Annotated in this window: 51 protein-coding genes and 1 pseudogene (1 of these 52 only partly in view); 19 read left to right on the top strand and 33 right to left on the bottom strand. The window is 72.7% G+C overall.

Annotated elements, in window-relative coordinates; all coding sequences use genetic code 11:
• Positions 1-87: 87 nt before the first annotated feature.
• The 6 genes and pseudogenes from ACQKQD_RS26215 to ACQKQD_RS26240 all read right to left on the bottom strand — a co-directional run.
• Positions 88-1,008, bottom strand: a pseudogene (locus tag ACQKQD_RS26215) (LysR family transcriptional regulator); the annotation flags it as partial.
• Positions 1,009-1,246: 238 nt separating this feature from the next.
• Positions 1,247-2,263 (bottom strand): hypothetical protein, encoded by a 1,017-nt coding sequence (locus ACQKQD_RS26220; protein ID WP_427509981.1) that lies wholly within the window; start codon positions 2,261-2,263, stop codon positions 1,247-1,249.
• Positions 2,264-2,288: 25 nt separating this feature from the next.
• On the bottom strand, positions 2,289-3,617 hold the full coding sequence (locus ACQKQD_RS26225; protein ID WP_427509982.1) for a c-type cytochrome: 1,329 nt from the start codon (positions 3,615-3,617) through the stop codon (positions 2,289-2,291).
• 8 nt (positions 3,618-3,625) lie between these two features.
• A complete protein-coding gene (locus ACQKQD_RS26230; RefSeq protein WP_427509983.1) occupies positions 3,626-4,171 on the bottom strand; it encodes a (2Fe-2S)-binding protein in 546 nt (181 codons plus the stop codon).
• On the bottom strand, positions 4,168-7,005 hold the full coding sequence (locus ACQKQD_RS26235; RefSeq protein ID WP_427509984.1) for a xanthine dehydrogenase family protein molybdopterin-binding subunit: 2,838 nt from the start codon (positions 7,003-7,005) through the stop codon (positions 4,168-4,170). The genes ACQKQD_RS26230 and ACQKQD_RS26235 overlap by 4 nt, the downstream gene beginning before the upstream one ends.
• An 11-nt stretch (positions 7,006-7,016) precedes the next feature.
• Positions 7,017-8,408, bottom strand: a complete 1,392-nt coding sequence (locus ACQKQD_RS26240) for a nucleobase:cation symporter-2 family protein (RefSeq protein ID WP_010686656.1) — start codon at positions 8,406-8,408, stop codon at positions 7,017-7,019.
• Between the two features lie 440 nt (positions 8,409-8,848).
• On the opposite strand from ACQKQD_RS26240, the gene ACQKQD_RS26245 reads away from it, so the two are divergent.
• Positions 8,849-10,207 (top strand): 8-oxoguanine deaminase, encoded by a 1,359-nt coding sequence (locus ACQKQD_RS26245; protein ID WP_427509985.1) that lies wholly within the window; start codon positions 8,849-8,851, stop codon positions 10,205-10,207.
• A 340-nt stretch (positions 10,208-10,547) separates the two neighbouring features.
• On the opposite strand, the gene bhcD is transcribed toward ACQKQD_RS26245, so the two are convergent.
• The 4 genes from bhcD to bhcA all read right to left on the bottom strand — a co-directional run bounded on the left by bhcD (position 10,548) and on the right by bhcA (position 14,997).
• Positions 10,548-11,513: an iminosuccinate reductase BhcD gene (bhcD, locus tag ACQKQD_RS26250; RefSeq protein ID WP_427509986.1), complete on the bottom strand. Its 966-nt coding sequence runs from the start codon at positions 11,511-11,513 to the stop codon at positions 10,548-10,550.
• Positions 11,514-11,658: 145 nt separating this feature from the next.
• The gene (bhcC, locus tag ACQKQD_RS26255; protein ID WP_427509987.1) at positions 11,659-12,816 is read right to left on the bottom strand and encodes a 3-hydroxy-D-aspartate aldolase BhcC; all 1,158 of its coding nucleotides are present in this window, start codon (positions 12,814-12,816) and stop codon (positions 11,659-11,661) included.
• A gap of 19 nt (positions 12,817-12,835) precedes the next feature.
• On the bottom strand, positions 12,836-13,795 hold the full coding sequence (gene bhcB / locus ACQKQD_RS26260; protein WP_427509988.1) for a beta-hydroxyaspartate dehydratase BhcB: 960 nt from the start codon (positions 13,793-13,795) through the stop codon (positions 12,836-12,838).
• A gap of 11 nt (positions 13,796-13,806) precedes the next feature.
• Positions 13,807-14,997 carry an L-aspartate--glyoxylate aminotransferase BhcA gene (gene bhcA / locus ACQKQD_RS26265; protein WP_020094516.1) on the bottom strand — a complete coding sequence of 397 codons (1,191 nt, stop codon included), beginning with the start codon at positions 14,995-14,997 and terminating at the stop codon, positions 13,807-13,809.
• A 188-nt stretch (positions 14,998-15,185) separates the two neighbouring features.
• Between bhcA and bhcR the strand changes: the two genes are divergently transcribed.
• Positions 15,186-16,046, top strand: coding sequence for an HTH-type transcriptional regulator BhcR (gene bhcR, locus ACQKQD_RS26270; protein ID WP_427509989.1), 861 nt, complete (start codon positions 15,186-15,188; stop codon positions 16,044-16,046).
• Positions 16,047-16,069: 23 nt separating this feature from the next.
• Here the strand turns inward: bhcR and ACQKQD_RS26275 are convergent, their stop codons facing one another.
• Positions 16,070-16,315: a hypothetical protein gene (locus ACQKQD_RS26275; protein WP_427509990.1), complete on the bottom strand. Its 246-nt coding sequence runs from the start codon at positions 16,313-16,315 to the stop codon at positions 16,070-16,072.
• Positions 16,316-16,573: 258 nt separating this feature from the next.
• Between ACQKQD_RS26275 and ACQKQD_RS26280 the strand changes: the two genes are divergently transcribed.
• The 5 genes from ACQKQD_RS26280 (at position 16,574) to ACQKQD_RS26300 (ending at position 23,548) form a co-directional block, all read left to right on the top strand.
• Positions 16,574-17,212: a phospholipase A2 family protein gene (locus tag ACQKQD_RS26280; protein ID WP_427509991.1), complete on the top strand. Its 639-nt coding sequence runs from the start codon at positions 16,574-16,576 to the stop codon at positions 17,210-17,212.
• Positions 17,213-17,317: 105 nt separating this feature from the next.
• Positions 17,318-19,630: a CHASE domain-containing protein gene (locus ACQKQD_RS26285; RefSeq protein WP_427509992.1), complete on the top strand. Its 2,313-nt coding sequence runs from the start codon at positions 17,318-17,320 to the stop codon at positions 19,628-19,630.
• A 143-nt stretch (positions 19,631-19,773) separates the two neighbouring features.
• Positions 19,774-21,807, top strand: coding sequence for a YgiQ family radical SAM protein (locus ACQKQD_RS26290; protein WP_427509993.1), 2,034 nt, complete (start codon positions 19,774-19,776; stop codon positions 21,805-21,807).
• A 104-nt stretch (positions 21,808-21,911) separates the two neighbouring features.
• Entirely contained in the window at positions 21,912-22,256 is a 345-nt protein-coding gene (locus tag ACQKQD_RS26295; protein ID WP_427509994.1) for a hypothetical protein, read from the top strand.
• 11 nt (positions 22,257-22,267) lie between these two features.
• Positions 22,268-23,548 carry a hydantoinase/carbamoylase family amidase gene (locus ACQKQD_RS26300; RefSeq protein ID WP_427509995.1) on the top strand — a complete coding sequence of 427 codons (1,281 nt, stop codon included), beginning with the start codon at positions 22,268-22,270 and terminating at the stop codon, positions 23,546-23,548.
• Here the strand turns inward: ACQKQD_RS26300 and ACQKQD_RS26305 are convergent.
• Positions 23,523-24,215: a winged helix-turn-helix transcriptional regulator gene (locus ACQKQD_RS26305; protein ID WP_427509996.1), complete on the bottom strand. Its 693-nt coding sequence runs from the start codon at positions 24,213-24,215 to the stop codon at positions 23,523-23,525. The genes ACQKQD_RS26300 and ACQKQD_RS26305 overlap by 26 nt on opposite strands.
• Before the next feature lie 99 nt (positions 24,216-24,314).
• On the opposite strand from ACQKQD_RS26305, the gene ACQKQD_RS26310 reads away from it, so the two are divergent.
• The 5 genes from ACQKQD_RS26310 (at position 24,315) to ACQKQD_RS26330 (ending at position 27,481) form a co-directional block, all read left to right on the top strand.
• Positions 24,315-25,106, top strand: coding sequence for a VOC family protein (locus ACQKQD_RS26310; RefSeq protein ID WP_427509997.1), 792 nt, complete (start codon positions 24,315-24,317; stop codon positions 25,104-25,106).
• Between the two features lie 13 nt (positions 25,107-25,119).
• Positions 25,120-25,620, top strand: a complete 501-nt coding sequence (locus ACQKQD_RS26315; RefSeq protein WP_100251715.1) for a VOC family protein — start codon at positions 25,120-25,122, stop codon at positions 25,618-25,620.
• A complete protein-coding gene (locus ACQKQD_RS26320; RefSeq protein ID WP_427509998.1) occupies positions 25,613-26,278 on the top strand; it encodes a dihydrofolate reductase family protein in 666 nt (221 codons plus the stop codon). The genes ACQKQD_RS26315 and ACQKQD_RS26320 overlap by 8 nt, the downstream gene beginning before the upstream one ends.
• A gap of 272 nt (positions 26,279-26,550) precedes the next feature.
• Positions 26,551-27,087, top strand: coding sequence for a glyoxalase superfamily protein (locus ACQKQD_RS26325; protein WP_427509999.1), 537 nt, complete (start codon positions 26,551-26,553; stop codon positions 27,085-27,087).
• A 52-nt stretch (positions 27,088-27,139) separates the two neighbouring features.
• Positions 27,140-27,481 carry an MmcQ/YjbR family DNA-binding protein gene (locus tag ACQKQD_RS26330; RefSeq protein WP_132368711.1) on the top strand — a complete coding sequence of 114 codons (342 nt, stop codon included), beginning with the start codon at positions 27,140-27,142 and terminating at the stop codon, positions 27,479-27,481.
• Between the two features lie 84 nt (positions 27,482-27,565).
• Here the strand turns inward: ACQKQD_RS26330 and ACQKQD_RS26335 are convergent, their stop codons facing one another.
• The 3 genes from ACQKQD_RS26335 to ACQKQD_RS26345 form a co-directional block, all read right to left on the bottom strand.
• The gene (locus ACQKQD_RS26335) at positions 27,566-28,057 is read right to left on the bottom strand and encodes a YidB family protein (protein WP_427510000.1); all 492 of its coding nucleotides are present in this window, start codon (positions 28,055-28,057) and stop codon (positions 27,566-27,568) included.
• Positions 28,058-28,183: 126 nt separating this feature from the next.
• Positions 28,184-28,573 (bottom strand): nuclear transport factor 2 family protein, encoded by a 390-nt coding sequence (locus ACQKQD_RS26340; protein WP_020094500.1) that lies wholly within the window; start codon positions 28,571-28,573, stop codon positions 28,184-28,186.
• A 173-nt stretch (positions 28,574-28,746) separates the two neighbouring features.
• Positions 28,747-29,763, bottom strand: a complete 1,017-nt coding sequence (locus tag ACQKQD_RS26345; RefSeq protein ID WP_427510001.1) for an LLM class flavin-dependent oxidoreductase — start codon at positions 29,761-29,763, stop codon at positions 28,747-28,749.
• A gap of 227 nt (positions 29,764-29,990) precedes the next feature.
• Between ACQKQD_RS26345 and ACQKQD_RS26350 the strand changes: the two genes are divergently transcribed.
• On the top strand, positions 29,991-31,277 hold the full coding sequence (locus ACQKQD_RS26350) for a hydantoinase/carbamoylase family amidase (RefSeq protein WP_427510002.1): 1,287 nt from the start codon (positions 29,991-29,993) through the stop codon (positions 31,275-31,277).
• 11 nt (positions 31,278-31,288) lie between these two features.
• On the opposite strand, the gene ACQKQD_RS26355 is transcribed toward ACQKQD_RS26350, so the two are convergent.
• Complete coding sequence (locus ACQKQD_RS26355) at positions 31,289-32,608, bottom strand: dihydroorotase (RefSeq protein WP_427510003.1); 1,320 nt, start codon at positions 32,606-32,608, stop codon at positions 31,289-31,291.
• A gap of 13 nt (positions 32,609-32,621) precedes the next feature.
• Positions 32,622-33,302, bottom strand: a complete 681-nt coding sequence (locus ACQKQD_RS26360; RefSeq protein WP_020094496.1) for an aspartate/glutamate racemase family protein — start codon at positions 33,300-33,302, stop codon at positions 32,622-32,624.
• Between the two features lie 169 nt (positions 33,303-33,471).
• Here ACQKQD_RS26360 and ACQKQD_RS26365 point away from each other — a divergent pair, with 169 nt between their 5' ends.
• A complete protein-coding gene (locus tag ACQKQD_RS26365; protein WP_427510004.1) occupies positions 33,472-34,938 on the top strand; it encodes an amidohydrolase family protein in 1,467 nt (488 codons plus the stop codon).
• A gap of 19 nt (positions 34,939-34,957) precedes the next feature.
• Here ACQKQD_RS26365 and ACQKQD_RS26370 read toward each other — a convergent pair whose 3' ends face one another.
• The 6 genes from ACQKQD_RS26370 to ACQKQD_RS26395 form a co-directional block, all read right to left on the bottom strand.
• Complete coding sequence (locus ACQKQD_RS26370; protein WP_427510005.1) at positions 34,958-36,550, bottom strand: ABC transporter substrate-binding protein; 1,593 nt, start codon at positions 36,548-36,550, stop codon at positions 34,958-34,960.
• A 180-nt stretch (positions 36,551-36,730) separates the two neighbouring features.
• Positions 36,731-37,897 carry a M24 family metallopeptidase gene (locus tag ACQKQD_RS26375; RefSeq protein ID WP_427510006.1) on the bottom strand — a complete coding sequence of 389 codons (1,167 nt, stop codon included), beginning with the start codon at positions 37,895-37,897 and terminating at the stop codon, positions 36,731-36,733.
• 26 nt (positions 37,898-37,923) lie between these two features.
• A complete protein-coding gene (locus ACQKQD_RS26380) occupies positions 37,924-38,604 on the bottom strand; it encodes a GntR family transcriptional regulator (protein ID WP_091978606.1) in 681 nt (226 codons plus the stop codon).
• A 67-nt stretch (positions 38,605-38,671) separates the two neighbouring features.
• Positions 38,672-39,481: a transporter substrate-binding domain-containing protein gene (locus tag ACQKQD_RS26385; RefSeq protein WP_427510007.1), complete on the bottom strand. Its 810-nt coding sequence runs from the start codon at positions 39,479-39,481 to the stop codon at positions 38,672-38,674.
• A 66-nt stretch (positions 39,482-39,547) separates the two neighbouring features.
• A complete protein-coding gene (locus ACQKQD_RS26390) occupies positions 39,548-40,231 on the bottom strand; it encodes an amino acid ABC transporter permease (protein WP_427510008.1) in 684 nt (227 codons plus the stop codon).
• A 34-nt stretch (positions 40,232-40,265) separates the two neighbouring features.
• Entirely contained in the window at positions 40,266-41,072 is an 807-nt protein-coding gene (locus tag ACQKQD_RS26395) for an amino acid ABC transporter ATP-binding protein (protein ID WP_056527014.1), read from the bottom strand.
• 323 nt (positions 41,073-41,395) lie between these two features.
• On the opposite strand from ACQKQD_RS26395, the gene ACQKQD_RS26400 reads away from it, so the two are divergent.
• The 5 genes from ACQKQD_RS26400 to ACQKQD_RS26420 are packed head-to-tail and all read left to right on the top strand — an operon-like array spanning position 41,396 to position 45,657.
• The gene (locus ACQKQD_RS26400; protein ID WP_103985112.1) at positions 41,396-42,652 is read left to right on the top strand and encodes a Zn-dependent hydrolase; all 1,257 of its coding nucleotides are present in this window, start codon (positions 41,396-41,398) and stop codon (positions 42,650-42,652) included.
• A 26-nt stretch (positions 42,653-42,678) separates the two neighbouring features.
• Entirely contained in the window at positions 42,679-43,452 is a 774-nt protein-coding gene (locus tag ACQKQD_RS26405) for a LamB/YcsF family protein (protein ID WP_427510009.1), read from the top strand.
• Positions 43,445-44,179 (top strand): 5-oxoprolinase subunit PxpB, encoded by a 735-nt coding sequence (gene pxpB, locus ACQKQD_RS26410; protein WP_132368724.1) that lies wholly within the window; start codon positions 43,445-43,447, stop codon positions 44,177-44,179. The genes ACQKQD_RS26405 and pxpB overlap by 8 nt, the downstream gene beginning before the upstream one ends.
• Positions 44,172-45,206, top strand: coding sequence for a biotin-dependent carboxyltransferase family protein (locus ACQKQD_RS26415; protein ID WP_427510010.1), 1,035 nt, complete (start codon positions 44,172-44,174; stop codon positions 45,204-45,206). Before pxpB ends, ACQKQD_RS26415 begins: the two co-directional genes overlap by 8 nt.
• A 37-nt stretch (positions 45,207-45,243) precedes the next feature.
• Positions 45,244-45,657, top strand: coding sequence for a VOC family protein (locus ACQKQD_RS26420; RefSeq protein WP_012329553.1), 414 nt, complete (start codon positions 45,244-45,246; stop codon positions 45,655-45,657).
• Between the two features lie 63 nt (positions 45,658-45,720).
• On the opposite strand, the gene ACQKQD_RS26425 is transcribed toward ACQKQD_RS26420, so the two are convergent.
• The 10 genes from ACQKQD_RS26425 to ACQKQD_RS26470 form a co-directional block, all read right to left on the bottom strand.
• A complete protein-coding gene (locus tag ACQKQD_RS26425; RefSeq protein ID WP_427510011.1) occupies positions 45,721-47,316 on the bottom strand; it encodes an ABC transporter substrate-binding protein in 1,596 nt (531 codons plus the stop codon).
• A gap of 132 nt (positions 47,317-47,448) precedes the next feature.
• Entirely contained in the window at positions 47,449-48,972 is a 1,524-nt protein-coding gene (locus ACQKQD_RS26430; protein ID WP_427510012.1) for a class I adenylate-forming enzyme family protein, read from the bottom strand.
• The gene (locus ACQKQD_RS26435) at positions 48,969-49,781 is read right to left on the bottom strand and encodes a VOC family protein (protein WP_427510013.1); all 813 of its coding nucleotides are present in this window, start codon (positions 49,779-49,781) and stop codon (positions 48,969-48,971) included. Before ACQKQD_RS26435 ends, ACQKQD_RS26430 begins: the two co-directional genes overlap by 4 nt.
• A complete protein-coding gene (locus tag ACQKQD_RS26440) occupies positions 49,778-50,197 on the bottom strand; it encodes a PaaI family thioesterase (protein ID WP_020094480.1) in 420 nt (139 codons plus the stop codon). Before ACQKQD_RS26440 ends, ACQKQD_RS26435 begins: the two co-directional genes overlap by 4 nt.
• Positions 50,198-50,262: 65 nt before the next feature.
• Positions 50,263-51,279: a quinone oxidoreductase family protein gene (locus tag ACQKQD_RS26445; protein ID WP_427510014.1), complete on the bottom strand. Its 1,017-nt coding sequence runs from the start codon at positions 51,277-51,279 to the stop codon at positions 50,263-50,265.
• Positions 51,280-51,310: 31 nt separating this feature from the next.
• Entirely contained in the window at positions 51,311-52,291 is a 981-nt protein-coding gene (locus ACQKQD_RS26450; RefSeq protein ID WP_427510015.1) for an ABC transporter substrate-binding protein, read from the bottom strand.
• Between the two features lie 64 nt (positions 52,292-52,355).
• Entirely contained in the window at positions 52,356-53,171 is an 816-nt protein-coding gene (locus ACQKQD_RS26455) for an ABC transporter permease (protein WP_020094477.1), read from the bottom strand.
• A complete protein-coding gene (locus ACQKQD_RS26460) occupies positions 53,162-53,932 on the bottom strand; it encodes an ABC transporter ATP-binding protein (protein ID WP_020094476.1) in 771 nt (256 codons plus the stop codon). The genes ACQKQD_RS26455 and ACQKQD_RS26460 overlap by 10 nt, the downstream gene beginning before the upstream one ends.
• The gene (locus tag ACQKQD_RS26465; RefSeq protein ID WP_427510016.1) at positions 53,929-54,693 is read right to left on the bottom strand and encodes a GntR family transcriptional regulator; all 765 of its coding nucleotides are present in this window, start codon (positions 54,691-54,693) and stop codon (positions 53,929-53,931) included. Before ACQKQD_RS26465 ends, ACQKQD_RS26460 begins: the two co-directional genes overlap by 4 nt.
• A 365-nt stretch (positions 54,694-55,058) precedes the next feature.
• Positions 55,059-55,265: the end of a MarR family winged helix-turn-helix transcriptional regulator gene (locus ACQKQD_RS26470; protein WP_244539941.1), read on the bottom strand. The gene runs 321 nt beyond the window's last position; the window shows 207 of its 528 coding nt (coding positions 322-528); its start codon lies beyond the right edge, outside the window; the stop codon is at positions 55,059-55,061.

Raw genomic sequence — 55,265 nt, forward strand, 5'->3', positions numbered from 1 at the left:
GTGTGGTGCGCCGGGGGGGGGTGTTCCTGTCCGCCCCCCGGCTCGCCGCCCCCCGGGGGGGGGGGGGCGCCCCCCCCCCCCCCCCCCCCGGCCGCCGACCAGGGCGAGCTGCTCGCTCACGTGCTGGCGCAGGGCCTCGTGCGTCATGTCGACGAAGGTCTTGGTCCGGGCCGACAGCATCTTGCGGGACGGGTAGAGCAGGCCGAGCGTCACGCTGGTCGGCGGAGTGTGCTCGAGGACCGGGACGAGCCGGCCCTCGGCGATGTGCGCCGCGACCTCGAACAGCGGCTTCAGGACGATGCCCTCGCCGGCCAGCGCCCAGGCGGTGAGCGTGTCGCCGTCGTCGGCGTCGATGTGCCCCGAGACCGGCAGGGTCACGGTCTCCTGGCCGTCGACCAGGGTCCAGCGGAACTGCTCGGCGCCGGGATAGCGCAGCAGCAGGCAAGCGTGCTGCAGCAGGTCCGCCGGCTCGGCGGGCGCGGGGTGCTCGGCCAGGTAGGCCGGCGCCGCGCACAGGACCCGCTCGATCTCCGCGACCTTGCGCAGGGTGAAGGTGGAATCGCGCATCTGCGACAGGCGGATCGCGACGTCGACCGCCTCCTGCACGAGGTCGAGGAGGTGCTCCGACAGGCGCAGCCGGACATCGGTCTCGCCGTGGCGGTCGCGGAAGCGCGGCACGAGCGGCGCGACGACCCGGCGGCCGAGACCGAGCGGCGCCGTCACCTTCAGCACCCCGCGGGGCACCGCGCCCGCGGTCTCGACGCTCTTCTCCGCCTGCTCGACCGCCGCGGTGATGTCGAGGCAGCGGTCGTAGAAGATCCGGCCGGCCTCCGTGAGGCTCATGCGCCGCGTCGTCCGGGTGAGCAGGAGGCAGCCGAGATGCTCCTCCAGGGTCTGGATCCGGTAGCTCACCACCGACGGTGACAGCCGCAGCGAGCGGCCGGCGGCCGAGAAGCTCCCCGTCTCCGCCGAGCGCAGGAAGATGCGGATGCTCTCCAGGGAAATCATGGGCGGGGATCGTCAGGAGCAGTTCGGACCTGTCAACGGACTGTCCCGACAATGTGAACTCGGCGTCCGACCCGATCATCCCCCGCGGCGTGACGCGTCGGTCGGTGCAGCCCGCTCCGTCATTGCGAGCGCAGCGAAGCAACCCAGGGCTGCGGGACATCGGGGAACGTGGTGCCGGCTGGATGGCTTCGCTCCGCTCGCAACGACGGCGGAACCGATCTGATCGACCGAAACGGCATCAGAAGACGTGGAACGCGACGCCGGCGAGGAAGCTCTTCTCCTCGGTGCCCTTGAAGGTCGCGGTCTCGACGTTCCCGAACTTGTTGTGCCAGTACTGGAACCCGACGAAGACATCGACCCGGTTGGGCTGATCGTAGACGAGCTTGCCGAGATCGAGCACGAGGTTGGTGCGCGACAGGAATTCGAGCCCGCGGGGCGGGTTGAAGGCGTAGGCGGCCGGGTTGCTCACGCCCCGCCCCTTCGGCAGCACGATGTTGTTGAAGCCGACGAGGCTGAGCGGCAGCCCCGTGAAGGTCAGGGGAAAGTTGTAGACCAGCTCGAATTCCGGGACCGTGTCGAAGCTCTGGTCGCGGTCCGGCTGGAGATTGAACCCGTTCCGGTTCCACTCCTTGTAGGCTTGCACGGAGAGGTTGAGAAAGCCCGCCGGCACGTCGAAGGCGAAGTTCAGGCCGCCGACGATGTCGCGCTTCTTCGAGCCGAAGGCGTCGTTCTGGGCGTTGGCGTCGAAGCCGAAGGCGAGCGACACCTCCTTGACGAGGCCGGGGACGGTGAAGGCCTTCGTGCCCGTGAGCGCGTTGAGGCTCAGCGTGCCGCGATACAGCCCGTAGGCTTCGGTGTTGCCGTAATCGGCGAAGAACGGGGCGGCGACGGAGCCCGGCGCGTTGGTGGTGCCGGCCGGGAACTGGGAGCCGGACTTGAGGATGTCGAGGGAGAAGAAGTTCGTCCCGTAGGCCCAGGCATCGGCGTGGGAGATGTTCAGGATGTGCTTGGGCGCCGCGCGGGAGACGAAGCTGCCGTCGGGGCGCTGGATCTGGATTCCGGGCGAGACGGTGGGGAACTGGTAGCGGTAGCTGATCTGGGTGTCGGCGAAGAGGAAGAACGGGCCGTCCTCCACCACCGTCGTGGCCTCGGGCGCCACCGGCGCCGAGGAGGCCGTCCCGAGGTCCTGCGCCCCCGCCGCGCACGTCATCCCGAGCGGCAGCAGCGCGGCCGCGATCCGACAAGCTATGGTCATGTCCGCCCCCTCCTCCCGGCCGCCTTCAGTGCGAAGCGTCGGCCCGCAAACCCGCGCGCTGGCGCGCGACCTCGTCCGGCGTGACCGCCTGACCCTGCCCGCCCCACTCGGCCCGCATCCAGGTCGCGAGGTCGGCGAGCGCCGCGTCGTCGATCAGGGCGGCGAAGGGCGGCATGGCCTCCATCCGCTCGTTGCCCGGGAAGCGCTGCGCCGGGAGCCCGACGAGGATCGCCCGCAGGAGACCGCCCGCGCCCGCGACTCGCATCGCGGCGTTCGTCCGCAGCGGCACGGAGACGTGGGGGATCCCCTCCCCCGCCCCGCCGTGGCAGCCGGCGCAGAGGCCGGCGTAGCTGGCCCGACCCCGGGCCGCGACCGCCGCGGGGATCGCCGCGGGGGTGGCGGCGACCGGCGTCTCGGGCTCGGCCGGCAGGGCGTCGCGGTCGAACAGGTAGGCGGAGAGCGCCGTGAGGTCGGCCGCGTCCATGTGCTGCGTCGAGAAATGCACGACGTCGAACATCTGGTGCGTCGCGCCGCCCTGGGCCGAGAGGCCCGTGCGCATGAACCCGACGAGCCCGTGCGGGGTGAAGCCCATCCGCGCGAGGCCCGCGGGCGTGATGTCGGGCGCCTCGACGCCCTCGATCGTGGCGCCGCGATAGACGGCGTCCGGGCGCATGGCCTGGATCACGGTGCGCGGCGTGTGGCACTCGCCGCAATGGCCGAGGGCGTCGGCGACGTAGCGGCCCCGGTTCCACAGGGGTGAGCGGCCCGGATCGGGCGCGGCGACGGTCGCCGGCAGGCTCAGGAGGTTCCAGGCCGCCAGGGTCCAGCGCTGGTCGAACGGGAAGGCGAGGGTATTGGCCCTGTTCTCCACCGCGACCGGCGCGCGGGTCATCAGGTAGGCGTAGAGGGCGTCGACATCCTCCGGCGTCAGGCCGCGATACGACGTGTAGGGCATCGCCGGGTAGAGGTGGCGGCCGCCCGGCGCGATCCCGTCGCGCAGGGCCCGGTGGAAGTCGGCGCGGCTCCAGCCGCCGATGCCCTGCGGGCTCGGCGAGATGTTGGTGGCGTGGATCGTGCCGAAGGGCGTCTCCAGGGGCAGTCCCCCCGCCCAGGGGGCGCCGCCCCGGGCGGTGTGGCAGGCGAAGCAGTCGGCCGCGGCGGCGACCTTGGCGCCGCGGGGGGCGAGAGCGCGCACGGCCTCCGCGCTCAGCGGGGCCTCGACGTCGCGCGCGACGACGCTGCGCTCCAGGGCGCCGGAGGCGACGAGGCCGGCCGCCGAGACGGCCACCGCGAGGGCGGCGGCGAGCCCGGCGCCGACGCGCCGCGCGGGGGTGGTGAGGGACGGGATCCGCACGGCGCGCCTCACGCGGTCACCAGACCGGGGGTCGCCAGCACGAGGTCGCGCACCGCCTGATGGTAGCGGACGTAGCCCGTGCAGCGGCAGATGTGGCGGTCGAGGGCCTCGGTGACGACCCGCTCGACCTCGTCGCGGCGGATCGGCTCGCGGCGCAGGCGCTCGATGAGCACGCTCGCCCCGGTGACGAAGCCCGGCGTGCAGTAGCCGCACTGGAAGGCGAAATTCTCGATGAAGGCCTGCTGGACCGGCGAGAGCACGACGGTGCCGTCCGGCGCGGTGCGGGCATGGCCCTCGACGGTGCGGATGCTCCGTCCCTCGAACCAGTGGGCGCCGGTGATGCAGGCGCGCATCTCCCGCGGGCCGGCCGCCTCCTCCAGCATCACCGTGCAGGCGTGGCAGATGCCCTGCCCGCAGCCCATGCGGCTGCCGGTGAGGCCCAGCCACTCGTGCAGGACGTCGAGCAGGCTCGTGCCGACGGGGACGGGGATCGGACCGACGGCCGCGCCGTTCACGCGGAGCGAGAGGTCCTTGATCTCGATGGGAGCGCTCATGCCAGTGCCTCGCGGATGCGCTCGGGCCGGATGGGGAGTTCGTGGAAGCGGTGGCCGATCGCGTGCGCGACGGCGTTGGCCAGCGCCGGGACGACGGCGATCATCACGACCTCGGCGATGCCCTTGGGCGGGTCGGTCTCGGAGAGCGGCGGCAGGATCTCCACCGTCTGGTTCCACGGGGCCACGTCGCGGGCGCGGGGGAGCTCGTAGCGGTTCCAGTTCCACGTGCCGTCGCCGGGGCCGTCCTCGTAGAGGGGCAGCACCTCCTTGAGGGCGTGGCCGATCCCCATGGCGAGGCCGCCCTGCACCTGGCCGGAGACCAGCTCGGGCACGATCTGGCGGCCGCACTCGAGGATCGAGTGGTGGGACAGGATCGTCACGTCGCCGCTGGCGGTGTCGACCGCGACCTCCGCCAGGGTGGCCATCGGCGCGTAGTAGGTCGTGCCGACATTGTTGCGCTGGGTCGGCGGGTAGAAGACCGCCGCGCGGGGCACGAAGTGCCAGCCCGCATCCGCCATCAGGGCGCGGCGCTCGGGCGGGGCCCCGGCGCCGTAGCGCACCGCCAGGGCGTCGATCGGCAGGCGCGTCCGGCCCGTTGCGGGCAGGTCGAACTCGGCCTCGGCCCATTGCCAGCGGTTGAAGGTGTGGAGGGTCACGCCCACCGGCAGCCCGAGCCGGTGCGCCTCGGCGGCCACCGCCTCCAGCGACAGCGGCGGCAGACCGCCGCCCAGCACCCGGCCGTCCACCAGCCGCAGGTCCTCGCGGGCGACCACGTGGTAGGAGGCCAGCGCCCCGCCGCCGCCGCCCCGCGCCCAGAGCGCGCGGGCGGCGGGCCAGACGGCGTGGTCGACGAGGAACCGCGCGGCCGTCCGGGTGGCGTGGCCGAGGTAGTAGGCGGAGTTGGTCGCGCTCATCGGCGAGGTGAAGCGCGGGGTCCAGCGGGGGTTCTGCGCCCGGCGGTCCTCCTCTTCCTGGGGCGTCGTGTAGGGCTGGTCGGAGGTCTCCAGCGGCATCTCGGGCCAGCGCACCACGCCGAACGCGGTCTCCGAAGGCACTCGGCCGAGGATCTCGGCCACCATGACCGCCTGCGAGGTGGTGACGCCCGGGCCCATCTCGTGGGCGACGTGGCGCAGGCTCAGGCGGCCCCGCGGGTCGAGCTCCAGCGACGCGACCGCCGCCTCGGCGCCCGTGCCGTAATCCTTGTGCACCTGCGCGAAGCCGACGCCGTAGCGGCGGCCGGGATGGGCGGCCTCGTAGGCGGCCTTGCGCGCCGCCCGGTCCCGCCAGAGCGGGTGCGCGGCGGCCTTCGTCAGGATCTCCGCGTTGCGCAGCGCCCCGGCCGGGACCGCGCCCTGGCTGTTGCGCTGACCCGAGCGGAGCACGTTGCGCAGGCGCAGGTCGATCGCGTCGATGTCCAGGAGCGCCGCCGCCTCGTCGACCATCATCTCGGTGGCCGACATCGTCTGGAGCGTGCCGAAGCCCCGGGTCGATCCGGCCTCCACGGCCCGCGAGGCCAGGGCGATCGCCTGGAAGTCGCTCTTCGGCAGGTAGTAGATCGACTGCGCCGCGGTGGCGCCGACGAAGGAGACCGCGACGGAGTAGTTGGGGCGCCCGCCGCCGTCGCAGGCGAAGCGCCCGGTCATGGCCCGGAACCGGCCGCTGGCCCGGTCCACCAGCAGGACGTTGTCCATGCGGAAGGCGTGGCGCTTCAGCCCGTTCTGGAACTGCTCGAACCGGTCGTTGGCGAGGCGCACCGGCCGGCCACCCGCGTAGAGCGCGGCCACGACGCAGAGGAACGGGAAGATGTGGTGGTCCTTCGTCCCGTACCCGACCGTGTAGCCGACCTTGAGATCGACCTCCCTGAGCGGGAACCGGGATTTCGAGACCAGCGCGGCGGCGGCCTCGGCCACGTCGTAGGGCGACTGCGTCGCCATCATCAGGCGCAGCGTGCCGGTGTCCGGATCGTACCAGACGTTGCCGTTGTCGGCCTCCATAGCCGAGGCGTCCGTCGACTGCGACCGGTAGGTCCGCCGCATCACCAGGGCGTCCGCGCCGGCGCCGTCGATCTCGGCGGCGATGGCGGCCGCCGCCGCCATGCCCCGCGCGAAGGGGCCGTCGTCGCCGGCCTTCGGCCAGGCGGGCTCGTCGCCGGACAAGCCGGCGAAGATCGGGGACTGCGCGAACGGCGAGAACCGGTCGGGCGCGTCCGGCGCGTCGCCCTCGATCCGCACCCAGCGCGAGGCGCCGTAATGGGCCGGCGGCCTGGGACCGGTCTCGGCGCCGTACTGCACGACGTCGTCGGCGAAGCGCAGGGCGCGCTTGGCCGCGGCGAAGCGCGGGAAGTCGGCGTAGATCAGGATCGCCACCGGCTGCCCGAGCAGGCGCGGCGTCTCGCCCTGCGGCACGAGGAACCAGTCGCCGAAGAAGTCGGCGTGCGGGACCGAGACCCCGTCCGCCACCAGGTCCTCGTGCCGGACGATCCGGTCCGGCCGCAGGGCGGCCGGAAGCCGCGACAGGTCGAGGCCGGTGAAGCGGCGGTCGGCGCGGGTCGCCGCGACGAGGAAGGCGTGGGCTTGGCCGTCGGGCCAGCCGGCGAGGTCGCGGGCCCGGTAGTCGCGGGAGAAGGTCTTGGCGCCCGTGACCTTGGCGACGGCGTCGAGGCGGTAGCGGGGCCGGCCCGGCGCGACCCACGGGGAGCCGGCGGACAGGCCGGTCTCGGCGAGCTGCGCCCGGGCCGGGGGCGCCAGGAAGGAGACCTTCACGGCGACGCCCGCCGCCGCGCCGGCCTTCAGGAAGTGGCGCCGCGAGAGCGCCTTGATGGTCTCGGCCGACATGGCTTCTCCCCTCAGGCCCGGTCCAGGACGGCCGCGTGCGGGAAGGCGGGCTCCGCGTCGGCGACGCGGTGCTCGGCCCCGGCACCGAGACGGTCCGAGTTCAGCAGCAGGTTGAGGACGATCGCCCCGATGGCGCCGAGGGTGATCCCGCTGTGCAGGATCGGCCCGGCCCAGTCCGGCGCCGTGGCGGCGAAGAGCTTCGGCGCCGCCATCGGGATCAGGCTCAGGCCGATGCTGACCGCGACGACGATCTGGTTCCGGCGATCCCCGAGATCGGCGCCGCCCACGATCTTGAGCCCCGCCGCCGCGACCATGCCGAAGATCACGATGCCGGCGCCGCCGAGCACGGCCGGCGGGATCGACGCCACCGCGAAGGCGACCTTGGGCAGGAGGCTGACGCCCAGGATGATGAAGCCCGCCGCGACCGTGACGTAGCGGCTGCGCACCCGCGTCATGTTCACGAGGCCGACGTTCTGGGAGAACGAGGTGTGCGGGAAGGTGTTGAGGCAGCCCGCGATCAGCGTCGAGAGCGAGTCCGCCATCAGGCCGCGGGTCAGGGTCCGCTTGTCCACCGGGCGCCCGACGATGTCGCCCACCGCCAGGAACATGCCGGTCGACTCGACCAGCGTGACCATCATGACGATGCACATCGCCGCCACGGCCGTCAGGTGGAAGGTCGGCCAGCCGAAGTGGAACGGCGTGACGAGGGCGATGAGCGGGCGCTCGGCCAGCCCGTCGAGGCGGAACAGGCCGAGCGGCCAGGCGAGGCACAGGCCCGCGACGAGGCCGATCAGCACGGCGACGTTGGCGACGAAGCCGGTGGCGAAGCGGCTGACCACCAGGATCACCGCCAGCACGAAGGCCGCGACGCCGAGATGGACCGGGGCGCCGAAATCGGCAGCCCCGAAGCCGCCGCCCGCCCAGTTGATCCCGACCGGCAGCAGCGTGACGCCGATGATCAGGATGACCGTGCCGGTGACCAGCGGCGGGAAGAAGCTCGCGAGCCTGGAGAAGAACGGCCGGAGCAGCAGGCCGAACACACCCGCCCCGATGGTCGCGCCGAAGATGCCCGGCAGGCCGATCGTCGGATCCTGCGCCATCGCCACCATCGGGCCGACCGCCGCGAAGCTGACGCCCATGATGACCGGCAGGCGGATGCCGAAGACCCCCAGGCCGAGGGACTGGATCAGGATCGCGATGCCCGTCACCAGCAGGTCGCAGTTGATCAGGTAGGCGACCGTCTCGGTCGGTAGATTCATCGCCGCGCCGAGGATGAGCGGCGGCGCGACAGCCCCCGCGCTCATCACGAGCACGTGCTGCATGCCGTAGGCGAGGAGCTTGGGAAGGGGCGGGATCGCGTCGACCGCGTCCACCTCGCGCGTTGTCCTGTCGTGAGACGTCATGGGCGTGTCCTCCGCCAGCCGGGACCTGTCGAGGCGTCGTCCCGTGATGGTGTCGTCGGGGACCCGGCAGCGGTGGCCGGACCTCTTCCGGGTCCGGGCCGCCAGGAGCGGGTGTGGGGCCAGTCGCAGGGCGGGCCGTGGCGGCACGCCCGGGGGCGGGGGAGCGGGCTCTCGGCGGCCGCTCCGGGGTCATGCGCTGCCGACTTGGCTGGCTCTCAAACCTTGCATGGCTGGCCGCGAATGCCATGCCGGGATTTCGGAAGCACTTTGCGAAAAATCGCCAAGGTGGCCGGTGGCGGCTGCCGTATGCTGCGGCCCGCTGACGGCCCCGAGACGGTGCGCCCGGCACGGCGTTCCTGCTGCCAGAGGGCGGCATCTGGCCGTGGGGAGGCGTCGCGGCCCGTCCGGCGCGGCCTCCAGGGCGCACCCAGAGAGACGCGATGACCTCCCTGCTGCTGACGAACGCCGACATCCTGGTGACGATGGACGCGCAGCGCCGGGAGATTCCCGGCGGCGCGGTCTACGTGGAGGACAACCGCATCGTCGCCGTCGGCCCCGCCGCCGAGGTGCCGCAGCGGGCCGACACCGTCCTCGACCTGCGCGGCCACGCGGTGATGCCGGGCCTCGTGAACACCCACCACCACATGTACCAGACGCTCACCCGCGCGGTGCCGGGCGCGCAGGACGCCGAGCTGTTCGGCTGGCTGAAGGCGCTCTACCCGATCTGGGCCCGGCTCACGCCCGAGATGGTCCGCGTCTCGACGCAGACCGCGATGGCGGAGCTGATCCTCTCGGGCTGCACCACGTCGAGCGACCACCTCTACATCTACCCGAACGGCTGCCGGCTCGACGATTCCATCGAGGGCGCCGAGGAGATCGGCATGCGCTTTCACGCCGCCCGCGGCGCGATGAGCGTCGGGGAGAGCGCGGGCGGACTCCCGCCGGACTCGGTCGTCGAGGACGAGACGGCGATCCTCGAAGACACGCGCCGTCTGATCGAGCGCTGGCACGATCCGGAGCGCTTCGCCATGCGCCGGATCGTGGTGGCGCCCTGCTCACCATTCTCGGTCAGTCGCGGCCTGATGCGCGATGCCGCCGAGCTGGCCCGGCACTACGGCGTCTCGCTCCACACCCACCTCGCGGAGAACGACGACGACGTCCGCTACAGCCTGGAAAAATTCGGGATGACGCCGGCGGAGTACGCCGCCGACCTGGGCTGGACGGGCCCCGACGTGTGGCACGCCCACTGCGTCAAGCTCGACCGCGCCGGAATCGCGCTGTTCGGCCGGACCGGGACCGGGGTGGCGCACTGCCCCTGCTCCAACATGCGCCTCGCCTCGGGCATCGCGCCCGTCCGGCAGATGCGGTGCGCGGGCGTGCCGGTCGGGCTCGGCGTCGACGGCTCGGCCTCCAACGACGGGTCGCACATGCTGGGCGAGGCGCGGCAGGCCATGCTGCTCGCCCGCGTCGGTTTCGGACCGGCGGCCATGAATGCGCGGAAGGCGCTGGAGATCGCGACGCTCGGCGGCGCGAAGGTGCTGAACCGGGACGATATCGGCGCGCTGGCCCCCGGCATGGCGGCCGACATCGTCGCCTTCGACCTGCGCGGCCTCGGCATGGCGGGGGCGCTGCACGACCCCGTCGCCGCCCTCACCTTCTGCGCGCCGCAGACGGTGGCCTGGAGCGTCATTAATGGGAAGATCGTGGTGCGCGAGGGCCACCTGACGACCCTCGACACCGGGGCGCTGGCCCGCCGCCACAACGCCCTCGCGGCGGCCCTGGTGCGGGGCGAGGCGTAGGCCACACTACTCATCCTCCGCAGAGGGGCTCGCGGATCCAGACATCGAGTTCGGCGGCGCGGCTCCAGGATCGGGCGCGCGTCGATGTCCGCTGGAGATTTGAGAAGATCCTGGCACCCAGAGATGGAGGCTTGAGTAATGCCCTCTTATAATCCCTTCGATTGATAATTCATGCGCGGCTGTCTTTGCGAGCGAAGCGAAGCAAGCCAGCCGCGCAACGTCTGTAAAGGTCGCGCGACCCTGGGTCACTTCGCTTTGCTCGTGATGACGGCGAGGAATGCGTCGACCGCAGCATTCGGACGGAAACTGTATTGCCCTCGGGCCGCGCCCGTCGAGCCCGTCAGACTTCCACCTCCGTCGCCAGCCCCTTGGCCACCGCGCGGTCGACCGCCACCGCGGCGACCGCGAGGTCCTGCAGCCCGACCCCGGTGCCGTCGAACAGGGTGATTTCGGACTCCGAGACGCGGCCGGGGTGATCGCCGTTGATCACCGCCCCGATCTCCACGATGGAATCCGCGGCGAGGAGCCCCCGCGCGACAGCGTGCTGCGCCTCGCCGATGCTGACCGACTGCGCGACCTCGTCGGTGAACACCGTGGCGGCGGCGAGCAGTTCGGCCTCCACCTCCTGCTTGCCGCGCGTGTCCGTCCCCATGCAGGCGAGGTGCGTGCCCGGCCGGACCTGCACGGCCTTCAGGATCGGCGCGAACGAGGACGTGATCGTCACGACGACGTCGGCCTCGGACCCGAGCCGGTCGAGGTCGACCGCCTCGAACGGCACGCCGTGCTCCCGCGCCACCGCCTCCATCCGGCCGAACATGCCGGGATGCAGGTTCCACGCGAGGACCCGCTCGAACGGCCGCTGCGCCAGCGCGGCGCGCAGCTGGAACGCCGACTGGTGGCCCGCGCCGATCATGCCCAGCACCCGCGCATCTTTGCGGGCGAGGTGCCGGACGGAGATGGCGCAGGCCGCGGCCGTGCGCAGCGCGGTGAGGAGGTTCCCTCCGACGACGGCCCGGCAGCGGCCGGTATCGGCGTCGAACAGGAACACCGTCGACTGGTGGTTGGTCAGGCCCTTCGCGGCGTTGCCGGGCCAGAAGCCGCCGGCCTTGAGGCCGAGCGCGAGGCTGTCCCGGTCGAAGCCCGACTTGAAGCCGTAGAGCGCGTCGGCGTGGCCGATGGCTTCCCGGACGACCGGGAAGTTGCCGGCTCGCCGCCGCGCCATGGAGGCGAAGACCTGTTCGACGGCGGTAAAGCACTCCGCCTCGGTCAACAGCCCGTCGATCGCGTGCTCGGGAACGATGATCATCGCGGATGTGTCCTCAATTCGTGAGCCGGCATGTCGCCCCCGTCATCGCGGGCGTCGCGAAGCGACCCAGGGCAGCGGGCCCCGTCGAGGCGCGTCCCCGGATCGCTGCGCCGCGCTCGCGATGACGGACGGTGTGCAGGGTGCGTCAGTAGGCCTTGCCGCGGGCCGAGACCGGCCAGAGCGTCTCGACCCGGCCGTTGCGGACGCCGACATACCAGTCGTGGACGTTGCAGGTCGGATCGCAGTGGCCGGGGACGAGGCGCAGACGGTCGTTGACCTTCAGCCGGCCCTCGGGATCCTCGATCACCCCGTGCTCGTCCGAGCACTTGATGTATTTCACGTCGTCGCGGCCGAAGACGAAGGGCAGGCCGGAATCGACCGACTGCACCTTCAGGCCCGCGTCGCAGATCGCCTTGTCGGCCTTGGCGTGGCTCATCACGCTGGTGAGGATGAACAGGGCGTTCTTCCACTCGCCCGCATCGATGCGGTTGCCGTCCCGGTCGCGGATACGCCCGTAATCGGCGTCCATGAACGCGTAGCTGCCGCATTGCAGCTCGTTGTAGACGCCGGATCCCGCCTCGAAATAGTAGCTGCCGGTGCCGCCGCCGCTGACGAGCTCCGGCTCGAGGCCCTCCCGGTTCAGCGCCGCGACGGCGTCGCGCACCTGGGCGATGGCCGCGTCGAGCTTGGCCCGCCGCTCCTCGTAGCCGTCGATGTGCTGCATGGCGCCCTGGTAGGCCTGGAGGCCCGCGAAGCGCAGGTTCGGCGCGGCCGCGACGGCCCGGGCGATCGCCACCACCTCGGGGCTCGTCCGCACGCCGCAGCGGCCGGCGCCGCAATCGATCTCGACGAAGCAGTCGAGCTGCGTGCCGTGCCGCTGCGCCGCCGCCGAGAGGTCGGCGACGTTCGCCACGTCGTCGAGGCAGACGATGATGCGGGCGCCGTGCAGCGGCAGCCGCGCCAGCCGGTCGATCTTGCCCGGGTCGCGCACCTGGTTCGAGACCAGGATATCCTTGATGCCCGCTCGGGCGAAGACTTCCGCCTCCGAGACCTTCTGGCAGCAGACGCCGCAGGCGCCGCCGAGGCTCTGCTGAAGCTTCAGGATATCGACGGACTTGTGCATCTTGCCGTGGGCGCGGTGGCGCATCCCGTGCGCCTTGGCGTAGTCGCCCATCTTGCGGATGTTGCCTTCCAGCGCGTCGAGATCGACGATCAGGCAGGGCGTCTGGATCTCGTCCTCGCGCATACCGGGCAGCGCGGGGACGTCGAAGCCGACTTCGAGATCGGCGGATCGGGCGTTCATGTGCATCGTGGGCCTCCCGTTATTGCCAGGGCAGCGCGTCGAGATCGACGTTCCCGCCCGTGATGATCACGCCCACCCGGTTGTTCGCGAAGACGGGGCGATTCTTCAGCACCGCCGCCAGGGCGACGGCGCTGGACGGCTCCATGACGATCTTCAGCCGCTTCCAGATCAGCTGCATCGCCGCGACGATCTCGGCCTCGGAGACCGTCAGGATATCCGCGACGTGGTGGCGGACGAAGTGCCAAGTGAGGTCCTTCAGCGGCACCTTCAGGCCGTCCGCGACCGTCACCGGCGCGTCGTCGGCGATGATCCGTCCGGCCTTCAGGCTGCGATGGGCGTCGTCGGCCTGCTCGGGCTCCGCCGCGTAGACGGCGATGTGCGGGGCGAGCCCGGCCAGCGTCAGGCAGGTGCCCGACACCATGCCGCCGCCGCCGATCGGGGCGATCACCGCGTCGAGATCCGGGACCTGCGCGATCAGCTCGCGGGCGCAGGTCGCCTGCCCGGCGATGACGCGGGGATCGTTGTAGGGATGCACGAACTCCGCGCCGGTCTCGGCGACGACCTCGGCGAACACGGCCTCGCGCGATGAGGTGGACGGCTCGCACTCCACCACCCGGCCGCCGTAGCCGCGCACGGCGTCCTTCTTCGCCTGGGGCGCGGTGCGCGGCATCACCACCGTGCAGGGGATGCCGCGCCGGCCCGCCGCGTAGGACAGGCAGGTGCCGTGGTTGCCCGACGAGTGGGTCGCCACGCCCCGGGCGGCCTGCGCCTCGGTGAGGCTGAAGACGGCGTTCGAGGCGCCCCGCGCCTTGAAGGCGCCGGCCTTCTGCAGGTTCTCGCACTTGAAGAACAGCTGCGCGCCGGCGGCTTCATCGATGATCCGCGAGGTCAGGACCGGCGTCTCGTGGATGTAGGGCCGGATGCGCTCGTGGGCGGCCAGGACGTCGTCGAGGGTGGGCGTGATCAGGGCGCTTTCCATGGCGCGCCCCCTCAGGCGGCGGCGCGCAGGGCGGCGGCCGGGGCGCGGCGGTACACCGCCTGCGCGGCCGCGACCCCCGATCCCAGCGCGATGCGCAGGCCGAGATCGACCATCGCCATCTCGGCGGCTGCGATCCCCGACAGCGCCATCACATCCGTGAGGCTGCCGAGGTGGCCGATGCGGAAGACCTTCCCGGCGACCTCGCCGAGGCCCACCCCGAAGGCGACGTCGTAGTGGCGCGCCGCGTGGGTGACGATCCGCGTGGCGTCGAAGCCCTCCGGGGTGCGGATCGCGCTCACCGTGTCCGAGTAGAGGTCCGGGCGCGCGGCGCAGAGTTCCAGGCCCCAGGCGGCGACGGCGGCGCGGATCCCGTCCGCGATGCGGCGGTGCCGGGCGAAGACGGTCTCGAGCCCCTCGGCCAGGAGCAGTTCCGTCGACAGCTTCAGGCCGTTCAGGAGGCCGACCGCCGGCGTGTAGGGATAGGCGCCGTTCGGGTAACCCTTCGCCATGTCGCGGATGTCGAAATAGGTCCGCGGCAGCGTCGCCGTCGCCGTGGCGGCCATGGCCTTGGGCGAGAACGCCACGATGGCGAGGCCCGCGGGCAGCATGAAGCCCTTCTGCGAGCCCGTCACGGCGACATCGACGCCCCACTCGTCCATGCGGAAATCCATGGACGCGATCGAGCTGACGCCGTCGACCAGCAGCAGAGCCGGGTGGTTGCTGGCATCCAGCGCGCGGCGCACGGCGGCGACGTCCGAGCGGACGCCGGTCGCCGTCTCGTTGTGCGTGACGAGCACGGCCCGGATGCGGTGCGCCTTGTCGGCCGCGAGGGCCTCGGCGAAGCGATCCGCCGGAAGCCCCTCGCCCCACGGGGCTTCGATCATCCGGACATCAAGGCCGTGGCGGCGCGTCATGTCGATCCAGCGGTGGCTGAACATGCCGTGGCGCGCCGCCAGCACCGTGTCGCCGGCGCTGAGCGTGTTGGAGAGCGCGGTCTCCCAGCCGCCCGTAGCCGTCGACGGGAAGATGAACACCTCGGCGTCCTCGCTCTTCAGGACCTTCTTCACGCCGGCGAGCGCCGGATGAAGGATCTGCGCGAAGAGCGGCGACCGGTGATCCAGCGTCGGCATGTCGGCCGCGCGGCGAAGCACTTCCGGCATGTTGGTCGGGCCGGGAATGAAGACGGGATTCTGTGCGAACATCGGCGGCGCTCTCCTCCAATACGGGAACGATAGCACCGCCGATCCCGTATTGATATTTTCTTGAAAAACTTTTTCATACGGGGTCGGAGCGCGGAAACGCGCGCCGCGACAACGTCTTACCTTTTTCCGTTGTGAGAAAAATTTTTCCATCCTAGGAATCGCGCGGGATTGGCGAAGGCGAGGACGCCATGGATTCGGGAAACCGGCGGCGCGGGCGGCCGAAGGGGTTCGGAGGCGCCAAGCCGGCGGCGACCATCCAGGCGCTTGACCGCGCCCTCGATGTCCTCGACGTCCTGGCGGGCGGCGACGGGCTGACGCTCTCGGAACTGGCCGGCAGGCTCGAGCAATCCGTGGCGACCATGCACCGGGTCCTCGCGACGCTCGAGCGCCGCGGCCTCGTCGAGATCAGCGCCGACAAGCAGGAGTGGCACGTCGGTGCGGAGGCCTACCGGCTCGGATCGGCGTTCCTGCGCCGCCACAACGTCGTCGAGCGGAGCCGGTCGATGATGTGGACGCTGATGCAGGAGACGGGCGAGACCTCCAATCTCGGCGTCGAGAAGGACGGCAACGTCCTGTTCGTCAGCCAGGTGGAGACCCACGAGACGATCCGCGCCTTCTTCCCGCCGGGCTCCCTGTCGCCGCTGCACGCGTCGGGCATCGGGAAGGCTCTGCTGAGCACCTACGCGCCGGCCCGGACCGAGCGCCTGTTCCGGGGAAAGACCTTCGCGCGGTTCACCGACAAGACCATCGGCTCACTGGACCAGCTGCGCGACGACGTCGAGGCGACCCGCCGCCGGGGCTACGCGATCGACGACGAGGAGCGGAGCATCGGGATGCGCTGCGTCGCCGCCCCGATCCTCAACTTCCACGGCGAGGCTATCGCGGGGATCTCGGTGTCGGGGCCGACGCACCGGCTGTCCGACGAGAAGCTGCACGCGATCGGCGAGCGGGTGCGGAGAGGCGCCGCCGCGGTCTCGCGCGCCCTCGGCGCGCCCGCCGCGACGATGACCGCGACGCCCGACGCGCCGGGCGAGCCTGACCAGGACTGACCAGCGGTGCGGCGAGGCGCGCCCTAGCGCTCGGGATGCGGGCGGCGCGGATCGACGGTGCCGACCGCCGACGGGGGCCTGCCGTCGCCGTCGAGGATACCGGCGCGCCCGTCCGGCGCCGTCCGCGGTTCCGCGAGCGCCGCGCGGCCCTGGAGGCCGCCGGGGGCGGTGACGGCCGGGATGCCGGCGGGGGCGGTGAAGCTCTGCGCCAGGGCGGGCCCGGACAGGCCGATCCCGATCACGGCGCCGATCAGAAGACGAGAGGTCATGGCGGAGGTCCAGCTCAGGTCTGTCGCCGGGATCATCCCGGCCGCGTTACGCCTCGATGTGGGATCCGCGACCCCGGGGTCCAACACGCGGGACGAGCCCCCGTGCGCCCGCGCACGGTGCCGCGTGCCGCGCCGGCCCGGGCGGTTCCGCCCCGCGGCCCGCGTCCGCCCCGCAGGCCTCCGTGACCGTGGCGAGCGAAAGTCCGGAACGGAGAAGCCGAGCTTCGAGTTGAGGGGCCGCTGAATCAGGGGCCATCCGTGAGACCGTCTCTCCTCGCCACGCTCGGGCTGCTGCTCGTCGCCTACCCGCACGCGTCCGGGGCGCAGGGCGTTCCAGACCCGCGAGGCGTCCAGAGCGTCCAGAGCGTCCAAGACGTGCAGGATGTCCGGGACCTGCCGGCCGCGACCGTCGAGCCGGGCGAGCCTCGCCCGGGACCGCCCCCGCCGCTCCCGGACATCTCGGACCCGAACGGCCGGGCCGGCGAGGCCCTGAACGAGCCCGGCGAGCGCTCCGGCATCCCGAAGGCCCTGCGCTCCTCCGGATCGAAGGCGGGCGGGCCGGCCAACGATCTCAACCCGAGCGGGCAGGCAGAAGCGCCGGCACCGCCGAAGGGCGACCTGGGCCGGGTCATCGCCGGCAAGGAGCTGTTCCACGGCAATTACTGCGGCACGGGTCAGCGCGGCGAGGGGCTGCCGCCGACCGACGCCCTCGATGCCGCGTGCATGCGCCACGACGCCTGCTACGACGCGGCGGGCTACCGTTCGTGCGCCTGCGACGCGACGCTGAGGCGCGAGGCTTCCACCGTGTCGGACAGCCCGGACGCGGCGCTGGAGGTGCGGCGCCGGGCGCTGAGCGTGATCGAGGCTACCGCCGCGATGGCGTGCCGCGCGCCCTGAGCGCCCGCCGCAGTGCGGGAATTTCGCCCCGGTGACGCCACCATGGACTTGCATCCCGGCGCATGCCTGCTTTGACGGGCCGCAGTCGAAGTCCGGTCTCGCCTCTTGTCCCACCGCACCGCATCGCAGGCTCCTGTCGCGCCCGCCGCCCGCCGCGGGGCGGGCGCGGCGCGCTGGATCCCGCCCGCGATCCTGGCCGCCGGCCTCCTCGCGACCGGGCTGAGCACGGCCCTCACCTGGCAGGCGGCGGCGCTGCGCGACCGCCTGACCTTCGAGCACGCCACCGAGATCGAGCTGCGCACGGTCGAGGACCAGTTCCGTACCTACACGGCGCTCCTGCGCGGCGCCGCCGGCCTGTTCGCAGCCGACGGCGACGCCGTCACGCTGGCCCAGTTCCGGGCCTACGTGCAGCGGATCGAGTTCCAGCGCCTCTACCCCGGCTTCCTCGGCATCGGCTTCACGCCGACCCTGCCCGCCTCCGCGCGCGAGACGTTCGCCGCGCGCGCCGCGGCCCTGGGCGTCGAGAATGCCCGGGTCCGGCCGCCGACCGACAGCCCGATGATCAGCCCGGTCCTGTTCGCCGAGCCGCCGAACCCGCGCAACCTCGCCGCCATCGGCTACGATGTGATGTCGGACCCGGTGCGGCGCGACATGGTCGAGCGGGCCCGCGACACCGGCCAGCCGGCCGCCTCGGCGCGGATCCAGCTCGTGCAGGAGATCGACGCGAACAAGCAGGCGGGCTTCCTCGTCGCCATGCCGGTCTATGCCGGCGGCGCCGTGCCGCCGGACCTCGAGGACCGGCGGCGACGCTTCCTGGGCTTCGTGTTCGGCGCCTTCCGGGCCGACGACCTGTTCAACAGCATCGTGGCGGCGGAGGCCGAGGAGGACGCGGCCTTCGCCATCTACGACGGCGCGCCGAGCGAGGCGAACCTGCTGCACCGGTCCGCGCGGGCCTCCGCCGCCGGGGCGGGGCGCCTCACCCGCGAAGCGCATCTCGAGCTCGGCGGCCGCACCTGGACCGTGGCGTTCGCGCAGCGCGTTTCGCCCCGGCGCGGCTCGGCGCTGCCGGAGATCTGGCTCGTCTGCGGCGGCGGCCTGTTCGCCACCGCCCTGCTGGCCTTCGCGGCCTACCGGCAGCGCCGCACGCAGGACGAGATCCGCCAGCTCAACGCGTCGCTGGAGGCCCGCGTCGAGGAGCGGACGCGCGATCTCCGGGCGGCGGCCGACCGTCTGCGGCAGGCCGGGGAGGAGCGGGCGCGCATGGAGGAGGCGCTGCGCCAGTCGCAGAAGATGGAGGCGGTGGGCCAGCTCACCGGCGGGCTGGCGCACGACTTCAACAACCTTCTGGCGGGCATCTCGGGCTCGCTGGAGCTCATCGAGGCCCGCATCGCCCAGGGGCGGTCGAAGGATGTCGGCAAGTACATCGCCGCCGCCCAGGGCGCCGCCCGGCGGGCCGCGGCCCTCACCCACCGCCTGCTCGCCTTCTCGCGCCGCCAGACGCTGGCGCCCAGGGCGATCGACGCCGATCGGCTGGTCCGCGGGATGCTCGACCTGATCCAGCGCACGGTCGGGCCGAGCGTCGAGGTGCGGCACGTCGGGGCGGACGGGCTCTGGGCCGCGCTCGCGGACCCGTCCCAGCTGGAGAACGCGCTCCTGAACCTCTGCATCAACGCGCGGGACGCGATGCCCGGGGGCGGCCGGATCACCATCGAGACCGACAACCGCTGGATCGACCGGCAGCAGGCCGACGCCCAGGACATGCCGGAGGGGCCGTACCTGTCGCTGTGCGTTTCCGATACCGGCACCGGCATGCCCCCGGAGGTCGTTGCCCGGGCCTTCGACCCGTTTTTCACCACCAAGCCGATGGGCGAGGGCACCGGCCTCGGCCTGTCGATGATCTACGGCTTCGCCAAGCAATCCGGCGGGCAGGTCCGGATCACCTCGACGGTCGGCCAGGGCACGAACGTGTGCATCTACCTGCCGCGGCACTTCGGCGAGGCGGACGCGGACGGGCCCGACCCGGGCAGGGGCCTGATGGCGCAGGCCGAGGCGGGCGAGACCGTGCTGATCGTGGACGACGAGCCGACGGTGCGCATGCTGGTGACGGACGTGCTGAGCGACCTCGGCTATACGGCGATCGAGGCCGCGGACGGCGCGGGCGGCCTCAGCGTGCTGCAATCGGGTGCGCGGATCGACCTGCTCGTCACGGATGTCGGCCTGCCCGGCGGCATGAACGGGCGCCAGATGGCGGATGCCGCCCGGGTCGGCCGGCCGGACCTGAAGGTGCTGTTCATCACCGGCTTCGCCGAGACCGCGCTGCCGGGCGACGGGCGTCTCGAGCCCGGCATGGCGGTGCTGACCAAGCCCTTCGCCGTGGAGGCCCTGGCCGCCCGCATCCGCGAGCTGATCGCGCGCTGAGCCGGGCCGGTCGCGACGGCGGCGCATCGCCTGTCTCGAGGTGCGCCGGATCGGCGCAGGGCGCCCTCGGGCGGCACGGTCGCGGCCACCGCCGCCCTGCCATTCGTTGAGATCGCGGCCCCGGAGGCCTATGCAGGGACACCATGGAACTCCAAGCGTCCACCGCCCGTCCCCTGGCGCCCCCCGTCCGCATGCCGCGCGGGCCCGCTGCGCCGTTCCTGCCCATGAGCCGCGCCGAGATGGCGGCCCTCGGATGGGAGTCCTGCGACATCGTGCTGGTGACCGGTGATGCCTACGTGGACCACCCGAGCTTCGGCATGGCCATCATCGGCCGGCTGCTCGAGTCGCAGGGCTTCCGGGTCGGCATCATCGCCCAGCCCGACTGGCACTCGGCGGAGCCGTTCAAGGCGCTCGGCAAGCCGAACCTGTTCTTCGGCGTCACCGGCGGCAACCTCGATTCGATGGTGAACCGCTACACGGCGGACCGGCGGTTGCGCCACGACGACGCCTACACGGCCGGCGGCGAGGGCGGCCGGCGCCCGGACCGCTGCACCATCGTCTACACGCAGCGCTGCCGCGAGGCCTTCAAGGACGTCCCGGTCGTGCTCGGCGGCATCGAGGCGTCGCTGCGCCGGATCGCGCACTACGATTACTGGTCCGACAAGGTGCGCCGCTCGATCCTGGCCGACGCCAAGGCGGACCTGCTGATCTACGGCAACGCCGAGCGCGCCGTGGTCGAGGTGGCGAACCGCCTCGCGGCCGGCGAGGCGCCGCACCAGCTCGACGCGATCCGGGGCGTCGCCCTGTTCCGCCGCGTGCCTGCCCACTACACCGAGCTGCCCGCCGACGACCTCGACTCGACGGACGAGGCCGCCACCCGTCGGCCCGGCGAGACCGTGATCCGGCTGCCCGCCTACGACGAGGTCAAGGACGACAAGGAGGCCTACGCCCGCGCCTCGCGCGTGCTGCACCGGGAGGCCAATCCCGGCAACGCGCGCCCCCTCGTCCAGCGCCACGGCGACCGCGACCTGTGGCTCAACCCGCCGCCGATCCCGCTGACCAGCGACGAGATGGACGCGGTCTACGACCTGCCCTACGCCCGCGCCCCGCACCCGTCCTACGGCGACGCGAAGATTCCCGCCTGGGACATGATCAAGTTCTCGGTGACGATCATGCGCGGCTGCTTCGGCGGCTGCACCTTCTGCTCGATCACCGAGCACGAGGGCCGCGTCATCCAGAACCGCTCGGAGGGCTCGATCCTGCGCGAGATCGAGCGGATCCGCGACAAGACCCCGGGCTTCACGGGCGTGATCTCGGATGTCGGCGGGCCGACGGCGAACATGTACCGGATGGCCTGCAAGGACCCGAAGATCGAGGCGGCGTGCCGGCTGCCCTCCTGCGTCTTTCCGGACGTCTGCCCGAACCTGAACACCTCGCACGACGACCTGATCCGGCTCTACCGCAAGGTCCGCGAGGTGAAGGGCGTCAAGAAGGTGATGGTCGCCTCGGGCGTGCGCTACGACCTCGCGGTGAAGAGCCCCGAATACATCAAGGAGCTCGTCACCCACCACGTCGGCGGGCGCCTGAAGATCGCGCCCGAGCACACCGAGCGCGGCCCCCTCGACAAGATGATGAAGCCAGGGATCGGCACCTACGACCGGTTCAAGGAGATGTTCGACGCCGCCGCCAAGGAGGCGGGCAAGAAGTACTACCTGATCCCGTACTTCATCGCGGCGCATCCGGGCACGACCGACGAGGACATGATGCACCTCGCGCTCTGGCTCAAGAAGAACAACTACCGCGCCGACCAGGTCCAGACGTTCCTGCCCTCGCCGATGGCGACCGCAACCGCGATGTACCACACCGAGATCAACACGCTGCGGGGCGTGAAACGCGGCGGCAGCGAGTCCGTCGAGGCGATCAAGGGGCTGCGCCAGCGCCGGCTGCACAAGGCGTTCCTGCGCTACCACGACCCCGAGAACTGGCCCCTGCTGCGCGAGGCGCTGCGGGAGATGGGCCGCGCCGACCTCATCGGGCCGCGGCCGGACCAGCTGGTGCCGTTCTCGCAGCCGCCGGGCACCGGCGCCGGTGCGGGCCGGACGGGCGGCCAGCCGCGACCCCGCTACACGGGCGGCGGCCAGCGCTTCACCACGAAGGGCGTGCCGCTGCGCAAGTGACGATTCGTGACGGGTTCGGCGCGCCGTAACGAATTGATACGCGCCGGCCATATTGCCGCGCGGCCGGCCGGTCAGCCTCACCGGCGGTCGACACGGAGGTCGCGATGGCTGTTGCCTGCCCTGTTCTGACGCCCGACGAGCGCGAGGCGTCCGAGATCCTGGACGCCGCGCAGCGCGCGATGATGGAGACGGTGCAGGCGGCGGTGGCTGAGGCCGCCGCGCGGGTGCGCCAGCAGAATCTCGACGCCGGCCTCGCCCTCGCCTCGCCGCCCCGGGCCTATTTCGAGTCCGTGGTGCACCAGCGGATGTACCTGACGCTATGCGGGGCGGCGGTCGGCACGTTCGCGGGCGGCGATGCCAGGACGGCGATCGGCCTCATCCGGAATCAGCAGCTGATCGCCAACCGCTACTGGGGGGCTGGGATCGCGGTGACGCCGCGGGCGCCGTGACGGCGGCGCCCTTGAGTGCCGCCGGGATCGTCCTGGCGCGCGTCGCGCGGCTCGCCGGGATCAGCGCCTACCCGTGGACCCTGACGCGGCGCGTCTTCAGCCCGCAGCAGGCCGAGGCCGAGGCGCTCGTCCTCGGCTGGATGGCGGAGGCCGGTCTGTCGGCCCGGCGCGATCCCGCCGGCAACCTCGTCGGCCGGGTCGAAGGCGCGGTCCCGGGCGGCCCGGCCGTCGTCGTCGGGGGCCACGTCGACACGCGCGAGGATGCCGGCCGCTACGACGGGACGCTCGGCGTGCTGATCGGCATCGCCGCCGTCGAGCGCCTGATCCGGCACGGACCGCCGCCGCGCCACGCGGTCGAGGTCGTCGCCTTCGTCGCGGACGCGGCCAGCCGGTTCGGTCCCCGGCAGTTCGGCAGCCGGGCCGTGGTCGGGCGGCTCGCCCCGGACGCGCTTGACTGGGACGACGCCTACGGCGTCACCCTGCGTCGCGCCCTGGAGGCGCACGGGCTCGACCCGGCGCGCCTCGCGAGCGCGCGCCGGGCCTCGGACGCGATCCTGGCCTATCTCGAGGTCGCCGCCGAGGCCGGCCCCGTGCTGGAGCGATCGGGAGTGCCGATCGGGATCGTGCCGGCCCTGTCGGAATCGACGATGCTCCGGGTCACGCTGACAGGCGCCGCCGTCGACGCGGCGGCGAACCCGATGCCGGGCCGGCGGGACGCCCTCTCCGGGGCGGCCGAATGCGTCCTCGCCGCCGAGCGCGTCGGCCTGGCGCGGGAGGGGGTCACCGTCACGGTCATGCGCCTCGACGTCGCGCCGGTGCCGACCTTCGTGGTCGCGGGGTCGGCGACACTGGGCGTCCGCGTCGATTCCGCCGACGACGGCGCGCGGCGCGCGGCCGTGGCGGAACTCGCCGCGGCGCTCGAGGCGGTCGCGGCGCGGCGCTGGCTGGGGATCACCGTCGAGCGCAGCGTCGATCCCGATGCCACCCGGTGCGATCCCGGTCTGGTCCGCCTGTTCGAGGAGGCCGTCGAGGCCGCGGGACACCGCGCCGTGCGGCTGGCGCAGGGCGTGACCACCGACGCGTCCCACATGGCCCTGCTCGGACCGATCGGCCTCGCGCTGATCCGCTGTCGGGGCGGCGTCGGCTTGGGGGCGGCGGGGACCGTCGACCCGGCCGACGTCGCGGTCGGCCTCGACGTGCTCGCCGGCGTTGTCGGCGCGCTCGCGGGCGGCGCGCCCTCCCCGCGCGAGCCGCGGGACGGGCACCTCAGCCCGCCTTGGCCGGCAGGGTGAAGAGGTCGATGAAGGACCGCGCCAGGTCGGCGGGGCCCGCGACGGCGAGCGTCCCGCCGGCGCCGTCCCGGTCCAGCGGCGCCTTGCCGTAGACCGTGCGGCGCATCGCCATCGTGTCGCCGGTGAAGGCGAGGTCGGGCGCCTCGGCGACGCCCCGCCGCACGCGGATCCCGTCGCCGGTCACCGTCGCGACGAAGTCCTCGCCGGGGAAGTGGAAAGCGACCGTCGCCGACAGCGCCGCCGCCCGCCCGCGGTCGACCAGGGCCTCGAGCGACATCATGGCCGACGCCCCCGACATGAACAGGCTCGGATCGTGCCGCGGCGAGCGGGCGGCCCAGCGGCCCAGGTCGCGCATCAGGGGCGCGGCCTCGCGGCCCCAGTCGGTGAGATCGTAGACCTGCACGTTGGCCGGCGACGGCAGCCGGTACCGCAGGGCAATGCCCGCCGCCCCCAGGCTCTCTAGCCGCTGCGTCAGCACGTTCGCGCTGATCCCCGGGAGGTTTGCCCGGATCTCGCCGAAGCGCCGGGGGCCGTAGACCAGCTCGCGCATGATCAGCAGCGACCAGCGCTCGCCGATGAACTCCAGCGCGAGGGCCGTGCCGCAGGCGTCGTCGTACAGGCGCTCGCGTGGCCGGGATGCCCGCGTGGTTATTTTTTCTGACTCCATGGTTGCTTTGTGTAACCGAGAATGCGAGCCTGGGCAAAGCGGGGCCGGAGGGGGCGTCGCGCAGCGGCCGCAGCGCCGATTGTCACGGAGGAGCGCCCGATGCCACCCGCCGAGGGGACACCCATCTGGTTCGAGCTGAACGCGTCCGACCCGGACGCCGCGCAGGCCTTCTACGAGGCGGTCGCCGGCTGGCGCGTCGCGCCGTCGCCGATGCCCGAGCACGGCGGCTACCGGATCGCGGAGGCCGACGGGGCGCCCGTGGCCGGGATCCGGCGGCCGATGCCCGAGGCCCCCGGCCTCCCCGGCTGGGCGGTCTACCTCGCGGCCTCGGACGTCGACGCCCTGGCTTCCCGCGCGGTCGATCTCGGCGGCGCGGTCCGGTTCGGGCCCGTCGACATCCCCCATGTCGGCCGCTTCGCCATGGTGAGCGACCCGCAGGGCGTGGTCTTCGCCGCGATGAATCCGGCCCATCCCGGCGCGAGCCGGGCCTTCGGGCCGGTGCCGCTCGAGACGGAGCGGACGCGCGGCCACGGCGTCTGGATCGAGCTCGCCACCCCCGATCCCGCGGCGGCCCTCGCCTTCTACGGGGCGCTGTTCGGCTGGGAGAAGCTCGGTGCCATGCCGATGGGCGACTTGGGCGAGTACGCCTTCATCGGGCGGGGCGACCTGCGCCCCGGCGCGGTGATGTCGAGCGCGGCCAGCGGCGCGCCGGCCCGCTGGAACTGGTACATCCACGTCGCCGACATCGACGCCGCGCTCGCGACCGTCCGGGCGGCGGGCGGCACGGTCCTCCAGGGGCCCGACCCGATCCCCGGCGGCAGCTACGCGGCCAACATCGCCGATCCGGCGGGCCACCAGCTCGGCCTCGCCGGCCCGCGGCAAGCCACGTGAGGAGCGTCCGGCCATGACGAGCGACAAGCTGACGACCTGCCTGTGGTTCGATCGCGGCGAGGCCCGCAAGGCCGCGGAATTCTACGCCGCGACCTTCCCCGACAGCCATGTCGGCGCGCCCATGAACGCCCCCTCGGATTTCCCCGGCGGGTCCGCGGGCGACGAACTCACGGTCGCGTTCACCGTCCTCGGCCGGCCGTTCGTCGGCCTGAACGGCGGCCCGGCCTTCCGGGCCAACCAGGCGGTCAGCTTCATGGTGCTGACCGACGATCAGGCGGAGACCGACCGCTACTGGGACGCCGTCGTGGGCCACGGCGGCGCGGAGAGCGCGTGCGGCTGGTGCACGGACCGCTGGGGCTTCTCCTGGCAGATCACGCCGCGCGCGCTCCTGCACGCCAACAGCCACCCCGACCGGGCTGCCGCCCGGCGCGCGTTCGAGGCCATGATGACCATGCGCAAGATCGACATCGCCCGGATCGAGGCTGCCCTCCGCGGGGACTCCGCCCATGCGTAAGATCACCGGCTCCCTCTTCCAGTCCCTCGACGGCGTGATCCAGGCACCGGGCGGTCCGGAGGAGGATCAGACCGGCTTCGCGCACGGCGGCTGGACCTTCCCGTACTTCGACGCGTCGCTCGCCGGGCCGATGGGCAAGCTGCTCGGCGGCGATTACGAGCTGCTGCTCGGCCGGCGCACCTACGAGATCTTCGCCGCCTACTGGCCGCACAACGCCGAGCAGCCGATCGGCGCGACCTTCAACGCGATCCGCAAGCATGTCGTCACCGGAAGCGACGCCGCGCTCGACTGGAACAACAGCCGGCGCCTCGCCGGCGACCCCGTCGCGGCGGTCACCCGCCTCAGGGAGAGCGAGGGCCCCGACCTCCTCATCCAGGGCAGCAGCAGGCTGTATCCGGCGCTGCTTCCGGCGGGCCTCATCGACCGGCTCGTCCTGATCACATTCCCGGTCATGCTCGGCCGCGGCAAGCGCTGGTACGCGGACAACCCGGCGGCGGCCCGCACCTGGACGCTGGTCGAGCAGAGCCACTCGCCGAAGGGCGTCCACGTCGCGGTGTTGGCGCGGGACGGGGCGGTCCAGACCGGCAGTTTCGCCAGCAAACCACCCAGCGCGGACGAGATCGCGCTCCGCGAGCGCCAGGCGGCGGGTCGCTGGTAGACCGCCGCCTGCGGCAGCGACCGGCCGGCCGCGCGCGGCACGGGGTCGTGACCCGTCGGAAGCCGGCAGGTCCCGTGTCAGCCTTCCCTCAAACCTCTTGGCGGCCGCGCCGCGGCCGGGGTAGCCTGCCGCCAGGCCGATGCTGCCTGCCGCTCGCCCCGGAACCGGGATGGTGAACGCATCGCGGACGACCCACCCCCACCGTGTCCCTGACCGGCGCCGGGTCGGCAATGCGGGCACCGACGGACCGACGCCGGCCCGGGGAGAGGACCATGACGACCGTCGATCAGGCCAAGACCATGGCCAAGCGGCTGCGCGCCGCGCTGGCAGCCCGCGACCTCGCCGTCCCGCACGCGGCCGCCCTCGAACTCGTCGCCACCGGGCTGGGCTACGACGACTGGAACACCGCCTGCGCCGTCCTGGACCGGGACGCGGATGACGGCCCCCGCTTCCTGGAGGCGGTGCCGGTTCTGCGCATCTTCGACGAGTCCAAGGCGCGCGCGTTCTACTGCGGCTTTCTCGGCTTCACGCCCGGGTTCGAGCACCGGTTCGAGCCGGGTCTGCCGCTCTACATGGAGGTCGCCCGCGCCGGATTGCGGCTGCACCTGACCGAGCACCACGGCGACGCCACCCCCGGCTCGACCGTGTTCGTGCCGATGCGCGGCATCCGGGCCTATCACCGGGCGCTCACCGACCAGCGCTACGGCTATGCCCGGCCCGGCATCGAGCAGGCGCCCTGGGGCGAGGTGCTGGAGGTGGCGGATCCGTTCGAGAACCGGTTGCGATTCTGCGAGCGCCGGACCGGGTGACCGGTCGGGCGGGCGGTCCGATCCGCCGCCGACAAAGGGGAGGAGGGCCGCGATGGGCGTCGATATCGCGCGCGTGAAGGCGCTCATCGCGACGTTGGAGGCGGTGACCTCCGCCCCCCATTTTCACAGGACGGCCTTCCGGACGCCGCGCAAGACCTTCGCGACGCTGGACGAGGTGGGCCACGACATCAACCTGATGTTCGACCCGGACCTGCGCGACTTCTTCTGCGAGCAGGTGCCGGCGGCTTTCAGCCCCGTTCCGGGCGGCTGGGGGCGGATGGGCGCGACGCGGTGCGACCTCGCGATCGTCGACGAGGCGACCCTGATGTCGGCCGTGACGGCGGCCCACCGGCTCGCCGCGCCGAAGCCGCGCGCGCGGCGCGGCGGCGCCTGAGACCGGCGCCCGTCGCCCACGCCCCGCCGACCGTGACGGTCCCGACCCCCACGGTCGGGCCGTGATCCGTCCGCCGGCCAGACCTCAGGCCGGGATCCGTCCGTCGGGCGTGTAGCGGTCGACGGCCCGGGGGAGCTCGCGGGACAGCCGGGAGAGTAGCTCATCGCGGGACAGTCCCGTCCGCTGGGTGAGAGCCGCGAGGACGTCGGGTCCGATCGCCTGTTCCAGATGATGCGGCGCGATTTCTTGGTTCGGTCCCGGGTTGACCCAGGACTGGGCGGCCGTCCCGTGACCGGCCTGCTGGAAGCGGTCCAGCATCTCGCCGAGTCCGCTGTGCAGGAACCCGCCGGGAGCCTCGCCGCGCCTGTCGCCCAGCAGGCCGCCGAGGAGACCGCCCAGGCCGGCACCGGAGCCGCTGTTGGAGCCGCTGTTGGAGCCGTCGGCCGGGCCGCCGGGGCCCGCGGGCGCGGTCTGACCGGCGCCGCCCAGCAGTTCCGCGAGCTTGTCGCGGTTCTGGTAGCCTGCCAGGGCGAGGAGGCCCAGGAGCGCCGTCATCGAAGGGTAGCCATCACTCATGGTTCGTCTCCCGCTGCGGGCAGCGGGCCCGCGCCCGTTCGCCACGCGACGCCAACCAACACGCACGGACCCGGTTGCGATGCGGGCGGCCCCGCCGAGGCCGGCGCGGCCGCATCGCGAACGGCTCTAGCCCGCCGCGGCACCGACGGGGTTGTCGACGCCGATCGGGTAGGTGCCGTGCCCCGCCCGCACGCGGCCGTCCTCGAAGACGAGCACCTCGCTGACGCTCACACCCTTCTGATTGCGATACTGGATCACCAGCGTGTCGATGCCCGCGAAGACCTGCTCCACCGCAAAGTGGAGGTCCGGGATCCGCCGCAGGGCCTCCGTCCAGTAGGCGCGCAGCGCATCCTTGCCCCGCACCGTTCCGCCCGAAGCGGGAACGATCCGCGCGGCGCCCGGCGAGGTGAACACGGCGTCGTCGTGGAAATGGGCCAGCACCCGCTCGACATCGTGCGCGTTCCAGGCGGCGCACCACGCGTCGGCGAACGCGTTCCAGTCCAACGGACGCGGCATCCCGGAGATCCCCTTACAAGTGCCGGACTCGGGCACAGCGGCACCGCGTGACGGGCCGACGGGAGGCTACCGCACGCTCGCGGCGATGGGTAGGCCGGCGGGTCAGGTCCCAAGATAGGGCCGGCCGAGGAGCTGCATGCCCTCGGCGCCGGCGAACCCGGCCGGAGGTCGGCTCAGCGCCACCCGAGCGCGGGGGCCACGTGCGAGAGCAGGCTCTCGATGAGGTGGGCGTTGTAGGCGACGCCCAGCTGGTTCGGGACCGTCAGCAGCAGGGTGTCGGCCTCCGCGATCGCCGCGTCGGCGCGCAGCTCATCGACCAGCCGGTCCGGCTCCGCGGCGTAGGAGCGGCCGAACACCGCCCGCATGTTGTCGATGATGCCGACCTGGTCGCTGCTCGTGCCGCGCCCGAAATAGGCGCGGTCGAGGTCGTTCACGAGCGCGAAGATCGAGCGCGAGACCGAGACCCGCGGCGTGCGGGCGTGCCCCGCATCCTGCCACGCCTGCCGGAAGCGGCGGATCTGCCTGGCCTGCTGGACGTGGAACGGCTCGCCGGTCTCGTCCGCCTTCAGGGTCGAGCTCTGCAGGTTCATGCCCTGCTGCGCCGCCCAGATCGCGGTCGCGTCGGAGGCCGATCCCCACCAGATGCGGTCCCGCAACCCCTCGGAATGCGGCTCCAGGCGCAGGAGTCCCGGCGGGTTGGCGAACATCGGCCGCGGGTTGGGCTCGGCGAACCCCGTTCCCTTCAGGAGGTCGAGGAAGACCTCGGTGTGCCGGCGCCCCATATCGGCGTCCGTCTCGCCCTCGGCCGGGGCGAAGCCGAAGTGCCGCCAGCCGTCGATGACCTGCTCGGGCGAGCCGCGGCTGAGCCCGAGCTGCAGGCGTCCGCCCGCGATGAGGTCCGCCGCGCCGGCATTCTCGACCATGGAGAACGGGTTCTCGTAGCGCATGTCGATGACGCCGGTGCCGATCTCGATGCGCTTCGTCCGGGCGCCGACTGCCGCCAGCAGCGGAAAGGGCGAGGCGAGCTGGCGCGCGAAATGGTGGACCCGGAAATAGGCGCCGTCCGCCCCGAGCTCCTCCGCGGCGACCGCGAGGTCGATCGACTGGAGGAGTGTGTCGGCCGCACTGCGCGTCGCCGATCCGCCGGTCGGCGACCAGTGCCCGAAGGACAGGAACCCGATCGTCTTCATTTGCAGAACCTCCGCCCGCCTGCCGGGACCGGCGATAGCCGCCGGAATCCGGCCGGGCAACGATCCCGCGCCGCGGGGCTGACCCGCGCCGCGGGGCTGACCCGCGCGGCTGGCCGCGCGCCCGGCGATCCGGCAGACTCGGGCCCGGTGATCCGGCGGGCCGGCACGAAAGTGGCAGGGGCACCGGCGGGCCCGTCCCGGGGACCGGCGCTCGGGGAGGCGTAGCGATGGACCGCGCGTCCGCCATCTCAGCAGCTGTGCGCGCGCAGCGCGGCCGGGTCGAGGCCCTGTTCGCGGAGCTGGCCCGGTGCGGCCGGACGGAGCCCGGGTTTACCCGGCCCTCCTACAGCCCGGAGGAGACCGCGGCGCACGCGGCGGTGGCGCGCTGCGCCTCCGATCTCGGCCTCGCGATCGCCCGGGACGCCGCCGCCAACACCGCCATGACGCTGCCGGGGCGGGACCGAACCCTGCCGCCGATCCTGATCGGCTCCCACCTCGACACCGTGGCCCAGGGCGGCAACTTCGACGGCGCCGCCGGCGTGGTGGCCGGGCTCGCCGCCGTCGCGGCCATCCGCCAACTCGGCCTGGAGCCGGAGCGGGACATCTCTGTCCTGGGCATCCGCGCCGAGGAGAGTGTCTGGTTCCAGGTCTCGTATATCGGGAGCCGCGCGGCGCTCGGAGCCCTGCCGGACGGGGCGCTCGACGCGGCCCGGATCGACAGCGGCCTCAGCCTCGCCGCCCACATCGCCCGGGAGGGCGGCGATCCGGACGCGCTCGTCCGCGGCCCGGCGGCCCTCGACGCCGCCGCGATCCACGCCTTCCTGGAGGTGCATATCGAGCAGGCGCCGAGCCTCGAGGAGGCCGGGATCCCGGTCGGCCTGTGCACCGGGATACCCGGCAACGTCCGCTATCCCGACGTCCGCATCGCCGGCCGCTACGACCATGTCGGGACGCCGCGCCGCTTCCGGCGCGACGCGGCCATGGCCGGGGCCGAGATTGCCCTGACGCTGGACCGGGTCTGGGCGGAGCGCGAGGCGGCCGGCTGCCCGATGGCCGTCACCTTCGGCCGGTTCCACACCGACGCCGCGGCGCACGGCCTGACGACGGTCCCGGGCGAGTTCCGTTTCAGCCTCGACATGCGGGCCTACGCGGCCGCGGTGCTAGCCGAGCTGGAGGCGGCGTTCCTGGCGGCTGTCGCGGAGGTGTCCGAGCGCCGCGGCGTGACGGTGACGCTGGGTCCGCGCGCCGAGGCGGGCGTCGGCGCCGTCGCGCCGCGGATCCGCGACGGGTTCGCGGCGGTCGCGGACGCCCTCGGCATCGCGACGCGGCCCCTCGGCAGCCCGGCCTCCCACGACGCCGCCGCCTTCGCGATGGCCGGCGTGCCGATGGCGATGCTGCTCGTGCGCAACGCCAACGGCAGTCACAATCCGCGCGAGGCCATGGCGATCGACGACCTGCTCGACGCCGTGGCGATCCTCACCGCGTGGCTCGTGGCGGAGACCTGCGGCGGCTGACGGGCGCCCGGTCAGGCGGCGAAGCGCGCGAGGCGGCCGACGGGTTCGCCCAGCACCGCGTCGTCGCGCATGACGGGGATCCCGCGCACGATCGTGGCGACCGGCCAGCCGGTGACCGTCAGTCCCGCGAACGGCGTCCAGCCGCAGGGCGAGACGATCCAGGAATCCTCGATCCTGCGGCGGGCCTTCAGGTCCACCAGGGTGAAGTCCGCGTCGTAGCCGGCCGCGATGCGGCCCTTGCCGAGGAGCCCGTAGACGCGGGCCGGCCCGGCCGCCATCAGGTCGACGAGGCGGGCGAGGGACAATCGCCCCGCAACGACGTGGTCGAGCATCACCGGCACCAGGGTCTGGACCCCGGTGAGGCCGGCCGGGCAGTCCGGCCAGGGCTGCGCCTTGGCCGCCCGCGCGTGGGGCGCGTGGTCGCTGCCGACCGTGTCGACGGTGCCGTCGCGCAGGGCCGCCCAGGCGGCCGTCCGGTGGCGCGCATCGCGGATCGGCGGGTTCATCACGCCGAGGCCGCCGAGCGTGTCGTAGCACTCGGGTGCCACCTGGGTGAGATGGTTGACCAGCACTTCGACGGTGGCGACGTCGCGGAAGTCGCGCAGGTAGGCGAGTTCCTCGGCGGTCGAGACGTGTAGGATGTGGGTCGCCCGGCCGGTCCTGCGGGCGAGGGCCATGAGGCGCCGCGTGCCCAGGAAGGCGCATTCCGCGTCGCGCCACTCCATGTGAGTCCGGTAGGGCTGGCCCCGGCTGAACAGCGGCCTGCGCGCCTGGAGCCGGTACTCGTCCTCGCTGTGGAAGGCCATGCGCCGGTGGCCGGCGCGCATCGCCCGCTCGAGATGCGCGTCGTCCTCGATCATCAGCGCCGCCGTGGAGCTGCCGGCGAAGACTTTGACGGCGCAGACCCCCGCCTCGCGCTCCAGGGCGGCGAGCGCGTCGATGTTGGTCTTGGTGCCGGCCACGTAGAGGCCGATGTCGCACCAGCTGCGGCCCGCGACGTAGTCGCGCTTCCAGGCGAGGCGCCCAGCGTCGGCGATCGGCGGGACGGTGTTGGGCATGTCGAAAAGTGTTGCGATGCCGCCGAGGATCGCGGCCCGCGTGCCGGTCTCGATCGTCTCCACCGCCGGGTCGCCGGGATCGCGCAGGTGAACGTGGCTGTCGATCAGGCCGGGCAGGACGTGCAGGCCCGCGGCGTCGATCACCGCCTCCGCCGTCGCTCCGGCCGGGACCCCGAGGGCCGCGATGCGCCCGTCGCGGATCCCGACATCCGCCGTCTCGGTGCTCCACGGCGTCACGCAGGTACCGCCGCGGATCAGGAGGTCGTACTGCATCGCCGGTTCCTTCTCACGGGGCGGCCCGGAGCAGCACGGCCCCGAGGGCCGCGGCGGCCGCCTGCTGGCAGGGCTCGATGACGGGGCAGCCGATCGCGGCCTCCGCGGCGGCCCGGTGGCGCGCCATGCCGGCGCAGCCGAGCACGACCACGTCGGCGCCGTCGCGCTCGACCAGGGTCCGACCGGCCGCGATAAGGCGCGGGCCCATCGCGGCGTCCGCCGTCTCGGAGGCCCGCGCCTCCACCGGCCGGCTCCCGGCATAGCGATCCCCGAGGCCCATCTGGCGCACCGTGCGGCGCTGGCGCCGGACGCTGCCCTCGGACAGGGCCACGATGCCGAAGCGCTCCCCGAGCGTCAGGGCCCGCAGGATCCCCCACTCGGCGATGCCCATCACCGGGCGACCGCTCGCCGCCTCCCGGACCGCGTGCAGGCCCGGATCGCTGAAGCAGGCGATCACGAAGGCGTCGGACGGATCGTCCGCCACGCACCGGACGAGCGGCATCACCACCGAATCCGCGTCCCGCTGGGTCGCGATGCTCTCCGGGCCCTCCGGCAGGTCGGTCACCGCGAGGATGGGGCCGCCCGGCAGCCGCAGCGGCGCCAGGGCGGCGTCGATGGCGGCCGTCACCGCCCGGGACGCGTTTGGGTTGATGATCAGGATGCGCGCGGGCTCGGTGGTGTCGCGAGGCCGCATGGCGCCTTCCCTCTGAATACCGGTTGATCGGGATCGACCGCGATGCCGCGACGTCGACCGACCCATCGTGACCGCGGAAGACCTCAAGCGAAACCCGGGCCGCATGGCCGCCGATCCGACCGGGAGGCACCGTTCTTGCCCGCCCGCTTACGCAAGGGAGAGGTTATCGATGCAGGACGAAGCTCCGGACGCCACCGCCGAAATCACGCTGGTGAAGGGGGCCCGGTGGGTCGTCGCCTGGGATCCGGACAGCGGCGGTCACGTCTACCGCACCGGCGCGGACGTCGCCTTCGCGGACGGCGCCCTCATCCATGTCGGGCCGGGCTACGCGGGTCCCGAGCCGGCCCGGACCGTCGACGCCTCCGGCTGCATGATCATGCCCGGGCTCGTCGACATCCACACGCACCTGTTCTCGGAGCCGATGAACAAGGGGATGTGGGACGAGGTCGGCAGCCAGCGGCTCTACAACACCTCGCTCTACGAGTACCTGCCGATCCTGCGGCCCGACGCTGAGGGGACGCGGGCCGCCTACGGGGTCGCGCTCGCGGAGCTCGCCCTGTCGGGCGTCACCACCGTCTGCGACCTCGCCCTGCCGAGCGCGGGCTGGCTGGATCTCCTCGGCGCCTCGGGCCTGCGGGTCTGCATCGCCCCGATGTTCCGATCCGGACGCTGGCTCACCCGCAACGGCCACAGCGTGGACTACGAGTGGGACGCGGCGGCGGGCCAGCGCGGCCTGGAGCAGGCCCTCGCCGAGATCGCGGCGGCGGAGGGGCACCCGAGCGGCCGCCTCTCCGGCATGCTCTGCCCGGCGCAGGTCGACACCTGCACGGCGGAGCTGCTGCGGGACGCCCATTCCGAGGCGGTCGCGCGCGACCTGCGCTTCCACACCCACGCGGCGCAGTCCCTGTCGGAATTCCACGAGATCACCCGCCGCACCGGGATGACGCCGATCGAGTGGCTCGACGATCTCGGCGTGCTCACCGAGCGGACCATCGTCGGCCACGGGATCTTCCTCGATGACCATCCCTGGACCCACTGGCACAGCCCGGGCTCGGACCTGCGCCGCCTGGCCGAGCGCGGCGCCACGGTCGCCCACTGCCCGACGGTCTTCGCCCGGCGCGGCATCGCGCTCCACCATTTCGGGCGCTACCTCCAGGCCGGAGTCAACATGGGGATCGGCACCGACGTCTACCCGCACAACATGCTCGACGAGATGCGCCTCGTCTCGTACCTCGCCCGGGTCGTCGCCGAGAATCCCCGCGACACCCGCGCGGCGGACGTGTTCCACGCCGCCACGGTGGGCGGCGCCAGGGCGCTCGGGCGCGAGGACATCGGCCGGCTCGAACCGGGCTGCAAGGCCGACTTAGTGCTCGTGGACTGCGGGCATCCGGCCATGCGCCCGTGCCGCGATCCCGTGCAGTCGCTGATCTACTCGGCCGGCGACCGCGCGGTTCGACAGGTCTTCGTCGGCGGCCGCGAGATCGTCCGCGACGGGCGCGCCCTGACGATCGACTACGCCGCCGCCGCGGCCGCGCTGGAGGAGGCGCAGGGCCGCGCGCTCGCGCAGGTCCGGCAGCTCGACTGGGCCGGGCGCGGCCCCGACGCCATCGCGCCGCCGACCTTCCCGGGGCTGTGAGGCCCCGGAACTCGCCCCCTCAGGCGGGCCGGACGTTCCAGAACGTCGGGAACCCGTCGAGGATCCCGGTGAGGCGGGAGCGGTAGGCGGTCGGCTGCAGGTACTGGCCCAGCGGGTAGTAGGGCACGTCCTGCATCGCCTGGAGCTGGATGTCCCGGCACAGGGCGGCACGCGCCGCCTCGTCCGGGGCGGTGAGCCACGTGTCGCGCAGGGACTCGATCCGCGGGGTCGTGGCCCAGCCGGCGTAGCCGCTCTCGCCGGTGCCGCGCAGGGCGATGTAGCCCGCGGGGTTCAGCCAATCCATGCCGGACCAGTTGGTGACGAAGGCGCTCCAGCCGCCCTCCGAGACCGGCCCCTTTCGGTTGCGCCGCTGCAGCATCGCGTTGAACTCGACCGCGTAGACCTCCACCGTCATGCCGACCCGCTGCAGCAGGTCGGCCGCGACCTGGCCGAGCGCCAGCAGCGGCGCCGAGTTCGACGGCACCATCAGCAGCACGGTCTCGCCGCCGTAGCCGGCCGCCTTGAGATCGGCGCGCACTCGCGCCGGATCGCGCGGATCCGTGAGCGGCTGCAACCCGTCCGTCGAGGCCATCGGCGTGCCCGGGCAGAAGAAGCCGAGGGGCACGTGGAACAGGCCGGGATCCTCGGCGCCGACGACCCCCTGCATGCACGCGGTCTGGTCGATCCCGCCCCAGAGAGCCCGCCGGATCGCCGGGTTGTTGAAGGGCGGCTGCAGGTGGTTGACCCGCAGCATGGTCACGAAGCCGGTCGGGTCGAGGACGCGGGTGCTCACGCCCTTGGCCGCCTGCAGGAGCGCGATCTGGTCGTGCGAGGCGTATTCCTGCCAGTCCGCCTCGCTGGCGATCAGCGCGGAGGTCGCCGTGGAGGTGTCGCCGATGACGCGCCACTCGACCCGGTCGAAGTGGACGACCTTCGGACCCGAGGTCCAGGTCAGCGGGCCGTCCGGGCGCGGCACGTAGTCCTCGAAGCGGGTGTAGACGACGCGGTCGCCGGGCACCCGCTCGTCGGGCTCGAAGCGGAACGGTCCCGAGCCGATGAGCTCCGGCACCTGCTGGAACGGGTCGATGGCGGCGAGGCGCTCCGGCATCATGGCGCAGACCGGGACGGACGCCTTGCCCAGCGCGATTGGCAGCAGCGGGAACGGGTGTTTCAGGCGGAACCGGATCGTCCGGTCGTCGGGCGCGGAGAGTTCGTCGGTCGCCTCCATGAGGGAGCCGCCGAACGGGTCGCGCTTCGCCCAGCGCCGCAGCGACGCGACGCAGTCGCGGGCCAGCACCGGCGTCCCGTCGTGGAAGCGCAGGCCCGCCCGCAGGATCAAGTCCCAGCGGCGCCCGTCCGCCTCGACCCGATGGCCCTCGACCATCTGCGGCGTGGCGCGATAGGCTGCGTCCATGCCGTAGAGCGTGTCGAAGACCATGTAGCCGTGGTTGCGGGTGATGTACGCGAAGGTCGTCACGGGATCGAGGGTGACGAGATCCTGCTGCGGGATGAAGCGCAGGGTCCGGGCCGCCTCCGCGCGGACGAGGGCCGGCGCCGCGACGGCGCCGGCGACGAGGGCGCCGGCTCCCTGCAACAGCGTGCGTCGCTTCATCCGAGACCTCCCGCTCCGCTCCGGCACCGCGCACCGGTGGGCCGGGTCCCCGCGGGAAGCCCGGCCCGGCATCGCTTGCAGGAATGGGGCCGGCTCCCGCTCGGCGTCGCCGACCAGTCCGCGACCGCGGGAGCGGTACGGCGGCCCGTCAGTTCAAGCTCCGCTTGTGAAAGCAACGCCTCACCGCACCGACAGGGTGCGCGGCAGGTCGGACAGGGGCTCGACCCCGTCTGCGGTGACGATGACGGTCTCCGAGGCGCCGACCGTCCAGGCGCCGTAGCGGCGCAGGGTGGCCGGCAGGTGGAAGACCATGCCGGGTTCGATCGGCCGGTCCTGTCCGGTGAACAGCGAGAGCAGGGCACCCTCTCCCCAGTCCGGCGCGAAGGCGACGCCCATCGAGTAGCCGATCCGCTTGCGGAAGGCCGGGCCGTAGCCCGCCGCGTCGATCACGGCCTGCGCCGCCGCGTGCGGGGCGGCGCAGGGATGGCCGGGGCGGATCGCGCCGAGCGCCGCGTCGAGGGCGCGCAGGGCGCAGTCCATCATCCGCTGCGCCTCGGCCGGCGGCGGGCCGATCCAGACGCTGCGCATCAGCGCCGCGTGGTAGCGGGCGTGGCTGCCGGCGAGCTCGAGGAAGACCGCGTCGCCCGGCTCCAGCCGGCGGCGCCGCCACGTCATGTGCGGCAGACCGCTGCGCGGTCCCGACGAGACCAGGGGCTCCATCGCCATGGCCTCGGACCCGGCAGCCGTCGCGGTCGCCAGCATGGCGGCGGCGACGGCGTTCTCGTCGGTGCCGGCCGCGCAGGCGTCGAGCCCCGCGGCGAGCCCGGCCTGCGCGTACCGGGCGGCGGCCCGGATCGCCGCCAGTTCGGCCGCCGACTTCACCGCCCGCAGGGGCGCGAGCAGGCCCGATCCGTCGGGCAGCGGGCCGCTTCCGAGGGCGGCGTCGATCCGCGCTGCGAGCGCCGGCGCGACGAACCAGCCGTCCCGCTCCAGGGCCGGCCGGGCGACCCCGCGCCCGCGCACGAGGGCCGCCAGGGCCGCGGCCGGGTCGGCGCCGTCCGGATAGGCCTGGATGTCGTCGAGCCACGTGTTGGCGGCCGCGCCCGGCAATTCGAGCTGCCGGACCAGGAGGGCCGGGGCGCCCTCCGCCGGCACGAGCAGGGCCTGGAAGGCGAAGTAGCCCGCCGTCTGGCGGCCGGTCAGCCAGTAGATCGTCTCCGGGCCGGTCACCACGAGGGCGTCGTGGCCGGCACCCGCGATGGCGGCCCGGGCCGCCGCCTGCCGGGCGGCGAACTCCGCCTCCGGGAAGGCCGCCTCGCGGCCGCGCAGCTCCGTGAACTTGTGCATCGCGCCGCCCTCGTCCCAGACTTCGCTCAGACTTCGCTCAGGCGCCGGATGATGCCCTGCTTGAAATTCTCGAGATGGGCCGCGATCGCGTCCGCCGCCGCCGCCGCGTCCTTGGCCCGCAGGGCGGCGACCACCGCGAGGTGCTCGCGATGGACCGCCTCGAACCGCTCGGGCATCCGGCTCAGGTTGAACATCTGCGTCTTGAGCCGCAGGTCCTTGATCGTCTTGGCGAGGGTCGCGTTCTGGCTGTGCTCCGCGATCAGGTCGTGGAAGCGCCGGTCGACCTCCCAGTTGCCCGGCGCGTCCGGGTCGCCCGCCGCCAAGAGTGCCTCCATCTGACGCTGCAGGTCCGCCAGCACCGCGTCGGCGATGCGGCCGGTGGCTAGCGCGACGCTCTCCCGCTCCAGCAGGCGGCGGACATGCAGGATCTCGATCAGCTCGCGCAGGGAGAATTCTTTGACCACGAGCATCCCGCCGGGTTGCCGCTCGATCAACCCCTCGGTCTCCAGCCGCGACATCGCCTCGCGGGTCGGGGTCCTGGAGATGTCGAGCATCTCGGCGAGGCGGCGCTCGTGCAGCACGGTGCCGGCCGGAAGGTCGCGGCGGACGAGCATGTCGAGCAGGCGGTCGTAGGCCATCTGGCCGAGGCTCTGCTCGCGCCGTGCACTGAGCGCCGTCGTGTACGACGCGGCGTCGAGGGTCTTCATGGTGTCCTCCCGGAGCGGCCGGCTCAGCCGCTCCCCATTCTTGTTCTCGCGCGTCCGCCGTGCCCGCTCACATGGCGGGCGTGCGGATCGGCTCCTTCGGGGCCGGATCATAGCCGATCAGCGGGGTGACGAGCTTGGCGTAGGTACCGTCCGCGACCATCTCGCCGAGCGCCTTGTTGACGGCGGCGTGCAGGTTCGGCTTGCCCTTCTTGATGGCGAAGCCCTTCTGGACCGTGCTCAGCGGGGTCTCGATCATCACCAGGGGCAGCTTGCGCGCCTTGATGGCGTAGTTGCCGGCCACCGCGTCGTTGATCACCGCGTCGATGTTGCCGCCGACGAGGTCCTGCATGGCGTCCGCGGCCGTCTTGTAGCTCTTCAGGGCGGCGCCGTTCTCCTCGGCGAGCTTGCCGAAGGTCGAGGCCGAGAGGGCGCCGACGTTGCGGCCCTTGAGATCCGCCGGCCCCTTGATGCCGGTATCCTTGCGGGTGACGATCCGCGCGCCGGATTCGAGCCACCCGTCCGCGAAGGCGACCTGCTTCTGCCGGGCGGGGGTGATGTCCATCGACTCGCTGGTGATGTCGTACTGATCGGCCATCAGGCCCACCAGCAGGGCGTCGAACTTGATGTTGACCGGGCTGTACTCGAGCCCGAGCCGGCGACAGACCTCGCGCATGACCCGGACCTCCAGCCCGTCGAGCTCGCCGCTCGGCGTGCGCATGCTGAAGGGCGCGAAGGTGCTGTCCGTCGCCACGATCAGCTTGCCGGGCTCGATCAGCTCCAGCTTGCCCTCAGCCGCGCGGGTCACGGGGGCGGCGAGGAGGCCTGCGCCGAGGCTGGCGCAGAGGGCGGCGAGGGCGAGGACGTGGCGGCGGTTCATGGCGGTCTCCGGTCTCGGGACGGGGCGGGAAGGATCGGCCGCGGCCCGTCCCGCGGCGGGGGTGGCTCAGGACAGGCGGGCGTAGCGCCGCTCGAAATAGGCCGAGAGCTGCGACAGGATCGACGTGAGGCCGAGGTAGATCAGCGCCGCCGCGATGTAGAAATCGAACGGCCGGAAGGTCGTGGCGATCATGAGCTGCGCGTAGAGCGTCAGCTCCACCACCGTGATCGTCGACAGCAGCGAGGTGTTCTTCACCGCCGAGATCGCCTCGTTGGTCAGCGACGGCAGGATCATGCGGAAGACCTGCGGCAGGACGATGCGCACCATCAAGATCCGCGGGTTCATGCCGAGCGCCAGCGCCGACTCGATCTGGCCCCTCGGGATCGCCGCGAGGCCGGCCCGGATGGTCTCGGCCACGTAGGCGCCGCTGCTGACGCCCAGCGCGATGATGCCGGCGGTCACGGGCGAGAGCTTCACCCCGATCTGCGGCATGCCGAAATACACGATGAAGACCTGCACGAGGGTCGGCGTGCCGCGGATGAACCAGACGTAGAAGCTCGCCAGCGCCCGGAAGGGCGCGAAGGACGAGCGCTTGCCCAGCGCCCCGAGCAGGCCGCAGGCCCAGCTCACCAGGATGCTCGCCACCGTGACGCCGAGCACCACTAGGGTCGCCGAGAGGAAGCCGGGGCCGTAGGTGACGACCTCGTCCGAGAGGGTGAGCCACCACTCCTGCAACGCCGCGACGCTCATCGCTGTCCCTTCTCCCCGGTGATGGGCCGGCGGCTCACGCCGTCTGTCCCGGCGCGGCGGGCTGGTGCAGGACGCGCCGGAGGAACTGGCGCAGCCGCTCGCTCCGGGGCGCGCCGATGATGGCGTCGGGCGGCCCGTCCTCGGCGATCACGCCGCCGTCGAAGAACAGGGTGCGGGTGCCGACATCCCGGGCGAAGGCCATCTCGTGGGTGACGAGCAGCATCGTCATCCCGTCCGCCGCGAGGGAGCCCATCAGCGCCAGCACCTCGCCGACCAGCTCCGGATCGAGGGCCGAGGTCACCTCGTCGAACAGCATCACCTTGGGCGCCATCGCCAGGGCGCGCACGATCGCCACGCGCTGCTGCTGCCCGCCCGAGAGCTTCGACGGGTAGGCGTGCCGCTTCTCGTAGAGGCCGATGCGCTGGAGCAGCGCCTCCGCCTCCGCGACGGCCTGCCGGCGCGGCATCCGACGTACCCGGATCGGCGCCTCGATGACGTTCTCCAGCACGGTCATGTGCGGCCAGAGATTGTAGCTCTGGAAGACCATGCCGATCCGCGCCCGCAACTCGCAGAGCTGCTGCGGCGTCGGCTGGCGGCGGGCGCCCTGCTCGTAGTCGAAGGCGAAGCGCTCGAAATCCATGAAGCCGGAGGTCGGCGTCTCCATGAGGTTCAGGCAGCGCAGGAACGTGCTCTTGCCCGAGCCGCTCGCACCGATGATCGACACGACCTCGCCCTCTCGGATGTCGAGGGAGATGCCCTTCAGGACCTCGTTGGTGCCGTAGCTCTTGTGCAGCTTCCTGATCTTCAGGAGCGGGGGCGCGGCCGTCTCGGTCTGAGCCATCGTTAAACCTGATGTTTTGCAGTCGCTTCGCGGATCGATGCTTAGATCCGCACGCAGATCGCATTATGTTGCTGTTTTATCGTTCATAAAATCTCTCAATATAGAGATTTAATTTTCCATCCGCCGACGTTTTACATTGCCAAATCGGATGGGATGCCTTAGCAGAACCGGTATACCGCCGGCATTCAAGCGGTATTTTTGAGCATGGCTGCCTCCGACATGGTCATCGAACTTCCGGATCCCGGTATTCCCTTCGCGACTGCGCCGGGCGCGTGCCTCATTGTTCAGCCGATGGACCGGGTCGGACCCGCGCGGCAGCCGGCATGACCCGGCTCGCGATCGATCCGGATCTCTGCGCGGGCCTGTTCGCCGAGCTCCTGAGCTTCAGCGAGGACGCGCCGGGCGTGACGCGGGCGGCCTACGGCGTCGGCGAGGAGCGCGCCCACGCCCTGATGCGAGCCACCGGGCTGGCACTCGGGCTCGCCGCCGAGACCGACGCGGCCGGCAACCTGTTCCTGACGATGGCGGGCCGCGACCCGGCACTGGCGCCCTGGATGGTCGGCTCTCACGTCGACACGGTGCCCCACGGGGGCAATTTCGACGGGGCGGCGGGCGTGATCGGCGGCCTCGCGGCCGTGGAGGCCCTGCGCCGGGCTGGGATCGTGCCGGCGCGTCCCGTGACGGTGGCGGTGTTCCGGGCCGAGGAGAGCGTGTGGTTCCCGGCCTCCTACGTCGGCAGCCGGGCCGCGCTCGGCCTGCTGCCGCCGGAGGTGCTCGACCTGCCCCGCGCCGATACCGGCCGGAGCCTGCGCGACCACATGGCCGAACTCGGCCTGCGGCCGGGGGCGGTGGCGCGGGGCGAGCGGCTCCTCGATCCGGCGCGGATCCACGGCTTCGTCGAGATGCACATCGAGCAGGGCCCGGCGCTGGAGGCGGCCGGGCTCCCCGTGGGCTTCGTCACGGCGATCAGCGGCAGCTTCCGCTACCGCAAGGCGGCCTGCTTCGGCCGCTACGGCCATTCCGGCGCCGTGGCGCGGGGCGACCGCAGCGACGCCGTCTTCGCCCTCGCCGACCTGATCACCGGCCTGGACGCGCTCTGGGGCAGGCTGGAGGCGGAGGGCTGCCCGGCCACGATCACGCTGGGCGAGGTCGCCACCGACCCGGTTCAGCACGCCTTCGCCAAGATCCCCGGCGAAGTCCGCTTCTGCCTCGACGTGCGCAGCACCGAGCCGGCCGTTCTCGACCGGGTCGAGGCGGCGCTCGCCGAGCATATCGCCGCCATCGAGGCCGTCCGCTCGGTACGCTTCGTGCTGGGCGAGCGGACCGGCAGCACGCCGGCGCGGATGAGCGCCGCGCTGGTCGAGGCCCTGTCCGGCCACGCGCGCCGGCTCGGGACGCCGTTCCGCACGATGGCGAGCGGGGCGGGGCACGACACCGCGACGCTGGCCGGCCAGGGCGTGCCGAGCACGATGATCTTCATCCGCAACCAGAACGGCAGCCACAACCCGGACGAGGCGATGCGGATCGCGGATCTGTGCGCCGCCGCCACCCTGGTGGCCCACCTGGTCGCCGAAGCCTGACCCCGCGCGAGAGAAGGGATGCACCGATGATCGTCGATCTGAACTGCGACATGGGCGAGGGCTTCGGCGTCTACCGTCTGGGCGACGACGCCGAGATGCTGACCGTGGCGACCTCGGCCAACATCGCCTGCGGCTTCCACGCCGGCGACCCGCTGGTGATGCACGAGACCCTGAGCCGCGCCGCCGCGAACGGCGTGCAGGCCGGCGCCCATCCGAGCTTCCTCGACCTCTGGGGCTTCGGCCGGCGGCCGATCCACGGCGAGCGCCCCGCCGACATCGAGAAGGCGGTGCTCTACCAGGTCGGCGCGCTGCTGGCGCTGGCGCAGGATGCCGGCTGCCCGGTGCGCCACGTGAAGACCCACGGGGCCATGGGCAACATGGCCAACGAGGATGCCGACCTCGCTCTGGCGGTGGCCCGGGCGATCCGCACCCTCGACCGCGACCTGATCTTCGTGGTCATGCCGGGCCTGGAGACCGAGCGGGCCGGCGAGAAGCTCGGGCTGCCGATCGCGCGCGAGATCTACGCCGACCGCGCCTACGCGGATGACGGCACCCTGGTCTCGCGCAAGCTCCCCGGCGCCGTGCTGCACGATCCCGATTCCGTCTCGCAGCGCGTGGCGCGGATGCTGGAGGACGGGGCGATCACCTGCCTGTCCGGGCGGCGCATCCCGACGCGGATCGACACGGTCTGCGTCCACGGCGACACGCCCGGCGCCGTGGCCATGGCCCGCCGCCTGCGCGACGACTGCGCCGCCAAGGGGATCGCCCTGCGCCCGATGGCCGAGGTGCTCGGTGTCTGAGCCCGGCTACCGCCTCCTCGATAGCGGCGACCGGGCGCTCACGGTGGAGCTCGGCCGCGCGGTCGATCCCGCGATCAACGCCCGGGTCATCGCCCTCGACGCGGCGCTCCGCGGCGCCGGGCGCCCGGGCCTCCTGGAGACCGTGCCGACCTACCGCTCGCTCCTCGTCCTCTACGATCCGGACCTGCTGCCCCGGGCCGACCTCGCCGCGCTGATCGCCGCGCACTGGCCGCCGCCGGACGGGGCGGCGGGCTCGCTGCGCCGCTGGCGGGTGCCGGTCCATTACGGCGGCGCGCACGGCGCCGACCTCGACGACCTCGCCGCCGGGGCCGGGCTCAGCCCGGAGGCGGTGATCGCCCTTCATTCCGGCCGCGACTACCGCGTCTACATGATCGGGTTCGCCCCCGGCTTCGCCTATCTGGGCGGCCTCGATCCCCGGCTCCACGCGAGCCGGCGCACCGATCCGCGGCCCAAGACGCCCGCCGGCAGCGTCTCGATCGGCGGGAACCAGACCGGCGTCTCGCCGCCCCTGGAGCTGCCGAGCGGCTGGCAGCTCATCGGCCGCACGCCCGCGCGCTCCTACGATCCGGGCCGGGCCGAGCCGTTCCTGTTCGCGGCCGGCGACCTGATCCGGTTCGAGCCGATCGACCGCGCCGCGTTCGACGCCCTCAGCGAGGCCGCGCGCGCCGGCGAGACCGTCGCGACCCTGGAACGGATCGATGCCTGAGGGCCTGCGCGTCATCGCCCCCGGCGTGGCCTCGACCCTGCAGGATGCCGGGCGGCCGGGCTACCTGCGCTACGGCATCTCGGGGTCCGGCGCGATGGACCCCGACCTGCTGGCCCTGGCCAACGGCCTCGTCGGCAACCCGCTCGACGCCGCGGTGATCGAGATGGCGATGGTCGGTCCGACCCTCGCCTGCGAGACGGATATCTGCCGCGTCGCCCTCGCCGGCGCGCCCTTCGCGATGAGCCTGAACGGCCGCGCCCTCGACCCGTTCACGGCCCACGACCTGCGGCGGGGCGACCGGCTCGTCCTGGGCGGACTGCGGCAGGGCCTGCGCGCCTGCCTCGCGGTCGCCGGGGGCTTCGCCGTCGCGCCGATGCTCGGCAGCGTGGCGACGCACACCCGCACCCGCCTCGGCGGCCTCGACGGCCAACCCCTGGCCGCGGGCGACCTGCTGCCCCTCGCGGCGCCCGCGCCCCGCGACCGCCCGCTGACCCTGCCGCCGGCCCACCGGCCGACCTTCGGCGGGCCGATCCGGGTGGTGCTCGGGCCGCAGGCCGACGGCTTCACCGAGGACGGCCTGAGGACGTTCCTCTCCGAAGCCTACACCCTCACGGCGCGGGCGGACCGGATGGGCTGCCACCTCGACGGGCCGCCGATCGCTCACGCGGACGGCTTCAACATCGTCTCGGACGGGATCGTGAACGGCTCGATCCAAGTGCCCGGCCACGGCCGGCCGCTGATCCTGCTGGCCGACCGCCACACCACCGGCGGCTACCCGAAGATCGCCACCGTGATCTCGGCGGATCTCGGCCGCCTCGCGCAGGTGCGGCCGGGGGAGACGATCCGGTTCGCGGCCGTCGCTGTCGCGGAGGCCCAGGCCATTGCCCGCGCCGCGCGAAGCGCTCTGGCCGCGCGGCTGACGGCGCTGGTGCCGGCCGGCGGCGGTGCTCTCGACAGCGCGTTCCTGCTGTCCTGCAACCTCGTCGGCGGCGTCGTCTCGGCGCGCGCCCCCGATCCGGCGCCCTGACGGCGCCGCACCTCCTCCATCCAGCAAGAGACCGTCGATGCTCACGCCGTTCCACCTCGCCTACCACGTCACCGACCTCGACGCGGCGCGCCGCTTCTACGGGGGCGTCCTCGGCTGCCAGGAGGGCCGCAGCACCGAGACCTGGGTCGACTTCGACTTCTTCGGCCATCAGCTGTCGCTGCACCTAGGCGAGCCCTTCGCCACCACCCGGAGCGGGAAGGTCGGCGACCACACGGTGATGATGCCGCATCTGGGCGTGGTGCTGCCGCTCGACGCCTGGGAGGCGCTCGCCGGCCGTGTCGAGGCGGCCGGCATCGCCTTCGACATCCCGCCCGTCGTCCGCTTCGCCGGCGAGCCCGGCGAGCAGCGCACGATGTTCTTCTTCGACCCGAGCGGCAATCCGATCGAGATCAAGGGTTTCCGGGATCTGGCCGGCGTCTTCGCGCACTGAGGCGCGTATCCGCGAAGCGGCCCGCCGCCGGAGCGGCGACGGGCGGCCAGGACGCGACGCCCGTCAGGCGCGGCGGGCGTTCCAGAAGACGAACTGGCCGTCGACCACGTCCCGGAGGTCGCGCCGGAAGGCCGTCCGGTAGAAGTACTGGCCGGTCGGCAGGTACGGCACGTCGCGCATCGCCAGGGTCTGCATCCGGGCCGCGATCGCCTTGCGGGCCGCCTGGTCCGGCGCCTCGATCCAGGCCTCCCGCAGGCTCTCCAGCTCCGGCAGGTCCGGCCAGCCGAAGAAACCCTTCTCGCCGCCGCAGCGCAGGACCTGCTCCACGACCGGGTTCGCCATGTCGAGGCCGGTCCAGGTCGTGGTGAAGATGTTCCAGCCGCCCTGGTCGGGGGGCGCCTTGCTGGCGCGGCGGGTGACCAGCGTGCCCCAGTCGGACACGACGTACTGCACGTTCATCCCGAGGCGCTGGAGCAGGTCGTGCATGATCTCGCCGAGGGCGCCGAGCACGGGGTTCTCGCTCGTCGACATGAGCACGACGCGCTCGCCCTTGTAGCCGGCCGCCACGAGGTCGCGCTTGGCCTTGGCGAGATCGCGCGGCCGGGTGAGCACGTCGAGCCCGGCATCGGTGGCCATCGCGGTCCCCGGCGTGAACAGGCCGACATCCTTGCGCCACAGCTTGGGATCGTCGCCGGCGGCCGCCGCCATGAAGTCCGCCTGGGACAGGGCCTCGAGGACCACGCGCCGGACCGCGGGCTTGTCGAAGGGCGGATGGAGATGATTCATCACGCCGGTGCCGAGATTGCCGAGCGGCGAGGCGAGCTGCGTGGCGATCTGCGGGTGGGCCTGCAGCGTCGGCACGAGATCGCTGATCGGGTTCTCCCACCAGTCGACCTCGCCGTTCTGAAGGGCGGCCGCGGCGGTGCCGGGGTCGGGCATGACCTGCCACTCGACCCGCTCGAAATGGACACTCTTCGGCCCCGCCACCCAGGAGACCGGGCCGTTCTCCCGGGGCCGGTAGTCCGGGTTGCGGTCGTAGACCACGCGGGCGCCGACGAGCCGCTCCTTGGTGTTGAACCGGAACGGCCCGGAGCCGATCAGCTCGGGGATCTGCTGGGCCGGGTCGGTGGCGGCTAGGCGCTCGGGCATGATGACGAGGACCGGCGGACCGAGCTTCGCCAGCGTCTCGAGCATCAGCCCGTAGGGCCGCTTCAGGCGGATGACGAAGGTGCGGTCGTCCGGCGCCTCCAGGGCGTCCGTGCGCGCCATCAGGGCCTGCCCGAGGCTGTCGCGTTGCGCCCACCGCCGGATCGACGCGACGCAGTCGCGGCCCCGCACCGGCTCGCCGTCGTGGAATCTCAGGCCCTCGCGCAGCCGGAAGGTCCAGCGCCGCCCGTCCTCCTCGACCGTGTGGCCCTCGACCATCTGCGGCTGCGGCGTGAACTGCGCGTCGAGGCCGTAGAGCTGGTCAAACACCATCAACGCGTGGTTGCGCGTGACGTAGGCCGTGGTCGTCACCGGATCGACGATGGTGAGGTCGGATTGCGGCACGAAGCGCAGGACGCTCGCCCGGCCGCCCTGGGCGAGGGCCGGGCGGGCCGGAAGGAAGGGCGCGGCGGCCGCGGCGGCGGCACCGCCGAGGAAGGTTCGTCGCAGCATGGGGTCACTCCTGGCGTTCCGGGGCAGGCGGGCGGGGACGGGTGCGCCGGGCGGGATCCCTCGCGAGGATGCCTTCTGCGGGCGCTCATTCCGCAGGAACACAACCTGCAAGCGCCATTCCGGCCGGCACGGTCACGGGACGCGGACGGCCTCTTCGGCCCGCCGGCGCAGGGCCGCGCGGTCGATCTTGCCGGTCGAGGCGAGCGGCAGCGCCTCGACGAACCAGACCCGGCGCGGGTGCTGGTAGGCCGGCGCGTGTTCGAGCGCGTAATCCTTGAGGGCGGCCTCGTCGACGGTGGCGCCGGGCCGGCGGACCACGAAGGCGACCGGCTTGGTGCCCTTGATGGCGTCGTCCACCGGCACCACGCAGGCCTGGAGCACCGCGGGGTGGCGCTCCAGCACCAGCTCGACCTCGCCCGGAAAGATGTTCTCGCCGCCGGAGACGAACATGTCGTCGGTCCGCCCGAGGAAGTAGAAGAACCCGTCCGCGTCGCGGCGGAAGACGTCGCCGGTGTCGTAGAACCCGTCCGCGGTGATCGGGACGGGCACGTCCGGCCGGTTGTGGTAGCCGAGCATGATCGCGGGGCTGCGCATCTGCAGGATCCCGGTCTCCGGGGCGTCCGGTCCGACGAGGCGCAAGGCCACCTGGGGATGCGGCACGCCGACCGACGCGACCGGCGTCGGCAGGCCGTTCGGATGGTCGCCGAACACGACCGGGCCGCCCTCGGTGGTCCCGTAGGCGTTGAGGATGCGGGCGTTCGGCAGGAGGGCGCGGATCTGCCGGGCGAGGGTGTCGTTGACCGGCGCCGAGCCCATCCGGACCGTCCGCACGCCGGTGAGGTCGGCTTCCGCGAGGAGATCCGGCTCCCGCAGCATCATGGCGATCATCGGCGGCACGGCGGTGAGCCACGTGCAGCGGTACCGGTCGATCGCCGCGATGTAGGCCCGCGCCTCGAATTGCGGCAGCAGCACCATCGTGGCGCCGGCCGCGCAGACGAGGAGCGCCAGGGCGAGCGCGTTCATGTGGTAGAGCGGCGCCGCCACGAGCAGCCGGTCGTCGCGCAGGTCCGTCTCCGCGGCGCGGGTCCGCGCCACCCAGAGGTGGCTGGCATGGCTCAGCCGCACGCCCTTCGGCCGGCCCGTCGAGCCGGACGTGTAGAGGAACAGGGCCGCCTCGTCGGGCTCGGGCACGACCGGCACGAACAGACCGGGGTCGAGCCAGGCCGCGAAGCCCTCCGGCCCGTCATCGTCGAACCCGGCGATCCGGATATCGGGGCCGAGATCGGCCAGCAGCGCCCGGCGCGGGCCGTCGCAGAGCACGAGCCGCGCCCCGCAATCGGCGAGCACGGCGGCGATCGTGGCCGGCGGGAACTTGTGATTGACCGGGACCGGGACCACGCCGGCGCGCATCGCCCCGAGCAGCGCCGCGATCGTGTCGGGCCGGTTGGCCGCGAGGATCGCGACCCGCGCGCCGCGGGCGATCCCGCCGCGCAGCAGGCCGCGGGCGAAGGCGTCGGCCCGGGCGTCGAGGCCGGCGCGGGTCATCACGGCGGGCTCGCCATCGGGGGCGACGCCGATGATCCGCGGCCTGTCCGGCGGCCCGGACCGGTCGACGAGGTCGCCGAGATTGGTCGGCCCCTTGGACGCGCGCGTCATGGGGCCGCCCTGCACACGAGACGGAGGTCGAAGGCCGGTAGCGTCAGCGTGGCCGCGTCCGGCCCGTGCCGAACCCAGGCCGCCTCCGGGAGCGCGCCCGCGCGGGCTTCGAGGGCGTCGAGGCTGCGGAAGCGCAGGGTCAGGGTGGCGAAGCGGCCGGCCGGCCCCGGCACGATCGCGACCCGCGTCTCCCCGAGCCGGAGGGTCCAGCCGTCACCCGCGGCCTCGGCCGGCGCACCGCTCGCGGCGGCGTAGAGACGGGCGTCGGCCTCCGGTGCCGGGCTCTCGATCGTCAGCGCGTCGATCCCCGTGAAGCCGTTCGGATGGTCGAGCCATTCGGGGCGCCAGACGAGATCCGGGGTCAGGTGCTCACAATGGTAGAGGCGCCCCGCCGGGAACCGGTCGGCCGGCACCCGCACCGTGCGGAACCGGGCCGTGTCCTCGTGGCCGTCGACGGTCACGGGGCGCGTGAAGGCGACGGGCGGCCCGGCCGCGAGCCCCGCCGCGGCGAGGCGGGCATGCGTCGCGTCGGCGTCCCGGCTCGCCACGACGAGCCCGTTCAGGCCGAACGGGCTGTCCAGAACGTCCTGCCGCTGCGGACCCGTCTCGGGCAGGCCGACGAGTTCGAGGTAGGGTCCGGCCGTCATCATCAGGTGGTTGATGGAGCCCAGCGAGTGGTGGCCGCGGGGCGTCAGCCGGAAGCCGAGGGCGGCGAACAGGTCCGCCGCCTCGTCCATCCGCCGCAGCACGTTGATCACGACGTGGTCGAGGGCCCCGTCCGCCGGGGCGCCGGGGGCCGGTCCCGTCATTTCGGCGGCGCCGTCATGTAGACGCCGCGGCCGCTCGCGAGCAGGCGCCCCTCCGGGTCGAGGATCTGCGCCTCGGCCACCGAGAGCTGGTTGCCGAACTTCACCACCGTGCCGCGGCAGGTGAGATCGCCCTGCATCGCGGCCCGGTGGTAATCGACCCGCAGATCCACGGTGGGGACGCCCCGGCCGGTCTTGGAGACCAGCGCCCAATCGGCGGTGAGGTCGACCAGCGTCGCCAGGATGCCGCCGTGGACGTAGCCGCGCTCGGCGTTGACGACCCATTCCGGCCGCCACGTCGCCTTCAGCTCGATCGTCCCATCGCCGACGGCGACGACGGAGAGGCCGAGCCACTGGTGGAACGGGCCGCGCAGCAGCAGCGCCTCGACCTGCTCCTTGGTAAGGGGGGTGTCGGACATGGCTTCGAGATCTCCTCGGGCGGGGCTGGGGGCGTGGACGCGCGGCGGACCGGCCTCGGGCGGTGTCAGGGGGTGACGACGATCTTGCCCATGACCTCGCGGTCGCGGATCATCCGCAGGCCCTCGGCGGCCTCCTCGAGGGGCAGGAGCTTGTCGATGGTCGGCTTCAGCGTGCCGGCCTGGATCATGTCCATCAGGGCCGACAGGTTGTCGTCGTAGAAGCTGTTCGAGCCGATCACCTTGAGCTCGAAGCTCCAGATGTAGCGGAGATCCTCCTTGGGATCGTGCCCCGCGGTGGCGCCGCAGACCAGCAGCGTGCCGCCGCGCTTCAGGCACTTGAGCGAGGGCACCCAGGTGTCGCCGCCGGTGAAGTTGATCACCACGTCGACCCCGCCCTCGTAGGTCCGGCGCTGCGGCTTGCCGTACTGCTGGATCGCCCACTTGGAGAAGTCGGTCTCGCGGTAGTTGACGACGTGGTCGGCCCCGAGGGCCGTCAGCGCCGCCATCTTCTCCGCGCTGCCCGCGCAGGCGATCACCTCGGCGCCGAGCTGCTTGGCCAGCATCACGCAGCCGGTGCCGACGCCGCCGCTGGCGCCCAGGATCAGGACCTTGTCGCCGGCCTTCACGGTGTTGTGGGTGATCAGCATGCGGTGGGCCGTGCCGTAGGCCACTGGCAGGGAGGCCGCGTCCGCGTAGCTCACGTCCGGCGGCATCGCGATGAGCTGGCTCGTCGAGACCCGGCAATACTCGGCCATGCCGCCGTCGAGCATCTCGCCCATCAGGCCCTTGGCCTTGTTGAGCGGGTTGACCAGCACCCGGTCGCCGACGCGCCACTCCGCGACGCCTTCGCCGAGCTCGACGATCTGCCCGGCCATGTCGAGGCCGATCACCACCGGCATCGGCACCTTGATGCCGGGCATGCCCTTCACGGTGAACACGTCGTGGTAGTTGAACGAGGACGCGCCGACCCGGATCAGGACCTCGCCCGGGCCGGGGGACGGCCTCGGATAGTCGTTCACCACCTTCAGCGTGTCGATGTCGCCGTGCGCCTCCAGCACGAGCGCCTTCATCGTCTGAGCCATCGTGGAAACCCTCTTCTGCAGGTCGGAAAGGCTACGGGATCGTCTTCGACCGCTCGTAGGGGCTGGGAACCAGGGCGGTGTCCGGCAGGCTGCCCTGGACGGCGCCGACCGCTTTGAACACGTCGAATTCGCGCTTCAGCGAGGCGATGTCGGCGGGCTCCAGGCTGACCGTGTAGATGCCGTCCCAGAGGCCCGCGTAGGCGGCGGCGTCGGCGTCGCTCAGGTTCGCGGCCGCCTTCAGGATCTTGGCCACGCCGGGCTTGTCGGCCTGGCCGAAGGCGTAGGCCTTGCGCATCGCGGCCACGACCTTGGCGGGCGCGTCCGGATTCTGTGTCATCCAGGCATTGCGCATCAGGCCGACGCCGAGGACCGGCGGCGCGTCCTGCTGGGTGAGGCGCTTCCACTCCTCCCGGAAGGTGCCGAGCCGGCGCAGCTTCACGTCCGGCAGGAGCGCGAGGGTCACGGTGCGCAGGGCCGCGGCGTCGATGTCCTTCTGGACGAGGAATTGCGCCAGCCGGGAATCGTTGCCGGGGACGGCCTGGTAGTCGGCGGCCTTGAGGCCGTGATTGGTCTCCAGGATCGCCGCCGCGATGGCGGCAGTGCCGCTGCCGGCCGGCGAGGTGCCGATCTTCCTGCCCTTGAGGTCGGCCATCGCCTTGATCGGCGAGTCCTCCGGGACGACGAAGTCGAGGTCGGCCACCTGGGTCGCGAGGACGATGCTCATCGGCAGGCCGTCGGCGGTCACGCTCAGCGCCGTCCCGGCGCTCGCCGCGATCGCGAAATCGATCGCCCCGGCGGCCATGGCCTTGGTCGGCGCGTTCACGTCCGGGAACTTGACGTACTCGACCGTCAGGCCCTCCTTCTCCATGAACTTGCCGGCCTCCAGCACGGCGCCGAAGCCGAGGCTGATGCCCGAGCTCCAGTAGCCGATGCGCACCGTCTCGGCGCGCGCGAGGCCGGGCAGGCCGACCGCGCAGAGCGCGGCGACGGCGAAGGCGCGGATTCGTTTCAAGGCGTTCTCCAGGAGCTGCGAGGGGAGGACGTGCGGCGGGCGTGTCCCCGGCTGGCGCCGGCCATCACGGCTGCGCCACCTTCTTCCAGGCGAACAGGCGCTGCTCGGCCGGCTTCAGGACGAGCGTCTCGAGCCCGATCATCAGGGCGACGAGGGTGAGGGTCCAGGCGAAGACCTGGTCGGTCTGGACGAGGTCGGCCGCCTGCCGCAGGCGGTAGCCGATGCCGCTGCTCGCCCCGAGCGATTCCGCCACGAGGACGACCCGCGCCCCGAAGCCGATGGCAAGGCGCGCGCCCGCGAAGAAGGCGGGCAGGATCGTCGGCAGGTAGATCTTGGTCAGCACCTTGCGGCGCGGCATCCGGAAGGTCCGGGCGAGCTCGAGATGCTCGGCGCTGACCGTGCGCGTGCCCTGCCAGACGTTGGTCAGGATCAGCGGCATCGCGGTCATGAACACCACGAAGATCGTGGTCCAGTTCGAGAGGCCGAACCAGATCAGCGCGAAGATCGCCCAGATCGCGGAGGAGACGGTGTTGGTCACCGTCAGCACCGGCTCGAAGAAGCGCCCGAGGCGCGGGCTCGCGCCGAGCAGCAGGCCGAGCGGCAGCCCCACGAGGGCCGCGAAAGCGAGGCCGGCGCCGATCCGGCCCAGCGTGATGCCGAGATCGGCGGCGAAGCTCGGCGTGGCGACGAGGCCGAGCCACGTGTGCCAGACCCGCGCGGGGCTCGGCAGGACGAAGCTCGGCGCGTGCAGCGATCCGAGCTGCCACGCGGCCAGCGCCAGGGCGAGCAGGGCGAGCCGCTGGAGCAGCACGCCCGCCCGGCGTCCGGCGCCGGACGTCCGCGTCCGCCGGATCAGGCGCGGCGGGGTCTTCACGAGCATCGCGCGCTCGCCGCGGAGAGGCTGATGCGCAGGCGCCGGACCTCCTCGGCGACCTCCGTCGAGAGCGGGTCGCGGGGGTACGGCAGATCGATGGCCCGGACGGTGCCGATCCGGCCCGGCCGCGGGTGCAGGACGACCACCCGGCTCGCCAGCACCACCGCCTCCTCGACGTCGTGCGTGACGAAGACCAGGGTCATCGCCCGCAGGCCGGCGATGCGCAGCAGCTCCGCGTGCATCTGCGCGCGGATCTCGGGATCGAGCTTCGAGAACGGCTCGTCGAGGAGCAGGATCTTGGGCTCGGTCACGAGGCTGCGCGCGAGCGCCACCCGGCTGCGCATACCCCCCGACAATTCGTGCGGGTAGGCGTCGCGGAAGGCCTCCAGCCCGACGAGCCGCAGGGTCTCGTCGACCCGCCGCGCCCGCTCCGCCCGGCCCATGCGTCCGGCCTCGAGGCCGAAGGCGACGTTCTGGGCGGCCGTGCGCCAGGGCAGCAGCCGGTCCTCCTGGAACATGTAGGTCATGGCCCGCCAGTCGCGGAAGGCATGCGACGGGATGCCGTTCAGGAGGACGGCGCCCTGATCGGGCTCGACCAGCCCGGCGATCATGTTGAGGAGGGTGCTCTTTCCGCAGCCCGACGCGCCCAGGATCGCGACGATTGCGTGCTGCGGGATCGCGATGTCGACGGTGTCGAGGACGTGGAGCGGCCCGCCCTCGCGCCGGTCGAACCACTTGCTGACGTGGTCGAGCTCGACGGCGTTCACGGCTCGCCCCCGTCGACCCGGGCCGGCCGCACCGGCGCCACCACCGCGGTGTCGCGCAGGCTGGCGATGACCTTCTCCAGGGTCATGTCGCGGAACGTCTCGACGTGGCGGCGGGCCACCAGGGCGGCGCTGTCGGCGTCACCCGCCACGAGGTGCTCGATCATCGCGGTGTGGTCGTTCTCGATGTTCGGCCGCACCCCCTGCACGCCGAAGCCGAGGGCGACGAGGCGGGTCATCTCGTCGAGGAGGCCCGACAGCGTCCGGTACAGGCGCCCGTTCCCCGAAGCCGCGGCGATCGCGAGGTGGAAGCCCCGGTTGGCCTCCAGGAAGAAGTCGATCTGGTTGCCCATCTCCACCGTGATCTTGCGGCGGCAGGCCTGCTCCAGGCGCTCCAGATGCGCCCGGTTCACGCGGCCGGCGGCGCCCCGCGCCGCGAGGGGCTCGAGCTCCATCCGGAGGGCGAAGACCTCGTCGACATCCTTCACGGTCACCGGGCTGACCCGGTAGCCGTGCCGCGGCATCGAGCTGACGAAGCCTTCCTGGGCCAGGCGCTGGAGCGCGATCCGGCAGCTCGCCTTGCCGATCTCGAACCGCTCCATCACCTCGGCCTCGGTGAAGCGCGTGCCGGGCAGGAGGCGGCAGGCGACGATCTCGCGCCTCATCAGGTCGTAGGCCTGGTTGCCCTTGCGCGTGGCGTCGGGGACGGCGAGCACCGTCGCGGTCGGGCGAGCGGGCCGGGACCTGTCATCGCGGGTCGTCATCGCACCTCGCTGTTCGAGCATTGAGGCTCCCACAGCATGCTGTGAGCTGCCCACCGCACGCAGGACATGTGCCAACCCCGCGCCGGCCCGCCCGCGCGCGGCGCGCGTCGGCGGGCGGAACGATGGTCGGGTGCCGGCATTCGTCGCGCGGTGGGAAGCTCAGATGCGACGCGTGATCAGCTCAGCGCGCGCTGTGGGCATTCCATGCCGTATTTATGCGCAACGTCTCCGCGTTCTGTAAATGGAATGCGCGTCCAATTTTCGCGAAGATGTTGGAAGAAAGAGCTTTTCGCGGCGCTCGGACGCAGGACGATCTGTGTTTTCTTTGAGCAGTGAGGCGTGCTGCCGGCCGCGTCGGCGACGCCCTACAGGATGTCGGGCTGGCCGCGCCGGTGCTCGTGCCCCGCGATGACGCGGCGCAGGAGCCGGGTCAGCGTGTCCTGCTCCGCCGGGGTGAGGGCCTCGACGGTGAGGCCGTGCGCCGCCCGCGCCGCCGGCTCCATCGCGCCGTGGAGCGCGGCGCCCTCGTCCGTCAGCCGGCAGACCTGCGCGCGGCGGTCGAGGGGCGAGGT

It is taken from the genome of Methylobacterium sp. NPDC080182, assembly GCF_050281105.1.
Taxonomy (GTDB): Bacteria; Pseudomonadota; Alphaproteobacteria; order Rhizobiales; family Beijerinckiaceae; genus Methylobacterium.

Excerpts from the sequence above, each read along its gene's own strand:
- ACQKQD_RS26220 (WP_427509981.1), bottom strand. The coding sequence starts at position 2,263 with ATGACCATAGCTTGTCGGATCGCGGCCGCGCTGCTGCCGCTCGGGATG.
- ACQKQD_RS26230 (WP_427509983.1), bottom strand. The coding sequence starts at position 4,171 with ATGAGCGCTCCCATCGAGATCAAGGACCTCTCGCTCCGCGTGAACGGC.
- ACQKQD_RS26235 (WP_427509984.1), bottom strand. The coding sequence starts at position 7,005 with ATGTCGGCCGAGACCATCAAGGCGCTCTCGCGGCGCCACTTCCTGAAG.
- ACQKQD_RS26240 (WP_010686656.1), bottom strand. The coding sequence starts at position 8,408 with ATGACGTCTCACGACAGGACAACGCGCGAGGTGGACGCGGTCGACGCG.
- ACQKQD_RS26245 (WP_427509985.1), top strand. The coding sequence starts at position 8,849 with ATGACCTCCCTGCTGCTGACGAACGCCGACATCCTGGTGACGATGGAC.
- bhcD (WP_427509986.1), bottom strand. The coding sequence starts at position 11,513 with ATGATCATCGTTCCCGAGCACGCGATCGACGGGCTGTTGACCGAGGCG.
- bhcC (WP_427509987.1), bottom strand. The coding sequence starts at position 12,816 with ATGAACGCCCGATCCGCCGATCTCGAAGTCGGCTTCGACGTCCCCGCG.
- bhcB (WP_427509988.1), bottom strand. The coding sequence starts at position 13,795 with ATGGAAAGCGCCCTGATCACGCCCACCCTCGACGACGTCCTGGCCGCC.
- bhcA (WP_020094516.1), bottom strand. The coding sequence starts at position 14,997 with ATGTTCGCACAGAATCCCGTCTTCATTCCCGGCCCGACCAACATGCCG.
- bhcR (WP_427509989.1), top strand. The coding sequence starts at position 15,186 with ATGGATTCGGGAAACCGGCGGCGCGGGCGGCCGAAGGGGTTCGGAGGC.
- ACQKQD_RS26275 (WP_427509990.1), bottom strand. The coding sequence starts at position 16,315 with ATGACCTCTCGTCTTCTGATCGGCGCCGTGATCGGGATCGGCCTGTCC.
- ACQKQD_RS26290 (WP_427509993.1), top strand. The coding sequence starts at position 19,774 with ATGGAACTCCAAGCGTCCACCGCCCGTCCCCTGGCGCCCCCCGTCCGC.
- ACQKQD_RS26295 (WP_427509994.1), top strand. The coding sequence starts at position 21,912 with ATGGCTGTTGCCTGCCCTGTTCTGACGCCCGACGAGCGCGAGGCGTCC.
- ACQKQD_RS26305 (WP_427509996.1), bottom strand. The coding sequence starts at position 24,215 with ATGGAGTCAGAAAAAATAACCACGCGGGCATCCCGGCCACGCGAGCGC.
- ACQKQD_RS26310 (WP_427509997.1), top strand. The coding sequence starts at position 24,315 with ATGCCACCCGCCGAGGGGACACCCATCTGGTTCGAGCTGAACGCGTCC.
- ACQKQD_RS26315 (WP_100251715.1), top strand. The coding sequence starts at position 25,120 with ATGACGAGCGACAAGCTGACGACCTGCCTGTGGTTCGATCGCGGCGAG.
- ACQKQD_RS26320 (WP_427509998.1), top strand. The coding sequence starts at position 25,613 with ATGCGTAAGATCACCGGCTCCCTCTTCCAGTCCCTCGACGGCGTGATC.
- ACQKQD_RS26325 (WP_427509999.1), top strand. The coding sequence starts at position 26,551 with ATGACGACCGTCGATCAGGCCAAGACCATGGCCAAGCGGCTGCGCGCC.
- ACQKQD_RS26330 (WP_132368711.1), top strand. The coding sequence starts at position 27,140 with ATGGGCGTCGATATCGCGCGCGTGAAGGCGCTCATCGCGACGTTGGAG.
- ACQKQD_RS26335 (WP_427510000.1), bottom strand. The coding sequence starts at position 28,057 with ATGAGTGATGGCTACCCTTCGATGACGGCGCTCCTGGGCCTCCTCGCC.
- ACQKQD_RS26340 (WP_020094500.1), bottom strand. The coding sequence starts at position 28,573 with ATGCCGCGTCCGTTGGACTGGAACGCGTTCGCCGACGCGTGGTGCGCC.
- ACQKQD_RS26345 (WP_427510001.1), bottom strand. The coding sequence starts at position 29,763 with ATGAAGACGATCGGGTTCCTGTCCTTCGGGCACTGGTCGCCGACCGGC.
- ACQKQD_RS26350 (WP_427510002.1), top strand. The coding sequence starts at position 29,991 with ATGGACCGCGCGTCCGCCATCTCAGCAGCTGTGCGCGCGCAGCGCGGC.
- ACQKQD_RS26355 (WP_427510003.1), bottom strand. The coding sequence starts at position 32,608 with ATGCAGTACGACCTCCTGATCCGCGGCGGTACCTGCGTGACGCCGTGG.
- ACQKQD_RS26360 (WP_020094496.1), bottom strand. The coding sequence starts at position 33,302 with ATGCGGCCTCGCGACACCACCGAGCCCGCGCGCATCCTGATCATCAAC.
- ACQKQD_RS26365 (WP_427510004.1), top strand. The coding sequence starts at position 33,472 with ATGCAGGACGAAGCTCCGGACGCCACCGCCGAAATCACGCTGGTGAAG.
- ACQKQD_RS26370 (WP_427510005.1), bottom strand. The coding sequence starts at position 36,550 with ATGAAGCGACGCACGCTGTTGCAGGGAGCCGGCGCCCTCGTCGCCGGC.
- ACQKQD_RS26375 (WP_427510006.1), bottom strand. The coding sequence starts at position 37,897 with ATGCACAAGTTCACGGAGCTGCGCGGCCGCGAGGCGGCCTTCCCGGAG.
- ACQKQD_RS26380 (WP_091978606.1), bottom strand. The coding sequence starts at position 38,604 with ATGAAGACCCTCGACGCCGCGTCGTACACGACGGCGCTCAGTGCACGG.
- ACQKQD_RS26385 (WP_427510007.1), bottom strand. The coding sequence starts at position 39,481 with ATGAACCGCCGCCACGTCCTCGCCCTCGCCGCCCTCTGCGCCAGCCTC.
- ACQKQD_RS26390 (WP_427510008.1), bottom strand. The coding sequence starts at position 40,231 with ATGAGCGTCGCGGCGTTGCAGGAGTGGTGGCTCACCCTCTCGGACGAG.
- ACQKQD_RS26395 (WP_056527014.1), bottom strand. The coding sequence starts at position 41,072 with ATGGCTCAGACCGAGACGGCCGCGCCCCCGCTCCTGAAGATCAGGAAG.
- ACQKQD_RS26400 (WP_103985112.1), top strand. The coding sequence starts at position 41,396 with ATGACCCGGCTCGCGATCGATCCGGATCTCTGCGCGGGCCTGTTCGCC.
- ACQKQD_RS26405 (WP_427510009.1), top strand. The coding sequence starts at position 42,679 with ATGATCGTCGATCTGAACTGCGACATGGGCGAGGGCTTCGGCGTCTAC.
- ACQKQD_RS26415 (WP_427510010.1), top strand. The coding sequence starts at position 44,172 with ATGCCTGAGGGCCTGCGCGTCATCGCCCCCGGCGTGGCCTCGACCCTG.
- ACQKQD_RS26420 (WP_012329553.1), top strand. The coding sequence starts at position 45,244 with ATGCTCACGCCGTTCCACCTCGCCTACCACGTCACCGACCTCGACGCG.
- ACQKQD_RS26425 (WP_427510011.1), bottom strand. The coding sequence starts at position 47,316 with ATGCTGCGACGAACCTTCCTCGGCGGTGCCGCCGCCGCGGCCGCCGCG.
- ACQKQD_RS26430 (WP_427510012.1), bottom strand. The coding sequence starts at position 48,972 with ATGACGCGCGCGTCCAAGGGGCCGACCAATCTCGGCGACCTCGTCGAC.
- ACQKQD_RS26435 (WP_427510013.1), bottom strand. The coding sequence starts at position 49,781 with ATGACGGGACCGGCCCCCGGCGCCCCGGCGGACGGGGCCCTCGACCAC.
- ACQKQD_RS26440 (WP_020094480.1), bottom strand. The coding sequence starts at position 50,197 with ATGTCCGACACCCCCCTTACCAAGGAGCAGGTCGAGGCGCTGCTGCTG.
- ACQKQD_RS26445 (WP_427510014.1), bottom strand. The coding sequence starts at position 51,279 with ATGGCTCAGACGATGAAGGCGCTCGTGCTGGAGGCGCACGGCGACATC.
- ACQKQD_RS26455 (WP_020094477.1), bottom strand. The coding sequence starts at position 53,171 with ATGCTCGTGAAGACCCCGCCGCGCCTGATCCGGCGGACGCGGACGTCC.
- ACQKQD_RS26465 (WP_427510016.1), bottom strand. The coding sequence starts at position 54,693 with ATGACGACCCGCGATGACAGGTCCCGGCCCGCTCGCCCGACCGCGACG.